Here is a 57671-nt window from a genome sequence, read left to right on the forward strand (position 1 = left end):
ATAATAACAGAAGATAAAAAGAATAACCAGTAAGATACCATATTTAGGAATCCTGATGCCATATCTCTAGCGCCAATCTGTAATGGAATTAATAAGTTACTGAATGTACCACTCAGTCCTGCTGTAAGTACAAAGAATACCATAATGGTACCGTGTATCGTAATAAGAGCAAGGTAGATATTAGGATCCATAACCCCATCTTTACCCCAATCTCCTAATAACACTTCATAAATTGTAAATTGATGATCTGGCCATGCTAATTGTAAACGAAAGATTAATGACATTGCGATACCAATAATACCCATAATCAAACCAGTAATTAAATACTGCTTTGAGATCATCTTGTGATCCGTACTAAAGATATACTTCGTTACAAAAGTTTCTTCATGATGATGATGCCCGTGATCGTCGTGTCCGTGATCTAATGCTGCTGCGTCTGCTGACATAATCTTAATTCTTTAGTTAATTTTTCTTTTTCTTTTTTTAGTTGCCTACGATTTTCTTTCCAAATGTTTCTTGCTCAGCCATCCAAGCATCATACTCTTCTTGGGTTTCTACAACAATTTTCATTTGCATATTATAGTGTGAGGCGCCACAAATCTTATTACATAGCAAGTAATAGTCAAATTCGTCATATTCGTCTATAGGACCGTCACCAGCTGCTATAGACTTATTATTTTTTTCTCTTCTAATCTCTTTTATCACCTGCATTTTATCCTTCATATACTCCGTCTCTCTAATTTCAGCGGTCGTTTTAGAAGGTGTAAAAGAAAATTGTGTGATCATTCCTGGCACTACATTCATTTGCGCACGGAAGTGAGGCATGTATGCAGAGTGTAGTACATCTTGAGATCTTAATTTAAAAATCACTTGACGTCCTACTGGCAAGTGCAATTCTGATGTAATTACATCATCCATTGCATCTTGATCACTCATATCAACACCAACCGTATTTGCTCCTTCAATAAAACGAACATTCGCATTTCCTAAGGTATTATCGGCTCCAGCATAACGAGCTTGCCAACCAAATCGTTTTGCATAAAGCTCTACTACAATAGCATCCTCTTCTTCTTCAAAGTTCATAATATCAGACCATGTAAATAGTCCGTAGATAATAAGACCTGCAAGAACGATTACTGGAATAATAGTCCATATAAACTCTAATTTATCATTGTCTGCATAAAATAGAGCTCGTTTTCCTTTCTTTCCTTGATACTTGTAAGCAAAGTAATGAAGTAATGCCTGTGTGATTACTTGCACCACCATAATGAGGGCAAGTGATATAAACATTAATGTATCATAACTAGAACCATGTTCTGATGATGCTTCTGGCAAGTAATACTTACTATAATTCCAAAAACAAAAAATTGTTATGAAATACAAGAATATAAGGAACATAATCATCAACTTACCGTTGATACGGTTGTCCTTATCATTTGCTATTTGTCCGTTTTCACTATTCCCCTTAAGTTGTGACAACTTAAAGATCTTTGACATTTGCCAAATTGTAACTACAAATAGAATTACTACGATGAGTGCTAATAAACCTGTCATTGCTTTCTAACTTCTTTTATCTATATTCTAATAGTGAAAATGTTTACTTTCTTCAATAAGCGGATTACGCTTAGGCTCTAAAGGACGTTTTGTAAGTGATGTAAATACAAACAATATAAACAACCCTAGGAAGAATAATAATGCACCTATTTCAACAAAACCAAACGACCAAGACTTTCCTACAGTTGCCGGCATTACCATGTTGAATATATCTACATAGTGACCTAATAAAATGACAATCCCTGCCATTACTACAAACCAATTAACACGTTTGTAATCACTATTCATTAATAATAATAATGGGAAAATAAAATTCATCGCTATCATCGCAAAGAATGGTAGATTGTAATCTTCTATTCTCGTGATGAAGTACGTTACTTCTTCTGGAATGTTTGAATACCATATAAGCATGAATTGTGAGAACCATAAGTATGTCCAGAAAATACTGAATGCAAACATAAACTTCGCCAAATCATGAATATGACTATCGTTTACTTTTTCTAGGTATCCTTTTGACTTAAGATAGATAGTCACTAGAGCAATGGTTGTGATAGCACATACCATCATTCCTGCAAATACGTACCATCCAAACAATGTACTGAACCAATGAGGATCTAAAGACATAATCCAATCCCAAGACATGATAGATTCTGTGTATATGAAAAACACTAAGAACCCTGCAGCAGCTTTAAATGACTTTTTATGCCACCTATTATCTGTAGCTTCATCTTGGTTTTTACTGAATTTTAAGGCAAAGTATCTATAAATATTCCATCCTAAGATAAAAAATGCTGCTCTTCCAAGGAAGAAAGGAACGTTCAAGTATCCTGATTTTCCTGCAATCAATTTATCATACTTCGCAAGACCTTCAGCTTTTGTAGGGCCATCAATTTCTGTAATCCCTTCTGCCATCCAATGAAACATATGATTTAAATGAAACCCTGAAAATGCTAATAAGATAAACATGATAATACTACCGGGTAATAAATAGGCAGTGATTCCTTCCATTACGCGGAGCACCAACGGTGACCAACCCGCTTGTGAAGCATATTGAATAGCATAAAATGCTAAACATGCTAAAGCAATCATAAAGAAGAAAAATGCTGCAATATAAATTGCCGACCAAGGCTTATTTTGATACTGCCCTAGTGTATGCTCTAAATGCTCTTCTGCTGACATTTCATGTCCGCCTGACGCATGAGAAGCGTCAGCTTCGTGAAGGGTTGCTTCTCCTCCATGACCTGCATCATGTGCTGCTTCTTCAGCATGACCACCTCCGTGACCCTCCCCATGAGCTGCTTCTAATGCCGCAACTTGTTCTGTAGTCTTAGGTAAATTATAATAATCTACTGCAAACAATATCGCACCAACAGCCATAAAAATAAATGCTGTGAGTTTTAAGTTTTTAGATAATGTATACATATCTTTTTGTTATCGCTTTATCAGTTAGTTTGTTTAGTGCTCTATGTCGTGATCTTGTGAATCAGAATGATGATCTTCGTCTGTATGAATCTCTTCAACAGCTTCTACAACGTCATACGGACGAGCTTCTTTACCGTCTAGTTTATCTTTTAAGGTCAATACATAATGATCTACCATCCACAACTCCTCTTCTGTCATCTGAGATGCATAGGATCCCATCGAGTTGATTCCGTAATACATCACATGATAAATACTTCCTTCGGTAATAGCTCTTCCTGCATCATTATATGCGGGTACACCAAGTATTTTTTCTCTTTCAACTAAATACCCATTACCATCACCTTTTTTACCGTGACAAATACCACAATAAATTTCGTAAAGCTCTTTACCTTTTGCTTCCGTTTCTTCAGTAAAAGGAACTTTATTTTTAAGGTTTGCTTTCGCGAAAGCTTTCCCTTCAGGTGTATTCTCTATCTCGTAAGGCATCCACCCACGCATTATTGACCCCTCTGCAGGAACCATCGCTGATGATCCTCCAGTTACTGGCTCAAACACTTCGTAATCACCATAAGCCTCATATCCTACTGATTCATACATATTAGGCATATATTGATAGTTAGGCTTATTGTCATTCTGACAAGACCCTAGACTTACAATGGCAATAAGTACGATCGCTATTTTGAATATATTCTTCATTGCGTATCCTTATTCTTCGTTTGCTACTAAATTAATTTCTGTTGCTCCTGTACCAACTAAAAAATCAGCTAGTTCTTGAGCGTCGTGTCCTGAGGCATCAATCTCCATTAAAAAGTGATCATCTGTTGTACGAACATCAGGATTTTCAGCTTTCTTAAAAGGCCAAAGCTTACTACGCATGTAAAAAGTAATTACCATTAAATGCGCTGCAAAAAATACAGTAAGCTCAAACATAATAGGTACAAATGCTGGCATATTTTCAATGTAACTGAAACTTGGTTTCCCTCCAATATCTTGAGGCCAATCTTCAATCATAATGAAGTTCATCATAGTAATTGCTACTGTAAGACCCACACAACCATACAGAAATGCTGTGATTGCTAATCTTGTAGGAGCAAGCCCCATTGCTTTATCAAGTCCATGCACAGGAAACGGAGTGTACACTTCTTTAATGTACAAGTGCTTTTTTTTCGCCTCCTTAACGGCGTTCATTAGAACGTCGTCATCTGTATAAAGTGCGTGTATAACGTGTGATCCCGAACTCATACTAGTTGTTATTAAGTTTTGCTGCCTGTCCTGCCCAATCATCGCGCTCTGCACGTCCTGGGAAAGAACCTGTAATACTATCTAAAAGGTCGTACTCTCTTTGAGTCATTTTTGCTACCTGAGCAAAAGTGAATATTCCAAGCTCATTAAGCTTTTCTTCCATTTTTGGACCGATACCATTTATTTTTTTAAGGTCGTCTGCTGTTTGTGTCGTTGGATCAAAAGCTCCTAAGGAACCTACAAGATCTTCTACACTGCCACTAGCAGCTTCTACAACTGGAACAGCTTTTTTAACAATCCCTTCTCCTAAGTTTATTTTAACTGGACCACCAGATGTACGCGAATCTGCTCCTGTACCTACAAGTGACTGTCCTGATTCTCTTAATTTCTTATAACGCTCACCAGAAGACTTCATAATCGTTTTCACCTCTGCTTGTGCAATCACTGGAAATGTACGTGCATATAATAAAAACAATACAAAGAAGAATCCTATAGTTCCTATAAAGATACCGATATCTACAAACGTAGGAGAGAACATCGTCCAAGAAGATGGAAGATAATCACGGTGCAATGAAGTCACAATAATTACAAAACGCTCAAACCACATTCCTATGTTTACTACAATAGAGATCACAAAAGAGAACATAATACTTCTTCTCAATTTAGGGAACCACATAAATTGTGGAGAGAATACGTTACATATCATCATGCTCCAATATGCCCAAGCATAAGGTCCTGTTGCACGGTTTAAGAAAGCGTATTGCTCATACTCTACTCCAGAATACCAAGACATGAATAACTCAGTAATATAAGCTACCCCTACGATAGAACCCGTAATCATAATAACGATGTTCATCAACTCGATATGCTGTAACGTAATATAGTTTTCTAAGTTAGATACCTTACGCATTACAATAAGTAATGTGTTTACCATCGCAAATCCTGAGAATACCGCCCCTGCCACAAAATAAGGAGGGAAAATCGTTGTATGCCATCCTGGAATTACCGAAGTAGCAAAGTCAAAGGATACAATGGTGTGTACCGAAAGTACAAGAGGTGTTGCAAGACCCGCAAGAACCAAAGACACTTCTTCAAAACGTTGCCAATCTTTTGCACGCCCAGACCATCCGAAAGACAGCAAACTATATATTTTCTTCTGGAAAGGCTTTACCGCACGATCACGAATCATAGCAAAGTCAGGGAGTAATCCTGTCCACCAGAATACTAAAGAAACTGACAGGTATGTTGATATCGCAAATACATCCCAAAGAAGTGGTGAGTTAAAATTCACCCATAGAGATCCAAATTGGTTAGGAATTGGTAATACCCAGTATGCTAACCAAGGACGCCCCATGTGAATGATCGGGAACAATCCTGCTTGTACTACAGAGAAGATAGTCATCGCCTCTGCAGAACGGTTAATTGCCATACGCCACTTCTGACGGAAAAGCAATAATACTGCAGAAATTAGTGTCCCTGCGTGACCGATACCTACCCACCATACAAAGTTGGTAATATCCCAAGCCCATCCCACGGTTTTGTTAAGACCCCAACTACCAATACCATTTGAAATGGTATAAATAATACAGCCTATTCCCCATAGAAATGCAGCCAATGCTATAGTAAACACGATCCACCAAGATTTATTAGCACGTCCTTCAACAGGAGCTGCAACGTCTAGAGTTACATCGTGATACGTTTTATCCCCGGTAACTAGTGGTCTTCGTATAGGTGCTTCGTAATGCGCCATAATCCTATATAATTAGTTCTTTAGATTAGTTGTTTTTAAGCTTCTTTTGTATTTCTTACTTTCGTTTGGTAGAACACATTTGGTTTTGTTCCAACGCTCTCAAGCAAGTGATACATTCTATCGTCTTGTGATTTTTCGTAAACATCACTAGATTTATCATTAACGTCTCCAAAGGCTAATGCACCACTAGTACACGCATTTGAACAGGCTGTAGCAAATTCTCCATCTTTAATCGCACGTCCATCACGCTTCGCATCAAGAATTGTTTTCTGCGTCATTTGAATACACATAGAACACTTTTCCATCACTCCACGAGATCGTACTGTCACATCTGGATTAATCACCATACGCCCTAAGTCATTATTCATATGGTAATCAAACTCATCATTACCATTATATAAGAACCAGTTAAAACGACGTACTTTATATGGGCAGTTATTCGCACAGTAACGCGTACCAACACAACGGTTGTATGCCATGTGATTCTGACCTTGACGACCATGTGATGTAGCAGCTACTGGACACACTGTCTCACAAGGAGCGTGATTACAATGCTGACACATAACTGGCTGGAAAGCCACTTGAGGATTGGCTGCTGGATCTTCCATTTCACCAAATCCACCTAGAGAACCATTGTCACCAGAAAGGCCACTAAAATCATTCTTTTTGGTATTATCAAGTGCAAACTCATCTTCAGACGAATAATATCTATCAATTCGTAACCAATGCATATCTCGACTACGGCGCACTTCTGATTTTCCTACAACAGGAACGTTGTTTTCTGCATGACATGCAATCACACAAGCCCCACATCCTGTACAGGCATTTAAATCGATCGCTAGATTAAAATGATGCCCGATAGAACGGTCAAAAGAATCCCAAAGATCGACTTCTGGTGAAGTTACTTCGTATTCAATGTGATTTTTAGTGACTTCTGGAACTGGATTCCAGTAGTTTTTATCTTTTGTATTAAATATTTCAAGTGTCGTTTCTCTTACAACATCACCACGCCCCATTAAAGTGTTGTGCAATTGTATCACCGCAAACTCATGAATACCATCTACTTTTTCAATAGTCACGTTTTGTGTCGTACTAAAGTTCTGCATTAATGGATACGCATTCACACCCGTTTGCATTTCTTCTTGTATCGAAGCTGTTCTTCCGTATCCAAGCGCCAAACCGATAGATCCGTTTGCTTGACCTGGCTGTACCATTACAGGAGCAATCACCTCTACACCATTTACAGTAATCTTAGCAAGTGTACCATTCAAACCTCCATTCGCATCATTACGAGCTTCGGTGAAGAAGGTACTGCGATCTAACCACAACCCTTTTGTCTTCGCATCTGCTTCAGACATGGTAATGTAGTTATCCCAAGTAGCTCTTGTAATAGGATCTGGCATTTCTTGTAACCAAGGGTTGTTTGCTTGATTACCATCTCCCATCGATGTTTTTGTATATAAAGTCAATTCAAATTCACCTTCCTGAGAAGCTGTGTTAGAAAGACCTGCATCTTCTGTGATAGAAGTATTTGTATCTGTTGAAACCGCTTTCGCGAAAGCGTTTGTCATCACAACCCCATCGTGTACCGCTTTATTAAAAGAGATACCCGCATCAGTCATCGTAGTCTTTAAATAGTCATAATACGACTGATCACTTCCCATCCAAGTTAAAAGATTGTCTTGGAATTGTCTTGTATCAAACAATGGACGTATCGTAGGCTGTGTGATACTTACTTCACCCTGCTTGATCTGCACATCGCCCCACGCCTCAAGGTAATGAGGAGTTGGTGCTATATGTGTTGCTTTTGAAGCTGTCTCATCCGCACGCATTGAACATGCTACAGAAACGGCTACTTTAGCAAGACCTGCATCAAATTCAGCAGCATTTGGAAGTGTATATGAAGGATTCACTCCTGCCATCACCAACATTCCAACGCGACCCGCATTCATATCTTTAATAAGCTGATTTACTTTGCGAACATCTCCAGAACGTGTCATTCTAGGAGCCGCAACATCCATCACCTCACTGTTAGCATTCATTTCTAAAGCTTTGACTTGAGAAGGCACGTCTTGTATTCCTGTAACAATAACTCCTTTGCTACCTACTGCTCTCAATTCGCTCTTCGCTGCATTTACAGCTTTTTGCACATTTTCAGAAAGACCTGCAGTAGAACCACCAGCAAGTGCACTTAACACCTTCTTTTGATCAGAAGGCGTTACTGGAATACGCATATCTGCATTAGCTCCAGATAAAGACATATTTGCCTCAAACTGAAAATGACGAGACATTTTACCCTCTTTAGGCACACGTCCTTTTGCATATCCTGCATCATATCCACCACCATTCCAATCACCTAAGAAATCTGCACCTACAGATACAATCACCTCCGCTTTTGAGAAGTCATAATCTGCTAAGGCACGTACACCGTACTTTTGCTCAAAAGCATCTAGCGCATATTGCTCCCCAACAGCATCATAAGATACATGAGAAACATTTGGATATTTTTCTATAAACTCAGCTACCAACTTATCTGTAGAAGGACTTGCAAAAGTTTGTGTTAATAACACTACTTGCTTCCCACTGTTCAACTGCGCCATCACGCCTGCATCGATATCACTCCAACCCACTGCTTCTCCTGAAGCTGTTGGCCCTTGTGCACGATTCTGATCATACATAGACAACACAGAGGCATGTACACGAGCATTTGCTCCGTACCCTGCTTTTGCGAGTTTATTATTTTCGATTTTAATAGGTCTCCCTTCACGTGTTTTTACAAGCACACTTGCAAAATCAAACCCATCTGCAATCGTAGACGCATAATAATCTGCAACACCCGGAACAATTTGCTCTGGCTGTACTACGTAGGGAATGGATTTTACAACAGGACCCTCACAGGCAGCTAATGATGCTGCTGCTGTAGAAAAACCTACGTACTTTAAGAAGTCACGACGTGTTGTTTGAGAAGCTTCAAGGGTCTCTTTGTCCCCTAAAAACTCATCTGTCGGAATTTCTTCCACAAACTCATTCTGTCTTAGTGTTTCAACCAACGGATTCCCGCTGAGATCATCGACACTTTTCCAGTATTTCTTGTTTGATGACATATAATTGATTTTATACTGTTTGCACTTTGCTATGCTCAGTGACCTTTATATTAAACTTAATTCGTGTACGTGTTATTAATAATGACACTTACCACACTCAAGACCTCCCATTTGAGCGGCCGTTAATTTATCTACGCCGTATTTCTTAGAAAGCTGCTCATGTATTTTTTCATAATATGCATTGCCTTCTACTTTTACGTTGGTCTCACGGTGACAGTTAATACACCATCCCATGGTAAGCGGTGAATATTGATACATCACTTCCATTTCTTCTACAGGACCGTGACATGTCTGACACTCTACTCCAGCTACCATGACGTGCTGCGAGTGATTAAAGTAAGCAAAGTCAGGAAGGTTATGAATACGGATCCACTCTACAGGTTTTGTATCACCCGTATACGCTTGTGTTCCTTCATCCCATCCTACTGCTTCGTATAGCTTTTGGATTTCTTTATTATAATCTACACCATATTCACTTAATCCTTCTGCTTGCGTCTCTGCTGCTACCTCTCCGATAGACTTATGACAGTTCATACAGATATTAAGAGAAGGAATTCCAGAATGCTTACTTACTCTCGCTGAAGAGTGACAATACTTACAATCTATCGCATTTTCTCCTGCGTGAATTCTGTGTGAATAATGAATTGGCTGCACAGGAGCATATCCCTGATCAACACCCACTTGAGACATCCATCCGTAAGCGAAGTATGCACTTCCCAAAAGAAGGAAGATCACACTCACCAATACTAAGAATTGATTCTCTACAAAAGCTTTCCAAAGTGGCTTACGAGCCTCTCCTTCTTCTATCTCAATTCCTTGTGCTTGCGCGAAACGCTTCAATGTATTATTTACGATAAATAATACTGCTACCAGCAATAATAATACGAATCCTAGAATCGCAAGGATAATTTCGTTAGAAACACCTCCACCTCCACCTCCATTAGTGTCTAGTTTTTTAGCAACGACTGGCGCTGGAGCCTCTGTATTTGTATACGCAAGAATATTGCTTATATCTGCATCAGAAAGTCCTTCAAAGGAGTTCATGACAGTTTTGTTGTACTCTTCAAATATCGCATTCGCACGAGCATCACCCGTTGCGATCAATTCAGTCGAGTTACGAATCCATTTTCCTAACCATTCATAGTCTCCATCATATTTCTCAACTACACCATAAAGCGCAGGTCCAGTTGCTTTCTTATACAACTTGTGACACGCAGCACAGTTAGCTTTAAACAATGCTTCACCCGCAGCTGCATCTCCAGCAGAGGCATCAATTTGAGCAAAAAGGGAAGAAGTAAAAGTGAGCAGAAATGCTGCACTTAGCGTGATAATTCTCGAAAATGAGTTACGGCGATTCACCTGTATCATAATTGGTATTGAATTAGCTTCAAAAATGTGGCACGATTTTTAGAATATAACTGGTGTTTATAAACTATTGATCGAACACTTAAAATTGAATGCAAAAATAATACTTAGAAGTCATTTGTGAAGAATGCAAAAAGAGGTAGTTTATAATTTATAATAATTCTAAATAACAAAATATTTTATTTTTCGTTTATTCATTTACCTTTGTTCCGTAATTTATTTATGCAATATGAGAATACACCCTAATACTAAAGCACTTACAATTGTTGTTTTTCTGACTTTTTACGCTTTCGCGAAAGCGCAAACAGCAAGCGTTCAAATTTCACAGGACAAAAGAATCCCAGAATTACTCGAACTCAAATCAGAACTTACCAACGACAACAAACTTGCAGATAGATATAAAATTCAGGTGTTTTCTGGTAATTTAAACCAAGCCGAAGTAGCCCTTCGAAAATTTAGAAATAAAGTAGGAACTTGGTCCTCTTCTATCGAATACGAAACACCCAACTACAAGGTATGGATCGGTAATTTTAGAAATAGATTAGAAGCCGACAGAGCACTCATTGCCGTAAAAAAAGAATTTCCTAACGCTCTTATTTTTAAACCAGACGCCAAGCGCTAGTTACTAGAAGAATTAAGCTATAGTTCAAATACATTAAAATAAAAGACCCTCTAAATATGCATTTAGAGGGTCTTTTTTAGATGTTATTTTCTTTATTTAAGTTTCTTCTTCACCGCTACTTCCTGGAAGGCTTCTATCACATCATCAATTCTGATATCATTGTAGTTTTTGATTTGCATACCACAATCATACCCTTTACTTACTTCCTTCACGTCATCTTTGAAACGCTTAAGTGTAGATAGCTCACCTGTATACACAACTACGGCATCACGAATGATACGGATATTAGAGTTTCTAAAGATCTTACCGCTTGTTACCATACAACCTGCAATGGTACCCACTTTAGAAATTTTAAACGTCTCACGGATCTCTGCAGTTCCTGTAATTTCTTCACGCATTTCTGGAGACAACATTCCCTCCATCGCATCTTTAAGATCGTTAATAGCATCGTATATAATCGAATACATACGGATATCAATTTCTTCTTTATCAGCTACTTGTCTAGCATTACCTGCGGGTCTTACGTTAAATCCGATAATAATCGCATCAGATGCAGAAGCGAGTAGCACATCACTTTCTGTGATCGCCCCCACGCCTTTATGTATAATGTTTACTGCAATCTCTTCGGTAGATAGTTTTTGGAAACTATCTGTAAGTGCCTCAACAGAGCCGTCCACATCTCCCTTAAGGATAATATTAAGCTCTTTAAAGTCTCCGAGTGCAATACGACGTCCAATTTCATCAAGTGTAATATGACGTTGTGTACGTACATTCTGCTCACGCTGTAATTGTGTACGTTTAGAAGCGATATCTTTTGCTTCTCTTTCGTCGTCCATCACATTAAACTTATCACCTGCTTGTGGAGCTCCATCAAGACCTAAAACAGACACGGGCGTTGATGGCCCTGCTGCTTTAATTTTCTTTCCACGCTCATCATGCATTGCTTTTACTTTACCAGAACATGTTCCAGCAAGAAGGTAATCACCAACACGTAGGGTTCCGCCTTGTACAAGCACTGTAGATACATATCCACGTCCTTTGTCAAGGAAGGCCTCTACAACTGTTCCAACAGCATTTTTCTTTGGATTAGCCTTAAGCTCTAGTAATTCTGCTTCTAATAATACTTTTTCAAGAAGTTCTTTTACCCCTTGACCTGTCTTAGCAGAGATATCTTGAGATTGGATTTTTCCACCCCAATCTTCTACTAATAAATTCATAGCCGCCAACCCTTCTTTTATCTTTTCAGGATTTGACGTTGGTAAATCAACTTTATTGATCGCAAAAACGATAGGCACACCCGCTGCTTGCGCATGCGCAATTGCCTCTTTGGTTTGTGGCATGATATCATCATCTGCAGCCACTACAATCACAGCAATATCTGTTACTTGAGCACCACGAGCACGCATCGCCGTAAAGGCTTCGTGACCTGGTGTATCTAAAAATGCTATTTTTTGCCCATTTTCTAATGTTACCCCGTAGGCACCTATATGCTGTGTAATTCCTCCACTCTCCCCTGCAATTACATTTTCACTACGCACATAATCCAGTAAAGATGTTTTACCGTGATCTACGTGACCCATTACAGTAACAATTGGAGCTCTTTCTAGTAAGTCTTCTGGAGCATCTTCGGTCTCTAAAATAGCTTCTTCTAGATCTGCAGTAACAAATTCTACTGTATATCCAAACTCTTCAGCAACGATTGTCAATGTTTCAGCATCTAATCGCTGATTCATTGTTACCATCATTCCAAGAGACATACAAGCAGATATAATACTTGTGACAGGCACATCCATCATAATTGCTACTTCACTTACTGTAACAAATTCTGTTACTTTAAGCACTTTGCTATCTAACTCTTGCGCCGCAAGCTCACCTTCTGTTTTCTGACGGTGTTGATCTCTCTTATCTCTACGGTATTTTGCTCCTTTTCCTTTATTAGACTTTCCTTGAAGCTTTTCAAGAGTCTCTCTAATTTGCTTTTGTACTTCTTCTTCTGTAGGCTCTACTTTCGCTACTGCTGGTTTACGCTTGTTACCTCCACGACTACCACCAGATCCGCTACGGTTGTTATTACCGCCTGATCTAGATCCTCCAGTCCCAGTATTTCCTCCAGGTTTCGAAATACGCTTACGACGTTTTTTCTTAGCGTCTTCTGCGCTTTCTTTCTTTTTCTTCTCTGGTTTTTTAAACTGAGAAAGGTCTATTTTTTGCCCTGTAAAATTAGGGCCATCTAATTTCTTGTAGTCTGTCTTAAGAACCTCGTCTCCTAATTTAGCAGGAGTCTCAGGAGCCGCCTCCTCTTTGGGAGTCTCTTTCTTAGAAGCTTCTTGTTTTGGAACTTCTTTTGCGACAGGAGTCACCTCTTTTTTAGCAACAGGTTTTTCTTCTGTTTTTTCTTTAGCAGGTGCCGAAGGAGCAGTTTCTACTTTTGGTGACTCAACACTTTGGACTGGAACTTCTTTTGGCTTTTCTTGAGCAACCTCTTCTTTTACAGGCGCCTCTTTTTTAGGCTCTGAAGGAACTTGTTTAGGCTTATCAAGATCTATTTTACCTACTTGCTTAGGACCACTAAGATTTACTTTGGCCTTTACAATTTCAGGTTTCTTAGTTTCTTGTTTTGCTTCGATTTCTACTTCTCGAGCAACACGAAGCGCCTCCTTCTCCTTGAGCTTTTCTACAGCAACTTCCTTAGAAGCCACTTTTTTATTAGCGTCTGTCTGAAACTCATCCGAAAGTACATTATAAATCTCTTTTGAGATTTTTGTAGTGGGACGCGCCTCTATCTCGATACCTTTGGAATTTAAATGTTCCACGGCACGATCTAGAGAAATATTGAGTTCTCTTAACACTTTGTTTAATCGCATTGTTGCTGCTGCCATAAACTGCTTTAATTTATTCTTTTCCTGCTACTTTCTTATTATTGAGAAGCAGGCTTTGTTATTCTTCAAATTCTTCTTTGAGAATGCGCATTACGTCTAGAACAGTTTCTTCCTCTAGATCGGTGCGTCTTACCAAGTCTTCTACATCTTGCTCTAAGATACTTCTTGCAGTATCAAATCCAATTTTTGCAAATGCCTCAATAATCCATCCTTCGATCTCGTCAGAGAATTCTGTAAGTTCTACATCTTCTTCTACTCCTTCACGATACACATCTATCTCATATCCTGTCAATTGACCTGCTAGACGGATATTATGCCCTCCTCGACCAATTGCTTTACTCACTTCTTCTGGCTTAAGGTATACTTGAGCCGTTTTATTTTCATCATCTAACTTTAGGCTAGTGATACGTGCTGGACTAAGCGCACGACTTATATATAGGTTTAAATTACTTGTGTAATTGATAACATCTATATTTTCGTTTCCTAATTCACGAACAATTCCATGAATACGAGACCCTTTCATTCCCACACAAGCTCCCACAGGATCAATACGATCATCATACGAATCTACGGCAACTTTTGCTTTTTCTCCTGGAATTCGGACTACTTTTTTAATTGTAATCAATCCATCAAACACCTCAGGTATCTCTGATTCGAATAATTTCTCCAAGAATAAAGGTGATGTCCGCGACATAATGATAGATGGCTTATTCCCTTTTAACTCTACGCTTTCAATAACACCTCTTACATTTTCTCCTTTTCTAAAGAAATCAGATGGAATCTGACGATCTTTAGGAAGAATAATTTCATTTCCTTCGTCATCAAGCAAAATGATAGCCCTGTGTCTTATGTGGTGCACCTCTGCCGTATACAATTCACCTTCAAGTTCTTTAAATTGCTTGTAGATGTTTGTATTGTCATGCTCATGAATCTTACTTATTAAGTTTTGACGCAAAGCTAATATAGAACGACGTCCTAAGTCAATAAGCTTTACCTCTTCAGATACATCTTCACCAACTTCAAAATCTTCTTCTATCTTACGCGCATTTGTAAGCGATATCTCAGCATTATCATCTTCAACCTCTCCATCAGCCACAACCACACGGTTACGCCAAATTTCAAGATCTCCTTTATCAGGATTTATAATAATATCAAAATTATCATCACTTCCAAAACGTCTTTTTAATGTACTCCTAAAAACATCTTCTAAGATAGCCATAAGAGTCACACGATCTATTAATTTATCGTCCTTAAATTCCGAAAAAGAATCGATTAACGCTAAATTCTCCATATCAACATATTGTTAAAATTTAATCATCACTTTTGCTTCTACTATATCTTGGTAAGGAACTATTGCTGTTTTTTGAACAGTTACTTTTCCTTTACCAACAGGTTTAGGCTCTCTAGCTTTCCAAGATAAAGTTACATTTTTATCTGTAGCTTCTTCTAAAACGCCTTCTAACTTTAAACCTGCACTTGTTTTCATTTCAAGAAAACGCCCTATATTCTTTTTATACTGCCTTACTTGCTCAAGAGGTGTTGTAGCACCAACAGACATTACTTCCAAAGAAAAGTCTTCTTCTTCTCTATCTAGATTGTGCTCTACTTTTCTACTGATAGCAATACAATCTTCAACAGTAACTCCTTGATCTCCATCAATAATGACTTTGATCTCATTGTTACCTTGTATGTCTAAACTTATCAAAAAAAGGGATGGATTTTCATCCATTGCTTCTTGAAGGAGTTGGGTTACTTTTTCTCTCAACATCTTTGCCTATAAAAAGAGGGGACCGCTGTCCCCTCTATACTCGTTTCTTTCAATAGTGCAAATGTAATACAAATTATCCATTTATAAAAGTCTATCAAACTGCTTATTATTTTGTAAATTGAAGACAATTACTATTTTGAATGGATTATTCACAAAAACCCCATCCCTATGATAAAAAAAATACTCGTTCCAACAGATTTTTCAGAACAAGCAGAAAACGCATTACGCGTAGCAGCCGATATCGCTAGGAAACATGGAAGTGAAATTAATTTACTTCATATGCTTGAACTTCCCATGCTTCTTGTAGACGGGGCTACTGGTGGTTCTAAAAGTGATCTTCCTGAAGCCATATTTTTTATGAAACTAGCACATCAGAAATTTGAAAAAATGATGAATGCTCCTTTTTTAGAAGGCATAGAGGTGCATGAAACCGCTGAGTTTGACGGTGCTTTTGAGGGTATTATGGACTACACCGAAAAATACCAAGCCGATTTAATTGTTATGGGATCTCAAGGAGCTACTGGACTTCAAGAACTCCTCATAGGATCCAATACCGAAAAAGTTGTACGAAACTCTAAAGTACCTGTACTTGTTATAAAAAGGCGTCACGAAGCCTTCACTGTTAAGAAATTTGTGTACGCCACTAATTTTAAAGAAGAAAACCACAACGCATTTAAACAGGCTTTTAAATTTGCAAAAAATAATGACGTAAAACTTCATATGCTCTATGTAAATACGCCTAACAACTTCCGTACGACCCATGAGATAGAAGCTAGAATGAAAGCATTTATGGACAAAGAGCCAGAATGCACAGATTACAAGCTTAATATATACAACGATGAATCTGTCGAAAAAGGAATCCTTCATTTTGCAGATTCAGTGGGATCTAAACTTGTTGGAATAGGAACTCATGGCAGAAGCGGACTCGCCCATTTCTTAAACGGCTCCTTAAGTGAAGGACTTGTCAATCACGCACAACGCCCTGTGATTACTTTTAAGATATAATAACAACCTGTTATTTCTGTAGACATCAATCCAACAGCGAAATTATTTCGCGAAAGCGTATGCTAGCTAACAACCAATTTAGATAAAAACAAAAAAATCCTAATCGATATGATTAGGATTTTGCAATTATAGTTGGCCCACTAGGGCTCGAACCTAGACTCTTCTGGACCAAAACCAGACGTGTTGCCAGTTACACCATGGGCCACTATTGTATTAGCGGATGCAAATTTAAACCAAACTTTTAGGTATGCAAACTTATTTCAAAAAATATTACAACTTTTCTGTACGTTTTGAAAAAATTAACGTGGAAGTTGCCTGATATTCTTAACTTCGCCCCATTGCAAAAAAATAAAAAAATGACAGAATTCAACTTTGAGAAGTGGAATAAAGTAATAGGATGGAGCGTTTTTGCTATCGCATTACTCGTTTATTCCCTCACTGTAGAGCCTACCGCTAGTTTCTGGGACGCTGGAGAATATATATCTACTTCATCAAAATTAGAAATTGGACACCCCCCAGGAGCGCCTCTTTATCAGATACTTGGAGCCTTTGTTTCTATTTTTGCGCCTGATAGCACATATATCGCTCTTGCAGTTAACTATCTTTCATGCTTAACAAGTGCCTTTACCATACTATTTATGTTTTGGTCTCTCACCTTGTTAATACGTAAACTATTGCAAGTCAACAAAGAAGTTATTACAACTACAAAACAATATGCCGTGCTTGGAAGTGCTGCTGTAGGAGCACTTGCATTTAGTTTTACAGATAGTTTTTGGTTTAATGCCGTAGAGGCCGAAGTATACGCACCAGCGGCGTTCATTCTTTCTGTTCTTTTCTATTTAGGACTTCTTTGGGAGCGTGATATGCACAAACCACGTGGTAATAGATGGTTAATTCTTATTGCTTTTATCGTAGGGCAATCTTTTGGGATTCACTTTATGGGATTATTAACTATTCCCGCCATCGGACTCTTATATTACTTCAAAAATACAGAGAAAGTCACTGCCAAAAACTTCATCGTAGCGCTTGTGGTGGTGGTCGCCGTCCTTTTATTTATTTTTAAATTCTTATTACCTTACACACTCGCCATTTTTGGACACTTAGAAGTATTCTTCGTCAATACACTGAAGCTTCCTTTTAATAGTGGTACTATAATCGCTGCTTTATTACTCGCAGGACTTTTTTATTATGGGTTTACGCTTTCGCGAAAGCATAACAAACCTGCTTTAAACACGATTTTACTTTGTGTATTATTTATATTTATAGGCTTTTCAAGCTGGTTGATGCTCCCTATACGAGCAAATGCAGGAACCACCATCAATGAAAACAACCCTAACAATGCACGTGAATTGTTAGCCTATTATAATCGCGAGCAATACCCTGAAACACATCTTTTTTACGGCCCTCAGTTCACTTCTGACTATTCAGGTTTAGATCCTGATAATCCGTATGTAGACGAAAAGAAAAAATATGAGAAAGATGAAAAGTCTGGACGATATATTGTTGTAAATGAGTGGAAAAATGCCGGACAAAACCTCGATGATGCACACAAAGCATTTTTACCTCGTATGTGGAGCCCAGAGCATAATGCTAACTACATGCAGTATACAGGTCCGCTTAAATTTGGCATTAAAGCGGAGTATGCTGGAAATCCCGAATTACAAGAAATTGTCACCCAATTTAAACTAGATTTTGCAAAGGGTGATGTCAATTATGAGGGATATAATGCTTTTTTAAAAAGTGAAATAGGACAATACTATCTTGATGTAGAAAAACCATCTTTTATAGATAACATTTCCTATATGTTTAGTTACCAATTTGGGTACATGTACTGGCGCTATTTTATGTGGAACTTTGTAGGTCGTCAAAATGATATTCAAGGACAAGGAGATGACTTTAACGGAAATTGGATCAGTGGGATCGATTGGATAGATAGCATCATACTCGCGCCTCAAGATAACTTACCATCAGATGTGTTAAAAAACAAAGCGCGTAATACCTACTATTTTCTGCCTTTATTATTGGGACTATTAGGGCTATTATTTCACGTAAGTAAAGATTGGAAAAATTTTATCGTGCTTCTTGTATTTTTCTTATTTACGGGTCTTGCACTTAAAGTATATCTTAATGAACGTCCTTTTGAACCTAGAGAACGAGACTATGCACTCGTAGGTTCTTTTTATGTATTTGCTATTTGGATAGGTTTTGGCGCGTATGCTTTATTTGATATGCTAAAAGATGTTATCAAACCTAAAGTAGCACTTCCTGTAGCGTTGGTCATATGTCTATTTGCAGCACCTGTTTTATTAGCTACAGAAAACTGGGATGATCACGATCGTTCTGGACGTAAAACAGCACTAGCAATGGCTCGAAAATACCTAGACTCGGTCGATGAAAATGCGATTTTATTTACCATAGGAGATAATGACACCTTTGCGCTTTGGTATGTTCAAGAAATTGAAGGATATCGTACAGATGTTCGTGTGGTGAATACGAGTCTTATCAATACAGACTGGTATATGGACCAAATGAAACGAAAAGCCTATCTAAGTGACCCTGTCCCGAGTACACTAACACATGACAAGTATCGCTACGGAACACGTGATGCCCTTTTTTATGCGCCAATTAAAGAAGATGGTGACGATATTATTCCTATCGAAACCTGGCTCAATTGGATTGCTAGTGATGACCCTAGAACCCAAGAAAAACTCAGAAACGGAAAGCTTGTCAATACCTTCCCGAGTAAAAAAATAAGAATTTCTGTTGATAAAGAAACCGCACTTAAAAACAACATCATTCCAGCAAAGGATGCCGACTTGGTCGTACCCTACATTGATATTGAATTATCAGGAGACATCCTATACAAAAATAGACTCCTGATGATGGATATTCTTGCGACCAATAATTGGGAGCGTCCTATTTATTTTACGGGAGGTAGTTTTGGAGATGATGATTATTTATGGATGAAAGATTATTTACAGCTAGATGGAGTTTGTTTTAAATTGATTCCTATTTACACCCCTATAGACAAACGTAATCCATATGACATGGGACGTATCGATACCGAAAAATCGTATGAGATTATTAAAAACTGGTATTGGGGCAATAGTGGTGATCCAGATATCTATCACGACCGTGAGACACGATCTAATGCGATTACTTATCGTGGTAATATTGCACGTGTGGTAGAAAAACTCATTATGGAAGATCAGCCAGAGAAAGCAAAAGAACTGATGGATCTGGCTATGGAGAAAATGCCCGTAGATATTTTTGAGTTTTATACCTTATTAGAGCCCTATGTAAGCGGGTATTATCAAGTAGGAGAAACTCAGAAAGCACGAGATCTTTGGGAGCAACTAGCTACAAAATATCAAGAGCAACTTGTGTATTTTAGCGGTCTTTCTGAGAATCAACACTATGAGTATGCAGAAGAAATCATTACCAATGTAGAAAAGTACCGAAGCCTTATTGAATTATTGGTCGCTAATCAAGATGAAGAAATGATGGACGAGAAGATTAATGAATTTAATAATTACTTACGCTTATTTACGTTTTTTGATGACGAAGAAGAACAAGAAGCGACAGATTTAGAGAGTCTAGAAACACTATTTGGAAACGAGTCTATTTCTATTCCTGCAAATGATACTATAGAAAACGATAGTCTTCAATAAAACATGGGTCTTTTTATCCCACTTCCTATACGGGTGCCTTCATTTATAAAATGGATGCACCCGTCTTGGTATGTATGGGACCAACCTTCTCAAGAAAAAGTCATCTATCTCACTTTTGATGACGGCCCTATTCCTGAAGTGACCGAGTGGGTATTACACCTTCTTAAAGAAAGAGACATCAAAGCTACTTTTTTTTGTATTGGAGATAATATACGAAAGCATCCACATATTTTTGAACTAATTAGAACTGACGGGCATGCCATCGGGAATCACACACAACATCACCTAAAAGGATGGAAACACAAACAAAAAAGATACATTCAGGATGTAGCATTAGCAGAAACTACAATGACTCGCGTTGCTATGTTGGAAGAAAAACAGCTTCCAAACTTCCCACTTTTTAGACCTCCTTATGGAAAAATAAAAAGAAACCAAGCCAAGGAGCTTCGTAAAAAAGGATATGAAATCATCATGTATCGTACCGTCGCCTATGATTGGGAAGCTTCCGTAACACCAGAGCAGTGTTATAGAAATGTCATTAAGAATACAAGAAGTGGAGACTTAGTTGTTTTTCACGACAGTGTAAAAGCTTCAAAAAATATGATGTATGCACTACCTAAAGTACTCGATTATTTTCTAGAAAAAGGATATCGATGTAAGGCTTTATAAAAAAGGATTAGTGAGCATATTCCTGCATAATACCAATTAAAGTATTGGCATCTTGCTCTCCACTCTGGCGCCATTTCATTTCACCATTTTTATAAATAATAAGGGTTGGTAACGATTTTATGCGAAGTGCCTCCGCAAGCTTATTATTCTTATCAACATCAATTTTGATTACTTTCCCTTTGTCTCCCATTGCGGCTGCCACATCTCTAAGTACAGGATGCATAGCTACAGAATCTTCGTTCCATTCTGTATAAAAATCTAGTAAAACGGGAACGTTTAAGTCTATTAATTCGCCAAATTTTGACATAATCCTTACGATTTAATACTTCGTGATCGGGGGAATATCCTTATCAAATATACTATTTTATCTTCATTATACAGTTGCTGTACCTTTTTTAAGCTCTATCACTGTTATTTCTGGCCAGATCCCAACCCTTCCTGGAAAAGCTAAATATCCAAAACCTCTGTTTACATTGATGTATTGCTCCTTTTCTTTATAGATTCCTGCCCAATGTTTGTAGCGCCATTTTACAGGACTCCATTTAAACCAACCTGGAATCTCTATCCCAAACTGCATTCCGTGGGTATGACCACTTAGGGTAAGGTGAAAATGATCTTTATGGGTAACAACTTCGTGCTCCCAATGAGACGGATCATGACTGAGCAATATTTTAAAATCGTTTGATGCTACTCCAGTGATGGCTTTATTGAGATCTCCAGCTTTTTTAAAACCTCCTGCTCCCCAATTCTCAACCCCCACTAAAGCAATGCGCTGCCCATCTTTTTCCAAAAAACGACTGTCATTAAGAATTAAATCAAAACCAATTTCTTTTTGTATTTCTTTGAGACGGTCTAGGTTTGCCTCTTGAGCTGCTTTAGATTCCCAAGACACATAATCTCCATAATCATGATTTCCTAATATCGAGAACTTCCCGTCTTTAGCACTTAGCTTACTAAATATATCCATATAAGGCTCCATCTCTTTGGCCTCATTATTCACCATGTCTCCTGTAAATAGGATCGTATCACTCGCTTGCTCATTGATGAGATCAACCGCATAAGACACCTTCTCTTTATTATCAAAACTCCCGCTATGTATGTCGCTTATTTGTGTAATACGATACCCATCAAAGGCATCTGGTAAATCTTCAAAATGCAACGTGTACTTTAATACTTTAAAATTATAACGCCCTTTAATAACACCATACAAAATGGAAGCAAATGGGATTGCTGCCAATCCAAGGGCTATCTGACTTATAAACTTACGACGTGAGGGTAGTATATACGAATCGGTTTTACCCGATAACTTATAATACAACCCTTCTAATGAACGAAAAATATCTTCTCCAAACATGATCCCGATCAGCACTACCTTTGTAGCTAAAAGAATAATAAACGATACAATAAAAAATTGGGTAGTAGCAGACCATTGACGCCTATCTCCTGTCGAGAATTGCCAAAATAATCCTCCTATAATTAACGCTGTAATCAAAAAATACAATACTATTCCCATACGCCCTTTCACAAGAAATCGAAAGGCTTGATAGGCGTAGATATCAAGTAATATAAGAATTGCGATAGATAAAATAAAACGAAGCATTGAAGAAATTTTAACAAAAATAAGACCTCAACAGAGAGCGCACCACCTTTTCACGTTTATTTAACCAAATCCTACTTCACATTTTAAGCAATTCTAAGTATGCTTTCGCGAAAGCATATAACACATCAAAAAAAGGGAGGTTACAACTTCAAAGTTTTTGCAAAGTTATAACTGGTCATCACTAGGTTCTTGTAGCTGTTTTTTATGGCTTCATCTAGCGTACAAATACCCGATAAAATAGAGGTAGCATACGTAATTCCTATTTCTTCTTGATCTTTGATAGTTACATCTATACTCCCACAAAAAGCAGCTACAGGAATATTATACTGTTTTGCTGCTGCTATAACTCCAGAAATTGTCTTACCAGACAGGGTTTGCTGGTCTAACTGTCCCTCTCCTGTAATGATCCAGTCTGTGTCTTTTAGAGCTGTATCAAAATCTGCGATTTCTTTTATCAGATCAACTCCAGAGGTTAATCTGGCTTTCAAGAATACATGACTTCCAGCTCCCATTCCTCCTGCAGCACCAGCTCCTTCTATGGCTTGTACATCAATCTGAGCATACGTATAAACAACCTGAGCATACGTTTGCAAACCCACATCTAAGAAAGCAATCTCTTCTGAAGATGCCCCTTTTTGTTTTGCATATACGTACGCCGATCCTTGTGGGCCATACAAAGGATTGGTGACATCACAAGCAACAACGATATCGACAGCTGCTAGTTCAGGAAACACTTTTGAATCATTGATTGTAGCAACCTGGCTTAAATTGGCGCCGATTGGTTGTATAGTCTGCCCATGGATGTCCAAAAATTGATACCCTAGAGCAGTGGCCATACCCATACCTCCATCATTGGTAGCGCTTCCTCCTATACCTAAAATAATTTTGGAAGCTCCTTTCTTAAGGGCATCTAAAATAAGCTCACCCGTGCCAAAGGTCGTTGTATGCATACAATTGCGATCCTCTTTTTTCAAAAGCTTTAACCCAGAGGCTTCTGCCATTTCAATAAAAGCAGTTTTCTTTATTTTATCATAGAAATAACTAGCTTTTATAGGCCTAAACAAAGGATCTAACACTGTCACTTCTTGTATACTACCTTGCAAATAATGTTTTACAATAGCAATGGTACCATCACCTCCATCGGCGAGAGGTTTTTTAAGAATCGTAGCCTCTTTAAAAACAAGTTGGAGTCCTTCTTCTACAGCATCACAAAACTCAAATCCTGAGAGTGATCCTTTATACTTATCGGGAGCTATGACAAATTTCATTTCTTCTATTTTATCCTAGTACGGTAGGTAACATCAAACTTATAAATACAATCAAAGCGAAATATCCTACTAATAGGATTACTTCCTTTTTACCTGAATAATAGACCACCTCTACATTCTCTTTTACCTCTCTTTTTACAATATAACTTACACCTAACGCTACGACTAAGGTCATGATACATCCAAGTGCATTCCACCAGAACCAGAATATTTCAGGCACATACAACCATAGATAAGCATTAAATAACACGCCTGTAATAATTCCGATATTAGCACCTAAAGCATGTGTCTTTTTGGTAAGAATGGCTAAAATAAATACCGCCAAAATAGGTCCATAAAACACAGAACTTATTTTATTGATGACCTCAATAACGGTTCCCTCTATGTTTCCAGCAAAAAAGGCAAAAAACAAGCATACTAATCCCCAAAATACTGAAAGCAAACGAGAATTTGTGATGTATTGCTTATCGCTCATGTTAGGACGAAAACGTTTTACAAAATCTTCCATGGTTACTGCCGACAGAGAGTTTACCGTAGAACTCAACGAAGACATGGCTGCAGACATAATGGCTACGATTAAAATACCAATGACACCATTAGGTAAATATTTAATAATAAAAACAGGCACCATTAGATCTGCTTTCTTGCCTTCTAAAGAACCTATATTAGATTGATAGACACTCTCCATCATGGTCTGAAAGCTATCATCTTGTAATAGTAAGGTCCCTAAGACAAGTCCCATGATACAATACACGAATGTGAGTGGAAATCGAAACAGCCCATTGGCCAATAATAATTTCTTGAGGGTAGGCATATTTTTAGACGAAAGCAGGCGTTGAGATTGCGTTTGATCTGTCCCATAATACGAAGCATATAAAAAGAAACCTCCTATGACCATAGGCCAGAATCCAAATTCATCGTTTTTATCGGCATTATTAAATCCCCATTTTGAAAAATCGACAGCTGTAAGACGATCCTGATCGACATGCGTTAAGAAATTATCAAAGCCTCCTAGCTCGCTTAATCCATAAATAAGACAAATAACAATACCCAGAAACAAAATCACCATCTGTATCACATCACCCCAAATCACGGCTTTCATACCACCTTGAAAAGAATATACCAAAGTAATGACTCCAATAATGAGCACCGAAATCCAAAAGTCTAAACCAATCGTTGCTTGTAAAATCAACGCCATCGTATACACCATCACCCCCGTTGCTACCGATCTACTCACCTGAAATACAAAACTGATCAACAACCTAGAAGAAGCATCAAATCTATTTTCTAAGTATTCATAGACACTTACAATACCTGATTTGTACAAACTAGGAAGCACTGCGATCAACAAGAAAGCCATGGCAAGAGGCACCCCAAATTCATAGGTAAGCCATTGCAATCCTCCTCCGTCTTTGAGTCCTACAAAAGCAGGAGCCGATATAAAACTAATGGCAGATAATTGGGTGGCCATCGTTGATAAACTTAAGGGTAACCAAGAAATACTCCTCCCTCCTAAAAAGTAATCACTCGATGTTTTATTTTCTTTAAAGAAATATCCAATTCCTAAAAAACCAATCAAATAGGCGACAATAATGATATAATCTAGATAATTCATACAACAATGGATTATGGGTTAGGTTTCATTTTATACTATTTTATAGGGTTGTTTTATACGCTTTCGCGAAAGCATACTTAGATTGAAAGCCCTTTACTCATGAAGCAAATCAATAAACAAAGCGGCACTCCACGAAAAGTTATCGCCTCCATATCCTCGACCTGATGCTTCTTGTATGGCTTTTCTGGCATCAAAATATTCTTTGAAGCCTGAACTGGTTATTAATTCGATGGATTCATTTTTTACTCTTTCTGCAAGTGCTTCATATTCATAACGCTTTAATCCTTGATATAACAACCAATTTAAATTCATCCAAATAGGTCCTCTCCAATACTTTTTCGGGTTGTATAATTCGCTGGTAGGATCAAAAGAAGCACATAAGTACTGGTCTTCTCCTCCAAAGCGATCTAACAGTACTTGAATTAGTTTTTCTGCGCGATCTTTGGAGGGAATTCCAGCATATAGGGGGGTGAAAGACGACGAGGTGATGTGGCGGATCGGTTTGTTATTCCTAAGATCAAAATATATATAAGCATTCAAATCTATATCAAATAACTTTTCATTAAAACGTGCCTTACTTTTTTCTTGGTGATGCGTTAGGTAGTCTATCTTTTCTTGGTTGCCTCCAATGCGTTTATAGAGGTTCATCAGTGCTTCATTAGATCTGATCAACATTGCATTAAATAACGGGTCCTGAACCAAGAAAGGAGACAGCGCTGCGATTTTTTGATCGTCGTATTGATACTTTTTGGCAATTTCAATCACATGTACATACAAATTATACTCCTTGTCTGACGGGCGCTGGGATGCATCTACGTGGGTCGTGTCTTTCCTTTGAAAAGTATACTGTGGTGCATCGACTGTTTCCCATATCTCATCCCACACCGGAGAATTATCAGTACCTGATTCCCAATTGTGGTAGATATATACCAGACCTTCATTATGTATATCTCTATTTGTATAAAAGTATCGATGATTCTCATACACTTTATCAATATGAGTTTTGATAAAGCTCATAACTGAGCTTGCATTTTTTGAGATTTCTAGCATTTTTTCAAGTACAAAACCAAGAACAGGCGGTTGTGTTAACCCTGTGGTTTTGTATTTTTTGGAAGCTAGCGGATGTAAAAATGATTGATGAAAGTCAGGTCCTGGAAAGTACGAGTCACTCTCATTATGAAAAACAATATGCGGAATAAATCCATTTTCCCATTGCGCATCAAGAAGCGAGGAAATCTCCTGTTGTGCTCGTTTCATATCATAATGCGCTAATCCTATCGCAATAAAACCAGAGTCCCATTTCCACTGAAAAGGATATAATCCTTTACTAGGAATCGTAAACCCTCCTTCTTGGGCATTTTCATCTAGTATCTTTTGTGCTTCTATTTGTAAATCTTCCTTCATAAATAATATGTCATATACTACGGTATTGTAATGTGAACACATGACTTTATGTGTATCCATTAAAATTATACGATTATTACAAGAAAACACGCTTTTGTATGGATCAAAACGTATTCAAACGTTTGCGGTAATTTTTGCAAAACTATTTTACGTTATATTTAACATTACTATATCACAGATGAAAAAAAGGAAAGTCACTACATTAAAAGAATTGGCAAAGAAGCTAAACCTCTCTATTTCTACGGTATCTAGGGCGTTAAGTGATCATCCAGACATCAGTGATACCACCAAAAAAAAAGTTCGGCAGTTAGCCGAAAAACTTCAGTATGCCCCTAACCTGTTTGCCAGAGGATTTAGGAGTCATAGAAGTCATATTCTTGGGGTTATTGTTCCTAATATTACACACTATTTTACCTCTACAGTACTGAAAGGAGTTCTTAAAGAAGCTGAAGCAAAAGGCTACCGCGTGATTATTTCTGAATCTAATCATAACGAGCGTAAACAAACAGAAATGTTACGTACCATGAGTCAATTTGGCGTAGATGGCATTTTACTTGCTCTAGCGCGCAATACCACCTCCTTAGATAGTATTTTGAATATCCTTGACACCACGCCCTTGGTCATGTTTGATAAAGTATCACATAAAATCCCATGTACACAAGTAGTAATTGATGATGAAATAGCAGCCTTTACTGCCGTGGAGCATTTGATCCATACAGGTAAAAAACGCATTGCTATTATCAAAGAAACGGAGCACTCTTTTAATTCAGAAAAAAGGTTTGCGGGATATGTACGCGCCCTTAAAGAACACAATATTGCTATTGACAAAAAGATCATTCTTAGCACAGAAGATATTTCGTTAACAAAAGGACGCATGATGACCAATATCTTACTAAGCCTCAAAGAACGACCTGACGCTATCTTTGCTATTACAGATGCGGCTGCGATTGGAGTTATAAAAGCCTTACATAAATACAATATTAAGATTCCTGAAGAAATCGCTGTAGTAGGATTTAGTAATTCGACACACGCCACCATTGTGCAGCCCTCATTAACCACTGTTGATCAACCTGGTGAAAAAATTGGAAAAACAGCGGTTACGTATTTAATTGAAGAAATTGAGCATGAAAAAAATGATATTTCTACAAAAACTATTACCATAAAAACAAACCTTATTGTTAGAGATTCTTCTTTCAAAGCCTAGAAAAATAATCAGACAACCGCTACCTTTGCAACTACATGCTTACACTCTCTAACGTATCCTACGCTATTTCTGATCGCTTTGCACTGCAAGACCTCAATCTTGAGATTGACCAAGGGGCACATGTCGCCATTATAGGAGAAAGTGGTTGTGGTAAAACAACCTTACTCAAACTTATCTATGGATTGTATGATACGGATACAGGCACCATTTTTTGGGGGAATTCTCAAATTACGGGACCTAAAGACCATCTTATTCCTGGTATGCCATTTATAAAGTATCTTTCGCAAGATTTTGATTTAATGCCCTTCATTTCGGTGGAGGAGAATATCAAAAAATTTCTCTCGCGTTTGTATCCCAAAGAAAGTGAGCAGCGCACTCAGGAATTATTGGAGGTGGTGGAGATGACCGCTTTCGCGAAAGCGCACGTAAAAACACTCTCTGGGGGACAAAAACAGCGGGTCGCACTGGCGCAATCTCTTGCCAACGAACCCGAAATTTTATTACTTGACGAACCCTTCTCTCATATCGATAATTTCAGAAAAAACAGACTTCGTAGAAAACTGTTTTCGTATCTCAAAAAACAAGCAATTACCTGTATTGTTGCTACACATGATACTACCGATATTCTATCGTATATGGATCAAACCATTGTGATCAAAGAAGGAAAAGTCATTGCAAATGATACGACGAAAAACCTCTACAAAAACCCCAAAACACATTACATCGCGTCTCTTTTTGGCGAAGTAAATGAATTGCCTGCACACTGGTTTGACATAAATATAATAGACATAGAGATCACTCAGTTAGTCTATCCGCATCAATTAGCTGTTGCCGATTCAGGTATTACTGTGACGGTGATTCAAAGTTACTTTAAGGGTAGTCACTATCTTATCGAAAGTGTCTATAAAGACGTTACTATCTTCTTTAACGCAGCAACATCTTATGCACCTAGTGAATCTTTACAACTTAGCCTTTCACACTATCTTGATGAACCAATAATATCTGATAGGCATCTATGAGTACTTCCCATCCTTTTTGCTCCATATAAGAAACAACTGTTTTTCCTTTTCCACCACCAGGCAACCCACAATCATCTACAAGAACAATAGTGTTTTTATGAAGCTTAGATTCAATTGCTTGAAATTCTTTAAGGTGATGTTCTTGGCTTGCCACTTGAATGGCAGTGTCTGTTCTAGAATAGTCATAACTATCTAAATATAAAAAATCAACTGGGTCCTCATAATTTGCTAAGAAATTGAGAGAATCATCTAGGATCACAGTAACCGTCCCTTCAAGATTTTGATTTTCTACCTCTATTTTACATTCTTGTACCGCGTCTTTATCGATATCTACAGAAAATAATTTTGCATTATTTTGCATTGCCCATTTCCCAAAAACAAATGTTCCTGCGCCGTCACCTCTCGTCGCTCTTAGACCTTCTCTAGAAGTACCTGTCTCAATGATTGTCTTTGCTTTTCGGTCTGATAATAACTCGAGCGTTTTTGCAAATGTCACTCTACGACGTCTAAAATTATACTTAAACGGCATAAAAGGATATAAGGATTTATGCTTTATGAATTTGATGAGGTAGTGTATAAAGATTCCTAAGAACACTGCGGCTCCAAGGCCTAATAAAAAATAGTTGACAGTCATGTAGCAAGTTAGTTAGTTAGCGCGAAAATACTTTAAAATACAGAATACTCACAATTTAGCTCCCATTCATTTTACAAACAGTACTCTAAAACACTTCCCTCACTGAAAAGGCTACTTCCCTCATTGTTTGTTTTAATCTATTGAAGACTCATCTACTTTTGGTCAGGTTATGTATTCATTTTAAAATGATAAAGCCTTTGGAAGTTGACATAGAAAAATAACGTATCAAAATAGTTTAAATAGTTTGGTTGGTTTGTTGGAAGATCCGCATTCATGTTTTTAGGAGGACATGATGCGGATCTATTTTTTAGCTATAAACACAAAGGCTTTATCATTTTCAAATTCGTTTATATCCCTAAAAACACCCAGAAAACTATGATCGGGGCTTACGAAGCTCAAAACACACTGCGCGTAAATGTTTATAAAATAACACCTTACAAATCCCTTTATGGTTGACATTAGAGTATCAATTTTAAACTATGGGATTATGAAAACACAATTATTTTTAATAACAGTACTGATCTCACTGACAACAGTGGGGCAAACATTTACAAACTATAGAGAAGCAGATGGACTCTTTCCTGGACTGGTCAATGAGATTATAGAAGATACCAATGGAGATATCTGGTGCGTGGGTTGGGTAGATAGCAATGCACCTGGGGTTGCAAAATTTGACGGAACCACTTGGGAGCTTTTTGGAACGGAAGAAGGCGTGCATAGCAATAGTATTATCTGCGCACTTCAAGACAGCTTTGGCTCGTATTGGTTTGGAAGCGTTAATTCGGCACAACTAACAGGTGCCAGTAGATTTGATGGATTCTCGTGGGCATATTTTCCAGCAGAAAATGGTCTTGGAGGCCCAAATATTGGAGACATTATAGAAGACACTGATAACAATTTATGGTTTGCTACAGATGGAGGTCTTTCAGTATTTGACAGAAATACCTTTACATTGTATACGATAGACGACGGACTTCCTAGCAATAATATTAGTTCTGTAATTCAAGATAAAAACGGAAATATCTGGGTCACGACATTTGATGGAGGCGCCTCAAAATTTGACGGCACATCCTTTACAAATTACACCGTGGCAGATGGACTAGCGTCTAATGAACTCTCTAGGGTTTTTGAAGACAGCGATGGAATGCTATGGTTTAGCTCAGGATTTAGTGACATGGGGTTAACACGTTTTGACGGTACCTCTTTTACCATATTTACTACTAATGACGGACTTGCGTCTAACAATGTAAGAGAAATTGCACAAGACAATGATGATAATTTATGGTTTGCAGGAAGTTTGGGTGTAACGCGATTTGATGGCACCAACTGGTTAGTGTTAAATGAAGATGACGGACTTTTAAGTAATCTTGTGAGAGGTATCGAGCCAGATACAGCTGGTAATATCTGGTTTGGAACCCTAGAAGGTGTCAGCGTTCTGAATGCAGGTTCGCTCTCTACAGACCAAGAAGAAAAAACAACATTTTCTGTATTTCCAAATCCAGCTCAAGACCAGTTTACCATACAAACTGAACTGGGATCTGAGATTATAAACGTGAATATATACTCTATGGTAGGCGAGCTCATAGCTTCCCATAAAAATAGGACTACTATCGACATATCTGCGCTTTCTTCTGGAATTTATTTGGCTGAAATTCTAGGAGATAATCAACAAGTACAGACCGTAAAAGTGATGAAACAATAGTCTACAAACTGAATTGTATTGTAGAAAACAATAAAGGTGTTCCCAACGGTTACGTTCTGGGGACATCTTTTTTTAATAAACACGGCCGATTTTGAGTACGCTTTCGCGAAAGCGCACCACATCCCCTTCCTGCTTGCCCAATAATAATTGTCCTATCGGAGATCCTACGCCAATGGCATAAAAAATGCCTGTTTCTGTTTTGATCTCACCCACAGGAATGCTTATAAAATAATTTGCCTGACTGGTCATCACCACACTCCCCAAATGAACAGGATCTGAGGAAACAGCCGAAGACACACGCTGAAGAATTGCCTCTAGTTTTTCTATTTCGGCGAGTTGTTTTCCAGCATTTTCTCGTTCCAGCTGAAGCATCGCTCTTCCTGTCTCATGCTTGTCACCGGCAGAGCTTTTGGTTTCTTCTTTAAGAGATAAAGCCACATTGGCAAGTATTTTATCTACTGCAGCACGGCGTGTCGCTAGTTGTGACACGCAAGTGGAAAGTAAATGTGTTTTTAGTTCTTGTTGATTCATAAAATTTTAGACAAGCGTATTGATTATTAATCCTCTATTAAAACTTTGGCTACATTTTTTCTTAAGTAACGATGATGTACTATTGTAATCGTATCCAGAGCATATTCATGACGATAGTATCCTACTGTACTTGTTACATATATATTTTCCGAATCTAAACTGTCAATTTTTGTGGTTATTAATCGAGTAGAGAATGTTTCTTGTAATGGCAGAGCTATTAAATATTGTTGTCTAAACCAGTTATTAAACCCATTATCCTCTCTATGCTCAACAAATCTGACCTTTTGCCCTTTAACTTCTATTTCGATAGTATCAATAGTTTGTCCTCCAAATGATCTTGACCCAAAATCAACATGACACGTCTTCCCAATATATGAGTTATTTAATTTTTTTGGGCTAACATACCTAATATTTGATCCATCTTGTGTGAAGATCGAAGCTCTTATTGATAATAAAAGAATCATTACAAATAGCCTCATATTATTTATTATTTTTCTTTTAAAATCTAGACAACAGAATTTACTTTTTTAAAAGATGGACTTCACGGAAAGTCCTTTTCTTTTTGTACTCAAAAAATTACAAAAACAAAAGAACAACCACCCCTAGTGGGCAATTTGAAAACAGGAATCAACCTTTTACCAAATCTGCTAAATCTCTTCCTACCTGACTTTGAGAACCAAGATAACGGAAAGTAATTTATAAAAAAGTGCAAAAAGGTACTTTTTTAAAATTACAACCACCCCTATAATGGGCTTTACAAACACAAATATCATTGACTCACCAAATCTGCTAAATCTCTTCCTACCTGACTTCCAATAGCAACACCCATTCCACCTAAGCGGACGCCAGCGTGTATTCGGTTAGAGGTCGATTGTAAAATGGGTTTTTTTTGAGACCCTACTCCCATAATGCCGCTCCATCGCCTGTCAATTTCAAAAGGGGTGTCTGGTAAAATGACTTCTTTTAATAACCGTTCTAATTCGTTTTGTACAATTTCAGTTTGTCCTAGTTCTGTGGTTTCTTCTGCTTTAAAATCAAGATTACGACCCCCTCCAAAAAGAATACGGTTATTGATATTTCTAAAATAATAATACCCTTTATCCAAATGAAAAGTACCCTGAATTTTTAAATCAGGAATCGGTTTGGTAATGAGTACTTGTGCTCTAGCAGGTTGTACTTGTTGTAATCCAAGTTGAGAGGCAAAGCCATTGGTAGCAATGAGTAATTGATCCGTTTGTAAAGTAAATGCATCCGTCACAACATTTACAAGACCGTTTTCTTCTTCAAAACGAGTCACACGCACGCCATTTAAGATTTTAATACCTTTACTCAATGCGAGCTGTACTAACCCCTCCATCATTTTACCCGTATCTATTTGCCCTTCAAAAGCATTATAAATATACTGACCTTGAATCTGCTGAAAGCCAAATGTATTCTCTTTGGTGCTATATACTGGGCCTCCAAAAAGAGGATATAGCAACGTATTTATTTTTTCTAGCTGTTGCAAACAGTGTTGATACAAAACTTCGTCCTGATGAGTAAATAGTTCATACCCGCCTAGTTCTTGGTAGTCTAAGGTAGCATCTCCTAAGGTTTCTCTCAATAATGTTAACCCATCTATACGTTGCTTGACGAGTGCAACGACTTCTTCTTCAGAATGAGAAGTAAGATCATCTAAAATTTCTGAGAGACTTCCGAAGCAGGCAAAACCTGCATTTTTTGTGCTAGCGCCTTGGGGTAATATACCTTTTTCAAGAATGAGAATTCGCGCCTTGGGAAATTTTTCGCGCAAGCGTAACGCCGCATTTAGTCCTACAATACCACTTCCTACAATGGTATAATCAATTGCAGATAGCCATGTTTGATGTTCCCAATAACTTACGCTCATATCACTGTGGATTTTCGTAAAAATAAGCATCATCGTTGATATATCTGCCTTTTATTTTATCCGCTCTCTAATAAAAAACCACTTCGCTGTTAGCAATAGATCACATCTTCGTCTAAGCGACTTTAACGTATACCCATGTTTTCACACTTACTTATTTTATTTTTATATGTACTCTCGCCCTCTGATCATGGCGCTGTAAAAATGTACAATAAAGAATACCATTCTAATGGCACGCTTAAAGCCGAAGGATGGATGATCTCTGGAAAAAAAGCCAATTATTGGTATCAATATCATAAGAACGGACAGCTTGCTTCCAAAGGACATTATCAAGGAAATAACAAATCAGCATACTGGTATTATTATGATAAAAATGGATCTTTAGTAAGAGAAGGGCATTATAACAACGGAATCGCTGAGAATTGGTGGATTTTTTACGATCTTGCAACCCAAGAAATACGAAAGACACAATATCAAAACAATCAGAAAAACGGATTTAGTCTTATCTATAAAAAAAACAAACTTGTCAAAGTCGAAAAATACATACAAAACGAATACAAAGGCACTTGGACCAGTATTCGTAGTTTTAGACGTGACAATCCTGATGTAAAGCTATACTAGATTTGCTACCTATTATGAATCCTATCATCAAAGTTATTATTCCTGCTTACAATGAGCAGGATTCTATAGGTCTCGTTATTAAAGACATTCCTGAGCATGTACATGAGGTCATTGTCGTAAGTAACGCCTCTACAGACAACACAGATGAGGTTGCAAAAAATGCAGGCGCTACTGTATTAAGAGAAAATACTCCTGGCTACGGAAATGCTTGCTTAAAAGGATTAGAATACTTAGCAAATGCCTCTGAAACCATCGACATTGTGGTGTTTTTGGATGGAGATTATAGTGATTATCCAGAGCAACTCACAGCCATTGTGACGCCTATCCTTGAAGAAGACTATGATATGGTGATTGGGTCACGAGATAAACGCTTTCGCGAAAGCGGTTCCATGACCGGCCCACAAATATTTGGAAATTGGCTAGCCACCTCACTCATGCGGCTGTTTTTTAATGCTCGATTTACAGACTTAGGGCCTTTTAGAGCGATGAAGTATACAAGTTTGCTCGCATTACAGATGCAAGACAAAACCTATGGATGGACCGTCGAGATGCAATTGAAAGTGCTAAAAAAGAAAATGAAATACAAAGAAATCCCCGTAAAATACCGAAATCGTATTGGGGTTTCTAAAGTTTCTGGAACCGTAAAAGGTGCTATCTTTGCAGGCGTTAAAATTTTAAGTTGGATATTCAAATATAGCTTTAAGTAATGGTCATAGAATACACAGTCATCACGATATACACCATCGCACTGCTTATCATTTTTGCATACAGCTTATCGCAACTTAATTTGTTATTTAACTATTTGCGTGCACAACGTAAAAAAGATACGTCTCCAAAATTTGACTTATCAGATCCTGAGCAAGTACCCTACATCACCATACAACTTCCTGTCTACAACGAAATGTATGTCATGGAGCGATTGCTTGACAATATTGCACTTCTTGACTACCCATCAGATAAGTTAGAAATTCAAGTACTAGATGACAGTACGGATGAGTCGTTACAAACCACCAAAGAACATATAGAACGCTTACAAAAAACAGGTCTTGATATCAAGCATGTCACCCGTACTGATCGCTCTGGATTTAAAGCAGGTGCCCTTAAAGAAGGCCTTATAGAAGCCAAAGGAGAGTTTATTGCTATTTTTGATGCCGACTTCCTTCCAGAACCCAACTGGCTGCAACGTACCGTTCCTTATTTTATAGATCGTAATATCGGAGTAGTGCAAACCCGATGGGGACATATTAACAGGGATTACTCTTTATTGACCAAAGTACAAGCATTTGCCCTCGATGCCCACTTCACCTTAGAGCAAGTAGGGAGAAATAGCAAAGGCCATTTCATTAATTTTAATGGTACGGCTGGGCTGTGGCGTAAGCAATGTATCCTAGATGCAGGGAATTGGGAAGGCGACACCCTTACCGAAGACCTCGATCTAAGCTATAGAGCCCAGCTTAAAAACTGGAAATTCAAATACCTAGAAGATGTAGAAACACCTGCCGAATTACCTGTGGTGATCAGTGCAGCGCGCTCACAACAATTTAGATGGAATAAAGGAGGTGCCGAGAATTTCCAAAAGATGGCGTCACGAGTTTTAAAAAGCAAGAATATGTCTGCAAAAACGAAGTTTCACGGCATCTTGCACCTATTAAATAGCACTATGTTTTTAAATGTGCTTATTGTAGGGTTACTCAGCATCCCTATGTTGTATATTAAAAACGAATATGCACATCTCAAAACGTATTTTATTGTGATGAGTTTCTTTGTCGCAAGCACCTTGATTTTCTTTGTTTGTTACTGGTTTATGTTTAAAAATATATACGGAGGAGGCTTTAAACAGTTTATACGCTATATCGGAATGTTTTTCACGTTCTTTAGTATTGCTATGGGCTTCTCATTACATAATTCCATTGCCGTCATTGAAGGACATATTGGAAAACGAAGTGAATTTGTACGGACGCCAAAATTTAACATCAGCACTCTTAAAGATAGCTGGAAAGGCAACAAATACCTCAAAAAGAAAGTCTCGCTTCACGTGATTCTAGAAGGAATCTTAATGCTGTATTTTGCGTTTGGAATGTACAGTGCTTTTGTGGTGGGAGACCAAGGTGGTGATTTTGGATTATTTCCATTTCACCTAATGCTTTTTATAGGCTTTGGATTTGTATTTTTTAAATCATTAACCTCCAAAGTGTGATTGCCCGCATTTGGAAATATCATAAACTACCTCTCCTTTTTTCCGTATTCTCGCTCGCTTTTTATGGGGCATTTGCCTATGATCTCGTTCGGTCAGATTTTACAAAGTTACTCACGCTTTATACCACACTTTTTTTCTTGTTCTATAAAATTGTTCAGTTAGGTAAAACAGACTTCTGGCTACTCGCGTTTATCGCGTTTGTATCCCGACTTATATTTCTTCCTGCCATTCCCAATCTGTCTCAGGATTTTTATCGTTTTATATGGGATGGGCGATTGCTGTTAGAAGGTTTTAATCCTTACTTAACTACTCCGTTGAGTTATGTAGAAAGCGGCACCATGGATATAATTGCGCAAGCCAACCAACTCTATGCGGGCATGGGCACGCTAAATGGAAGTCATTACACCAACTATCCGCCTATCAACCAATTGTGTTTTGCCATTGCAGGATTCTTTTCTAGTGATAGCATTTCAGACGCGACAATAATACTTAGGCTTATCATTATTATAGCAGATATGGGTATTATTATCCTAGGCAAAAAATTGCTCGAACGAATGGGAATGCCTATCCACGCTATTTTTTGGTATGCACTCAATCCGTTTATTATTATAGAAATGACTGGCAACTTGCATTTTGAATCAGTAATGCTTTTTTTTGTGATCGCCTCACTCTACCTTCTTCACAAAGGAAAATGGATTTGGAGCGCAGTGCTATTGGCACTTTCAATATCTGTAAAACTATTGCCTTTATTGTTCTTGCCCTTGCTTTTTCAATTCTTGCTTTCGCGAAATAACACTCCGAATCAACACCTATTTCTATCGTGGAAAGGTTGGAAGAACGCTGCCTTTTACTACCTCATCGTCTTGGGAACGGTGGCGCTCACATTTGCTCCTTTTTTAACTGGTGCGTTTGCCGAAAATTTTGGAGCGTCTATTGCGCTTTGGTTTCAGAAATTTGAGTTCAATGCAAGTATCTATTATATCATCCGTTGGTATGGATATCAAACCGTAGGATGGAATATCATAGGCGATGTTGGTCCTTTATTACCCCGTTATGTCGTAGGATTCTTATTGCTCTTGGCCTTCTTTCGGAAGAATAAGACCCTCAAAGCAACGATTACGGCGATATTGCTAGGGATTTCGTTTTACTTTTTGCTGTCTACTACGGTACATCCTTGGTATGTCGCCACACCCCTTATCTTATGTGTATTTACAAAATACCGCTTCCCGTTAGTATGGAGTTTTACGATTATACTGAGCTACTCAGCATACGGACCCGATGGGTTTAAGGAAAACTTAGGATTGGTAGCTTTGGAGTATCTGATTGTATTGGGCGTGTTTCTTTGGGAAGTTTTTAGAAAAGAGGAGAAGCCTATTCTCGTTTAATCAATTTATAAATGTACCCTACCTTCCGATCTTTATAATCCAATCCTTCATAATTCAAATCAATAAAATAAGGGGCGTCATATTTAAATTTAGAAATGTACTCACTATCCTCAATACCTTCTTCACATCCCTGGCAATCAAAAATATAAAATGTATCACCTTCTTTTAGCTCGCTTAATTCCTCAATAACGGGAATCTTATCACCTCTAGCCCAGACCATTTCTGGTGATGTATTTTTATAGGCATAAATTGGCGTTGTATGTTCAATACCTACCCCTTTAAAAAATCCATCAAAATCAAAATGATCTTTACTAGCTTCTTTATTTTTAATGTGTAATGGCCCTAAAGTATACACAACTATCATAAGTCCCGACATGAGCAATAAGATTACACCCTCTATTGATTTTTGATATAGCTTTTTAAGCAGTAAGATACCTATAACACTAAGCAATCCTATAAAAACATAAGTGACCACAGGAGGTTCGATAGGTGTTTCTGTAAATAAAAGATAGATAGCAAACACAGAAACGCCTACAAAAGCAAGACCTATCAATCCAAAAGCGACATACACAGGAAGGGTTTCCCGTTTGTTGGTAAGTGCTTTAAAGCGCCGTATTAGGTATTCTATATAAAACCCTGTGTTCATCGCCAGCGGAATTAACACCGGCATCAAATACCTCGATTTTTTCTCAGGAATTACGGAGAGTAAGACCACAACTAGCAATGTCCACAACAGGGTAAACTGATATACTTTCAGATTAGAAACCCGTGTTTTTAAATACGGATATAACAATCCTATAAACGCAGGAATCGTCCATAGTCCGCTTTGGGTGAAAAAACTCCAGTAATAGTAAAAAGGGCGTACATTATAACTAGTCCAATTTCCTGTTTCTTTTGCTGTAATGGCTGCAAATGTTTCGGGGTCGGCATAGCGAACATAGAGATACCAACTAAATCCTAACGCAAGTCCCAACACCAGAATCCCTGACAGCTGTATCCATTTTTTGGAGGTAGTTGATTTTCGAAAGATGATCCCGTACGCGATTAAAAATGGTAATAACAGACCATACACAGACACGGGCCCTTTACTCAGCACCGAACATCCAATCCCAACAATTACTAAGAGTATATACCTCCAAGATGTTTCCGTAGCGCTAAAAACACGCACGATTCCGTATATGGCAACAAGCGTAAAGGTATGTGCATAAATATCCCAAGGTGCTTCCAATACAATCAGAATCACATAGAGAGAAGTCACTCCGATCAAACCATTATACAAACTGTGGGATTTGTCTAGGGTAAGCTTTCGCGAAAGCGTATACAACAAACTCCCTAACAGCATCACCATGAGCACTGCAGGTAATCGTAATCCCCAAACACTTTTAATGCCAAACACCATGGCTGAAAGTGCCGTTAGCCACGTAGGGAGGGGTGGTTTTTGATACCGTGCTTCTCCATTCATAGTGGTCAAGATCCAATGACCATCGGTAAGCATTTCACGAGCGGTAATGAAGTTGCGGGCTTCCATGATGGTCACTTCTATCACGTCCAAAAATGGCAATAGTAAGACAGCCACCAAAAGGATGATGGTCAATACAGGTCGTTTTTTAACTAGCGCTATCACGTTTTTTTCTGTATAACATAATGTTGCGTGCGTAAATAATCGCACCCATCACATTGGATATAATTAAAACAATATCTTGTCTAAAGATAAAATAAGTAAGTGTCATCAGTCCGCCTATAAGGCTAATTACCCAAAACCCTAAAGGAAGAATGGCTTCTTTATTTTTTTCGGCATACAGCCATTGGTAGACAAAACGCAAGGTAAAAACCACTTGTGCTATGATTCCTAAGATCAATAACCACTGTGCGATATCTGGGTTGTTCAATAGGTTTTGAATGTCATAATCACCATTATTATACCCATAAACAATAATCAAAACAGGGATTAAAAAGAATAATAACCGACTCCACTGCGGGATTTTAGCCCATTGTTTTTGTATTTGCAAATTACGGATATAGATAAAATACGTCAGCACCTGTCCTAGCATGAGTGCAAAGTCAACCCGTAAATATCCATAAATAAATAACAAGAAAGATCCTGAAAGACTGAGCCACCAAAAGAAAAGCGGGGTGACTGATTTTTTTTGTTTTTCAGAGAGAATCCATTGCGAATACATACGTCCACCAAAAAGGAGCTGGGCAATAATCGCAAGGAAGGAAAACTTATCCACGGCTTGTTTTCTCTACGGTATAGTTGATATATTTTTTCTTCATCCATAGGTAAGCAAAACAGTCCATTAAAGGCCCTAGCAACCGATTCCACAATCCAAACTTTGCTTCTCCCGCAATACGTGGAAAATGGCGTACAGGCACTTGCTTGATCTTCCCATTTTGAAGTAAAATCATCGCGGGTAAAAAGCGATGTAATCCTTTAAACATAGGAATCCGTTTTGCATAATCTGTCTGTATAATTTTAAGCGGACAACCCGTATCGTCCATCCCGTCATGGGTAAATGCTCGACGGATACCATTGGCTATTTTGGAAGACATATTTTTGACAAAACTATCTTTACGATCGGCGCGAACACCTGTGACTAAGACACAATCATCCATCTCATCGAGGAGTTTATTAAAATCTTCGGGGGTCGTCTGGAGGTCGGCATCTATGTATCCAACCAGTGGGGTATCCGTATGGTCAAACCCAGCTTTGATTGCCGCGCTTAACCCTGCATTTTGCGCAAAAGAAATGTAGGTAAATCGCTCATCGCGATTACAAATTTCTTCGATATAGTACTGACTCTTGTCTTTAGAACCATCATTTACAAAGAGTATTTTACAAGGTACTGTCGCCATTTTAAAATACTGAAGGAATTCTTTTTCTACACGCTGAAGATTATCTTCTTCGTTATACACAGGAACTACAATGGTAAGTCGATACGACATAAAATACAGTTAGATACTCGCAAGATACTTTTTTCTAAAAAAATATGAACTCATCTTAACTTTTAGTTTTTAATCGAAAAGAAAATAGAAAAAGTTAAGATGGGTTCTACATCATTTTTAGGTTAATGACTTCTTGCTTTGTGAGGTGACGCCAATTCCCACGAGGTAAATCTTTTTTGGTAAGCCCTGCAATCGTCACACAGTCTATTTTTACCACCTCATAATTCAGGTGTTCAAAAATAGTGCGGATCACACTGTTTCCTGTGTGTTTTATTTTGATACCGACTTCTTTTTTTGGAGCGCCATCTACAAAGCTAATCTCCTCGATAGTGATCTTTTTTCCTTCAACGGTCAGTCCTTCTCTAATACGCTCCATATCGGCTGCCTTTACATTTTTAGACAACTCAACATGATATAATTTTGCCACCCCAGATTTTGAGTTTGTAAAACGTTGCTGTAATTCGTCATCATTTGTAAACAAAAGCAATCCTGTAGCGTTACGCCCTAATCTCCCAATAGGTTGAATTCGTGAACTCGTTGCTTTAGCCACAAGATCCATCACCGTATTTCCTTTTTCATTACTAGTAGTCGTTGCAAAGCCTTTGGGTTTGTTTAATAACACATAGGCTTTGGCTTCTGGATTAATACGACGCCCATCAAAACGAACATCATCTCCTAGTTGCACTTTATAGCCCATCTCATTAATCACTTTCCCGTTGACAGTGACATTTCCAATAGAAATGAACATATCGGCTTCACGGCGTGAACACACCCCTGAATTTGCAATGTATTTATTTAAACGTATGGTACCGTCATCCTTTCTTGGAGGATTTGGTTTTGCTTTTACTTTTGGCTCTTTTCCTTGCGTGTCTTTTGCGTTAGATCGAACATCTTTCTTCACTGCTTCAAATCTCCCCTTCGGTTTTGGTTTCGGCTTTGACTTTCCTTTCCCTCTTCTAGGTGCATCTTTACTCATGGTCTTCATATTTGGGTACAAAGGTAGCTTTAAACTCTGAAATACATACAAAGAAACTTCGTTCATACTATTTTATGGCATATCTCTTGATGCATAGTGGAAATTAGACGGGAAATTTTATCCAGACATACTAGCCTTACCAAATTATATTTAATAAAAGAGCTACCAGCCAAAAGTAGATTTTTAGTTAATTAATAATTTCGTCTCAGATGATATATTAGAACTTTGTGATGAAGGTGTGAAGTACAATAAAAGATAGCATTTTATCAGTTTTAGCATAGCATCGCTATGGTTACACTTAAAAATGAAACGTAGTGTTATATTTTGCAGTAGTTCACATCTGTAATAAATTTTCTAATGCATCATCTGGGTTTAAACCATCAAGTTATGTCAAAACGCACAGCACCCGAAGTCAATGCAGGATCTATGGCAGATATTGCCTTTTTACTCCTCATCTTTTTCTTAGTCACCACCACCATTGATAAGGACAAAGGAATTGCCAGATTACTCCCATTAGAAACAAATCCAGAAAAGGTAGAAGTTAAAGAAAAAAACATCTTACCTATTTTTATTAATGAGCAAGGTGAGTTTCTTGTCAAAGAAAAAATCACATCCATAGAAGAAGTCGCTGCTATAGCCAGGGACTTTATAGATAATGGAGGCGCAACCTCTAGCGAACTTTTTTGTAGCTATTGTCAAGGAGTACGGAATCCTTCCTCATCCGACAATCCAAAAAAAGCGGTCATTGCCATTAATGCCCACAGAAAATCTGCGTACAAGAATTACGTAGCCTTGCAGAATGAGTTAGCTACAGCCTATAACAATTTACGTAACCGTGAGTCACAACGGTTATTTGGATATCAATTCACAACCATTAACCAAGAAGTCCAAGAAGGCCGTTACCAAGGTGACCTTAAAAAAGTAAAAGCGGAATTAAAACAAATCAGAGAATTATATCCTCTTTTAATTACCGATGCTGAGACAAAAAAGCAGGAGCTATAATTAGTAGTCTTTAGCTCTTGGCTTTTAGTAGGTGGTTTCGATACATTTCGGCAAGCTCAATGCAACGCAATTTTTGCGAAAAGCAAAAATCACTCAACCACCTGTCTTTTCAATTTCGGTTTCGGTTTTAAAATAGAGTGTTACTCTATTTTAGAGTACTACTCTATTTTGAGACCCAAGGTTTGTATTCACAACAGTTCCTTCTCCATTTTGGAAGATTAGTGCCTGTGCTGAACTTGTTTCAGTAATGAGGAGTATTATATATTTTGATTAATTATTTTGTTCTGCTGATTTTAATGGAATATTAAATTCGTGGCTTTTCTTTTCCTTATTAAACCAGACTTTAATATTCAATGTGTCATTTTCTAAGTAGTTATTTGGAACATTAATCTCTGTTCGCATAGTTGTCTTATTTTTCGTCCCTAAAACTCGAATTCCAGCGCCATTTATTAAAAGAGTATGAGGATCAATATTTGTTAAGATAAAATTAGTTTTTGTTGGTGTATTGTATTCTAAAAAGTTTTGTCCGTTTTCTATTTCAACAACAATTTTTTGATTACCAACTTCATAAATCAATTCGACTTCCTTTGAACTTTCCGTTTTACAGCTAAAAACTACAAAAGTTAATAGTACTAGTATAGTATTGATATAATTAGGTTGTTCCATTTTACTTCAAACTTGTAAATCAATTAAATTTCACCGTACGCTGCCGCTCCCTATTCACACTTAATTGCGTAACATCTGGGCGTGAGTAATGTCCTACAGGATCAAAGTTTTGTCGTTCTTCATACACCCGATTAAAATCAATCGTGTGATAGATATTGCCTTCGGTTTCAATATCGGGATGTAGGATAAATTCCCCATCAGGTCCCGCGATGCACGAACCTCCATTGGACAATAATGTAGGCGCATTTTTTACCAATTCATCATAATGCGGCGTGTCTTTTGGAAAGTCTGACACCTTCATCCGACTCGACACCGAAATCACAAAAGAGCGCGATTCTCTGGCGATGAATCGGGTGATATCTTTGGTATTATGATCACTTCCAGGCCAAACGGCGACATGCAAATTTTCACCTTGCCCATACAAAGCTGCGCGGGGTAATGGCATCCAATTTTCCCAACAATTGAGGCCGCCGATAGTGAATTGTTTCAACGGATGCACTTGCAATCCGTGACCATCACCAGGCGACCATGTTAAACGCTCATCATAGGTAGGCTGTAACTTTCGATGTACCGATTGGATCGATCCTTGCGGATTGATATACACCAGTGAGGCATACAAACTATGACCGCCTCGATCTTGTGGGCGCTCAATAATCCCTAGGTAGATGGCGATGTTATGCTTTCGCGAAAGCGCACACACCTCCTCTAAATCTCCTGCCTCTATATCGACACAATTACGAGCGTAATGTGCATGTAATTCTTTGACTACGGTTTTATTCCACTCCGCACCGCCTGTGAGTGCCAACCAATAGGGATAGCCTGGCAGCAAGCCTTCGCCAAACACAATCAATTCGGCACCTTCCTGAGCTGCTTCGGTAATGGCTTGTCTAATTTTTGTGAGTGTTGCTTCTTTATTGAGCCAAACGGGCGCAATTTGCGCCATGGCAATCTTAAGATGATTTTCGGGTGTTGTCATTAAAATTAATTTGGTTTAAAAATACAAAAATGATAGTCGGTGTATGAAGTGTTTGCTTTCCTGTCTGCCGACAGGCAGGCGCGAAAAACGTTAAACTTTTGATCATCTCTTTGATATTTAGAAATATTCCATATTTTTGGATTAAATCCATTTTATGAACTTCGATCGAATCAAAGAAAAACTCAATATCCTAGCCGATGCTGCCAAATATGATGTTTCCTGCTCCTCCAGCGGAAGCAAACGTGCCAATAAAAACAAAGGATTGGGCGATAGTAGCGGGATGGGTATTTGTCATAGTTATACCGAAGATGGACGGTGTGTTTCCTTATTAAAAATATTACTGACCAATCATTGCATTTTTGACTGCGCCTATTGTGTGACACGTAAAAGCAATGATATTAAAAGAGCGGCTTTTAAGGTACAAGAAGTAGTGGATTTGACCATTAATTTTTACCGTAGAAATTATATTGAAGGGCTTTTCTTGAGCAGTGGTATTTTCAAAAGTGCCGATTATACGATGGAACGCCTTATTGCCGTCGCCAAAAAACTGCGTGAAGAAGAAAACTTTAATGGTTACATCCATCTGAAATCTATTCCTGGAGCGAGTGACGAATTAATGCGAGAAGCAGGCCTCTATGCCGATAGATTGTCTGTAAATATTGAGATTCCTTCGGCATCTGGACTTAAACTATTGGCGCCTGATAAAAAACGAGAGGATTTCTTACAACCGATGCGTAAGGTAAAAAATGAGATCATACAATACAAAAGCGAAAAGAAAATGATCAAAAGTACGCCTGTCTATGCACCTGCGGGTCAAAGTACCCAAATGATTATCGGTGCTACAGGAGAAACCGATGCACAAATCATGTATACGAGTGCACATTTTTACAAAGAGTATCAAATGAAGCGGGTATATTATTCCGGTTATATCCCGATTAGTTATGACGAGCGTTTGCCATCTATAGGCACAGAAGTCCCTATGCTGAGAGAAAATAGATTATATCAAGCGGATTGGTTACTGCGATTTTATGGCTTTGACGTACGCGAATTACTCACCAAAGAACACCCGAACCTTGACGCCGATGTAGATCCTAAATTGGGATGGGCGCTGCGAAATCTCGATAAATTTCCTGTCAATATCAATACAGCAGATCGTCGTACACTGGCTCGTATTCCAGGAGTAGGCATGCGGTCTGTACATAAAATCATACAGGCAAGACAGTACCGCAAACTCAACTGGGAGCATCTTAAAAACATAGGCATTGCTATGAATAGAGCGAAGTACTTTATCACTTGTGATTCCAAAGATTTTGAAATCAAAGACAGGACACCTGGTCAACTCAAAAGTGTGATTCTGCAAGAGAGTACCAGTAAATTTAGAAAGGCGTACAGTTCGCAACTCAACCTGTTTGACTCTCAATCTTTACCTACACTATAAGCGATGGCCATCTTTAGATATGACAGCACCTTTGAAGGATTTCTCACCTGCATCTTTGACTTTTACGAGCAGAAACCTACAACACTTTTTATAGTACCCCAACATCACAATGCCCTTTCTTTTTTTGACACTCCAGAAGATATTAGTACAGATCCTAAAAAAGCACAACGGGTTTGGGAAGGAATACAACAAAAAGGAGGAAGAGAGGCAACAACGGCTATTTATCGGGCATTTCTTAGTGAAATTGAAGGCATAGAAAACACATTATTATCCTATAGTATTAAGTGCTTTAAGGAGGGGCTATCCATCACAAATTATGCAGATCCCGATGTGTTACGCATCAGTAAAGTTGTTAAAATGGTAGGTCGAGAAAAACATCGGATGGATGCTTTTGTACGCTTTCGCGAAACGAAAGACGGTATTTATTTTGCCACCATAGCTCCTGATTTTAATGTATTGCCGCTTAATTCGAATCATTTTAAAAAACGGTATGCAGATCAAAAATGGCTGATTTATGATCTCAAACGGAAATATGGGATTTACTATAATCTACAAACCGTAGAGACCATTGAACTACAACTATCGTCAGATATCAATATAGTTTCTAAAACAGCGATCTACTTTACAGAGGAGGAATTACAGTATGAAGCATTATGGCAAAACTATTTTAATAGCACGAACATTGCTTCGAGAAAAAACATGCGATTACACGTACAACACGTACCAAAACGTTATTGGAAGTATTTAAGCGAAAAAAGACCTTCTTGAGTTTATGACACATAAAAAGGCACAAATCGAAGCCACTCGCTCGGTTCAATTAAGACAATACAAAATACCCCTGCCACGATAATAAATTTTAAGATATTATGAAGCAATAAGTAATGGAGCTTTTCTTGTGACTTCCATAGAGCAGCTAAGAAAAAGAGCAACGCAATGACACTGGCATAAAAATACACATACATATACCCTATTTCAAAATGATTGATTAAAAAATAAATAGGAATAATGGTCAAACCTGCAAGTGCTGTCAGCATCCATTTTGAGGTACGTTCGCCAAAAACAACAGGAATCGTATGGTAGCCTTGCACCAAATCGCCTTTTAGATTCTCTAAATCTTTGGTAAGTTCTCGCATCGCAATGACTAAAAACAAAAAGCTGGCATGTACAAAGATGACCGTATCTAGGTTTTTATAATAAAGAAATATGGCAAAGAAAGGAGTGATGGCTAAAAGTGCCGCCGTTAGATTTCCTATAAAAGGGTATTTTTTAAGCTTGTGCGAATAGATCCAAATCCCAAAAATATACCCAGCAAAAAACACCACCGCTCTAAAGGACACGTAACTTGCAAAAATGACAGCCAGAAAATTGAGAATAAAGTAAAAAGATAGTTTTGTATTTTGACTTACAAGCCTGTCCAGCTGTGTTTTTCGAGGCCTATTGATTAGATCTTTTTCAGAATCATAAAAATTATTAATAATGTAGCCGCCTGCAATGGTTGCCGCAGAAGCGAGAACGAGCATTAATAAACTAACATCAAATAAAATAGACTTGAGGGGAGTATCGGGAGCAATAATAAAAATAGCGGTTAGGTACTGTGCCAGTACAATCATAAGAATATTATATCCTCTCACGACAGAGAACAAGCTAAACATCTTAAGAAGTAGATGTTTATTTTTTCGCGAAAGCGTACCCATATATGTATGTAAATCTAGAAGTTATAGACCACCTCTAGCTTGTAACCGTCTAATGCTTTTTTGGCTTTATCGATATCTTGTGTAAATCCTAAGATGTATCCACCACCACCAGAACCACAAAGTTTAAGGTAATAGTCGTTGCTTTCTATCCCATGTTTCCAAAGGGAATGAAAGGCTTTAGGAATCATTGGCTTAAAATTGCTCAGCACCACTTTAGAAAGTTGCTTCACGTTACCAAATAATGACTTTACATCACCTTTTAAGAAATCGTCTACGCAGGCATCTGTGTGCTTTACAAACTGATCTTTAAGCATATTACGGAACCCTTCCTGCTTCATGTTTTCCATAAAGATATTGACCATAGGAGCAGTTTCTCCTACAATTCCACTATCTAAAAGGAATACAGCGCCTTTGCCCTGTTGCTCTTGAGAAGGAATCCCCGCAGGCTCGATATTGTCCTTGCTATTGATTAGAATAGGCAGGCTTAAATAACTATTCAGAGGATCCAATCCAGAAGACTTCCCGTGGAAAAAAGATTCCATGGCACCAAAAATAGTTTTGAGCTTTAGTAATTTTTCTCTTGTTAGGTTTTCTAGTACTGTGATTTTTTCAGTCGCATACTTATCATAAATTGCAGCAACTAAGGCACCACTACTTCCTACACCGTATCCTTGAGGAATACTAGAATCAAAGTACATCCCTTTTTCTAAATCTTGCGTAAGGCGGTCTATATCAAAATGCACAGATACATCATCCGACTGAGAAAGAACGGATAAGTGATCTGCAAATTTCTTTAACTTGGCATTGGAGTCTACTGCGGCTGGTGATGTATGATCATCTGTTTTTAGGGCTCCGTTGTAAAAGTTATAAGGGATAGAGAGTCCTTTTGAATCTTTGATGATTCCATATTCTCCAAACAGGAGAATTTTAGAATAAAATAAGGGACCTTTCATAGGCTTCATTAACTAGATAAATACAAATTTACAATTTTTTTGCTCCACGACCCACGCAATCATGAATATAGTGCTTGTTTTGGCAAAACTTTGACAATTCGTTTTCTATAAATTCCTGTACGTTTTGTTGTTCTGCCTTAGGATATAAGACGTGTACATTGGCACCGGCATCTAGGGTAAAACATACTTTTGACTCTGTCGTTTCTCTGTAGTCCCAAATACGCTGTATAATCTCTAAGGTATTGGGCTTCATCAAAATAAAATACGGATGACTGGTCATCATCATGGCATGCAAGGTGAGTGCTTCACTTTCAACAAGGGCTATAAACGCATCTAGATCTCCAGATTGTAACACGGTTTTTAACTGGACCAAGTTGTCGTGGGCTTGGGTAAATCTCGCTTTCGCGAAAGCGTGCCCATGCATCAACCCGTGTCCTACGGTGCTACTTACTTGTTTTTCACCTTTATCAACGAGTAAAATGGTGTCTTGATAGTCTTCAAAATGAGGATGCACCTCATAGGGATACGAAGTTCCGTACAAATCACTACTATGTTCTATACCATCATGTTTACCCCAAACAATAAGCGGACCTTCAAGGCTACGGCAGGCACTTCCTGAACCTAATCGAGACAAGAAAGATGCTTTTTGCATAAAATACACATCGGTCATCTCAGGTTGAAGTACTCGCTCCATATCCATAATACATAAAGACAACGCACTCATACCTGAGGCAGAAGAGGCAATTCCTGAACTGTGAGGAAAGGAATTGGATGTTTCTATCTTAAAATGATACTTGCTTATGAAAGGCACGTAAGTTTCAATACGTTTAAAAAAACTAGCAATTTTAGGTTCAAAACCTTCTTCTTTTTGACCGTCAAGATATACTTCAAAATCAAACCCTTGAGTTTCTTTAGGCGTATAATGCAAGGTGGTGGTGGTGTGACAATTACTTAGCGTAAAGCTGATACTCGCATTTTGTGGTAATTGCGCTCCGTGTTTTCCCCAATATTTCACTAAGGCAATATTACTAGGAGATTGCCAGCTCACAGACCCAGCTGATACCAATGCGGCATCTGAGTTGAAAAGAAAAGAATCTTCAGACATAAACAAATTCAAGTTTTGGCAAAGATACCTTTTGTCTTTCTATTATTATAATGGAAGCGTTTGGGAGTTTTTTTTTAAATTGGTTGTGTGAAATGTACATAAACATTATTCATTTTTACCAAATAACCAAACCAAAAACGTACCCCATGAAAAAACGCCTCTTTGTCAAAATTCTCGTTGCTGTTGTATTTTGTCTGTCCATAGGTGGAATTGGAGCTATTGCAACACAGTCTAGTATGGCAGATTGGTATGTTACCATTAACAAGCCTTCATTTAATCCGCCTAATTGGATTTTTGGTCCTGTGTGGACAGTCCTATACATTATGATGGGTATTGCAGTTGCCTTGGTTTGGCATAAAGGATTTTATCACAAATGGGTGCAAACGGCGCTCTATCACTTCGGATTTCAGCTCATTTTAAATGCGATGTGGAGTATTATATTCTTTGGAATGCGCCAACCAGGTTGGGCTTTAATTGAGATTAGCATTTTGTTTGTCATTATATTACTTACGATCAAATGGTTTAAAGTGGTGGACAAGCTTGCCGCTTATTTATTGATCCCATATGCCTGTTGGGTGGCGTTTGCGACGATCCTCAACTTTGAGATTTGGCGATTGAATTAATTTCTATTTGAATGTTTTTTTAAGCTTTCGCGAAAGCAAAAAAAATAAAACTTCAATTTAAAATCCTTTTGTATAATCACTTACTTGCAATGGCCTGTGCAATCATATACCCACCAGTCCAAGCGTTTTGAAAATTAAATCCACCAGTAATGGCATCTATATTAAGGACTTCACCTGCGAGATATAGATGTTGGTGTATTTTACTTTCAAACGTTTTAAAGTTAAGCTCCTTAAGATCTACACCGCCCGCAGTCACAAACTCTTCTTTAAACGTACTTTTTCCTTTGATTTCGAATAGTCCCTCTGTGAGTTCGTTACTTAAGGACAGCAATTGATTTTTTGTAAGATCTGCCCATTTCGTAACTTCTGCAATCCTAGAAGCTGTCAATAAACTTTGCCAAAGTCTTTTAGGGATATCGAATTGTGCGTAGGTATATGGTGATTGTTTGGCGTACTTCTGTTTGAATACTAGCAGTTTTTCTAATACATCTTGTGAAGTATCATACAATAACCAATTCACTTTAATCGTAAAATGATAGTTCATGGCTGCCAATTCTCTTGCACCCCATGCAGAAAGTTTTAAGATTCCGGGACCACTCAGCCCCCAATGCGTTATAAGTAAAGACCCTTCTGATTGTAATTTTGTACCCACAATTTCAACAGACGCCTCTTTAGACAATCCCATGAGGTCTTTAATCCGGGTATCCTTACTATTAAATGTAAACAAGGATGGAACTGCGGGTGTAATGGTATGATCGAGATGCTCTAGAAGCTTCCACACTTTTGGATTACTCCCTGTCGCGATAACAAGCGAGTCACATGTGAAATTATTTTTAGAAGTTTCTAAAAACCAACCAACCCCTTGTTTTTTAATTTTTTGAACTGAATGATTTGTACAGATCTCAATACCATGATGATTGGCTTCTTTTAAGAAACAATCGATAATGGTTGCTGAAGAGTTAGAAACAGGGAACATACGACCGTCTTCTTCTATTTTGAGATCTACGCCTCGCTCTTCAAACCAAGCGATGGTATCTCCTGTCATAAAAGTGTGGAAAGGGCCTAAGAGTTCTTTTTCTCCACGAGGATACTTCTTTGACAATTCTTTTGGAACAAACTCTGCATGTGTGACATTGCATCTACCCCCACCAGAGATACGAACTTTCGTCAATACGTCTTTTCCTCTTTCTAAAATTAAAATAGAAGCATTAGGACAAGAAATAGCACAATTGATAGCTGTAAAAAATCCAGCAGCTCCGCCTCCTACAATAATGATATTTTTATGTGTGGGTGTAGTTTCCAAAAATTTATTTTGATGCAAATATACTTTTGAATTAATGAAGAATATAGTAGTATCCCTTTTTAAAAATGAATATATTTTTGATCGGGCTTCACATCTAATTACATTTTAATGTTTTTTTCAAAAATCGATAATTGATTACACTTTTGAGAATTAGCCGTAATTATTTTTACCAACTTATCAAAAAAAACACACATAATTTACCATAAAACTAGTCAGAAAGCCTTTTAAACACGAAAACGTTTTCGTAACTTTAACGCTATATTCTTATTGTGTTAACGTAAATTTTACATAAATTAGGCGCTTATAAAGTGAATAAAACACTAAATTTTAAAAACTAAGCAAACTAATTTTAAACAAGAATCTTATGAAGAAAGTATTACTTAAAAGTATGCTGCTGTTTGTCGCGGTTCTCTTTGCGGGAATTTCAACTGCCCAGACAGTCTCTGGAACAGTGACTGAGGAGAGTGGTCCTCTACCGGGTGCAAACGTAATTGTAAAAGGTACACAAAATGGTGCTACCACCGACTTTGATGGTAACTACACTCTCAATAATGTAGCAAGTGATGCTATCCTCGTATTTAGTTATGTTGGATATACTACACAAGAAGTTGCTGTTGGAGGAAGAACTACAATAAATGTAGCGTTAGCTACAGACAACGCTTTAGACGAAGTAGTTGTAATTGGTTATGGTACGACTACGATTAAAGACGCAACAGGATCTGTTTCTGTTGTAAAGGCAGAAGACTTTAACCAAGGGGTTATTGCTTCTCCAGAACAATTAATTCAAGGTAAGACAGCTGGGGTTCAGATTTCAGAATCATCTGGAGAGCCTGGAGCAGGAATTGCTGTAAATATTAGAGGTACAAACTCTATCCGTTCTGGAAACAATCCATTATTTGTAATTGATGGTGTACCATTAACTACAGACACAGCACCAGCAGCCGGAGATATTGCTTTTGGAGGAGGTGCTGCTCGTAACCCACTCAGTTTCTTAAACCCTAACGATATTGAAAGTATCAACGTATTAAAAGATGCATCAGCAACCGCTATATATGGTTCTCGTGGTGCAAACGGGGTTATCATCATCCAAACAAAAGGAGGTAGAGGAAACTCAAAAGGTACATGGGAACTAAATTCCTCTGTAAGTGTTTCAACAACAGCAGACAGATACGATCTATTGAACAGAGATGAATTTTTAACTGCGTTACCAGACTTTGGAGGTAATGTATCTGAAATTAATCAGGGAAGTTCTACAGATTTTCAAGATGTGATCTTCAGAACGGCTTATTCTAGAAGAACAGATTTAAGTTACTCTAAAAGCTACACAGGAGGTAATGTAAGAACTTCTCTTGCATATAGCAACCAATTAGGTGTAGTAGAGAGTGCTGGTCAAGAACGTCTTACGGGTCGTTTGAATGCACAGCATAAATTTTTTGATGATAAATTAACTTTAGCATTCCAAGGGTCTTTCTCTAGAGTAAATGACGATTTTGCCCCAATAAGTGGTACAGCAGGTTCAACAGGAGATTTAATAGGAGCTGCGATTACAACAAATCCTACTTTTCCAAATGACGTAGATCTTGATTTTACTGGAAACTTATTAAACCCTGCTAACTTATTAGAATACTATCAAGGTAGATCTAACTCAGAAAGATTCTTAGCAAACTTATCTGCAGATTATAAAATCACAGAAGATTTTAGTGCTAAAGTAACAGTAGGTTATGATAACTTTCAATCAGAAACAACAACGGTTTTCGCTCCTTTAGTTAGAGGAATTAACAGAGTGTCTGATAATGGTCAGGGATCATTTAGCACTTTTGATCAAGAGAACTCACTTTTAGAAGCTACCTTAAATTATAAGAAAGAATTTGGAAAGTCTAAATTAGACATATTAGGAGGTTTTTCTTACCAAGAATTTGCAAGAGACGGAATCAATGCAGGAGGTTGGGGATTCAATACCAATAGCCTTGATCAGATGGCTAGCCTATTAAAGAACCAATATTTTGCTGTTGCCAATACCATACAAGGGGATTTCCAACAATTTGCATATGATGCAAATGGTGGAGCTTTCATCAATAGACTTTTATTTGCTGAGAATGATACAGCGACTGAAGCATTACCAAATGGATTTACAAGAAATATACGTTCTTTCTTCGGTGATACGTTTGATAACACAGATGAACTTCAATCGTTTTTTGTAAGAGGTAATTACACATATGATAATAAATACTTATTTACAGCTACTGTAAGAGCGGATGGTTCTTCAACGTTTGGACCTTCTAACCAATATGGATATTTCCCTTCAGGAGCATTTGCTTGGCAATTAAGTGAAGAAGATTTTGTTGGAGACAATGTATCTACATTAAAACTTCGTGTAGGTGCAGGACTTGTCGGTAACCAACAAGGGTTAGGATACGCACAGTTTTTAAGAAGAACTCGTTTTGGAGGATTAGGTATTAGTGATAATGGATCTATCAACAACCCAGGTACCGTTTTTGTTGGAAATAACAATGAAGAATTAAAATGGGAGCAAACATTTGATCTTAACTTTGGAGTTGATTTCGGATTTAATAATGATCGTTTCAACGGTAGTTTTAACTTGTACCGTAGAGAAACCAATGACTTATTATTAAACAGAACAATTGCTGCTCCTGGAGTACAAGGAATTACAGCAATCTTCCAAAATCTTGAAGATGGTACCGTATTAAACCAAGGTGCTGAACTTTTAGTAAATTATGATTGGGTGAACACAGATGATTTTAGCTTCTCTACTTCATTCAACATCTCGTATAACTTTAATGAAGTACAGGACACGAATCAAGTAATTGATACGGGTGCTATTAATGGTAACGGACTAACAGGAGCGTTTGCACAACGTCTACAAGCGGGTCAACCATTATTTTCTTTCTTTATGGCAGAATTTACAGGATTTGATGCTAATGGATTCCCTACCTATAGAGATGTAGATGGAAACGGTATTGGTGATCCAGATGCTGATAAATTCTTCGTAGGAGAAGATGCACTTCCAGATTTTAACGCTGGTTTATCATTAAATGCTTCTTACAAGAGATTTGATCTTTCTGCGTATTTTGCTGGACAGTTTGGATTCTCTGTATACAACGCCACTGCAAATGCATTCTTTACTGCAGGAGGGATCGGAATTGCTAAAAACGTTACACAAGCTGCTATTACAAGCGGTGAAGATGCGGCAGCAACAACAGCAGTATCTACAAGATTCTTAGAATCTGGAGACTTTGTTCGTTTACAATCTGCATCTCTAGGATATAACTGGCCAATGAGTGGTGAAGGATTATTTGATTCTCTACGCCTATCTATTACTGGACAAAACTTATTCTTAATCACTGACTACAGTGGTTTAGATCCAGAAGTAGGTATTAACACTGGAAATATTAATGCTGAAGCGATTCCAACCGCTGGAATTGATTACTCAGCTTTCCCAAGAGCTCGTACAGTAACTTTAGGTGTTAATGCAAGATTTTAATTAAAAAATGAAAACTATGAAACACACAAAAATTAACATGAAGTCATCCAAACTCCTTTTAGGGGCACTGGCTTTGACCTTTGCCGTATCCTGTACGGATCTAGAGGTAGAACAAACAGAGTCTATTAACACAGAAGCTTTTAACGGTGTTGTTGATCCTGCTACATTCATAGACGGGGTTTATAACAGTCTTAATGGTCAAGTAGGAGATCAAGCAAATTTATTCGCCTTGAGTGAAGTAACGACTGATGCAGCGTTGATCCCGACACGTGGATCTGACTGGGGAGATAATGGAATCTGGAGACAATTACACCAGCATGATTGGAGAAATGATCATACGTTCATCACAAATGTATGGAACCAATGGAATGGTACTCACTTTGCGGGAGCACAGTTATTATCGCCATTAACAACCTTAACTAATGAACAATTGGGAGATGCTTCTTTCTTAAGAGCCTATGGAATGTTTGTGATATTAGATAACTTTGGTCAAATTCCTGTACGTGATCCTGAAGCGTCTTTATTAGTAGACCCTGAAGTATTAAGTGGACAAGCAGCGGTTGATCAAATCGTAGCTGACCTTAATGTAGCTATTGCTAATCTACCTGCGTTAGCGCCTGGATCTGGCATCGGAGATAACACTTCTGCACATGCAAGAGGTTCTAAAGCAGCGGCTCGTTTATTGCTTGCAAAAGTATTATTAAACAAGCACATTTACCTTGGTACATCACCTGATAGTGCAGATATGAACCAAGTAATTTCTTTAGTTAATGATATCGAAGCAGAAGGATATGGTTTAGTAGATGGGTACTTTGATATTTTCAGAAACGACTTAGACAATGAGACCATCTGGTTCTTACCTACTGCTGTAGGAAACAGAATTTGGAATGGATTACACTACAACATGGCCCCAGAAATTGCTGGAGGTGGTTGGAATGGATTCTCAACATTAGCTGAATATTATGACTTATTTGAAGGTGATGCGAATATCAACGAACCTGGAAGTGGTCAAGAAGAGCGTCGTGGATTTGTACCAACTGAAGGAGTTCCATTTACAGGAGCGCCAGGAACGACAGAATCAGGGAACTTCCCAGGTTTTGAAGCTGGATCTAATATTGGATTTGGTTTCTTAATTGGACAACAATATGAAATCGATGGAACTCCACTACAAGATCGTCCAGGAAACCCATTATTTTTCACAAGAGATTTTGTAGATGGTGATGGTAACTCTAACCTTATCAACAACAATGAAGTTACTGGAATCCGTCTTCAGAAATACAACCCTCGTTATGGAGGATTTACTGAACACGAAATCGTATTCAGATTCTCAGATGCATATCTAATGAGAGCAGAAGCTAGACTTCGTAGTGGTGGAGATGCTACTGCAGACGTAAATGCTTTACGTGTTCTTAGAGGTGCTGCTCCATTAGGAACAGTAACTGAACAAGATATCTTAGATGAAAGAGGACGTGAATTATATGCAGAATTATGGAGAAGAAATGATATGATTCGTTTCGGACAATACACAAGAAACTGGGAGCTTAAGAGCCCTGGAGCTGTAGGAGATGCTAACCTAAACTTGTTCCCAATACCAGCAAGTCAGGTGATCTTAAATCCTAATTTAACACAGAATCCAGGTTATTAAACCTAAACTTTGAATTAAGCTTAAAAAGAGGGTTGTTTTTCAACCCTCTTTTTTATTAGTGAAACGCTATTTTGAAAAGTCCGAAGGACGGATTTAAAACAGCTAGTTGAACCTACCTATGCCGGCAGGCAGGCTAATCCTGCTTTTCCAGCGGGATATATACAAATTACTAAAACATTTCATTGAAATCTATTATCTCAAAATGACTTAGGAAATAGAAAATATAATCACTGAGTATCCAGTAGAAAGGTTTTATATCATCTATTAACTAAAATTAATTTTTTACCTCCAAAATTTATCCTAAGTTTTAGCAACTTTTATTATTCTTTTTCTTTTAGTAAACTTGCATTTTAAACACACATTGAAACTCTTATTTGTCATAGTCGTTAGCTCCCTATTCTTTATATCTTGTAAAGAAGAAATAAAGCATCAACTAACATTTGTTGAAGCTACACATACGGGTATTTCCTTTTCCAACAATATCCAAAACCAAACTGAACTCAATATTTTAAACTACCTCTATTTCTATAATGGAGCAGGAACTGCCATCGCCGATTTTAATAATGACGGACTAAATGATATTTATTTCACCTCAAATCAACAAGCAGATCAATTATACATCAATAAAGGAAAGTTGCAATTTGAGAACAGCACCGCTAGTTCAGGAATTACTAATGATCAAGGATGGACTACAGGTGTTACCACAGTAGACATTAATAATGATGG

The 57671-nt window shown here is 37.9% G+C and carries 48 protein-coding genes and 1 tRNA gene (2 of these 49 only partly in view); 18 read left to right on the forward strand and 31 right to left on the reverse strand.

The window, feature by feature from the left end; all coding sequences use genetic code 11:
• The 8 genes from ACFO3O_RS08785 to ACFO3O_RS08820 form a co-directional block, all read right to left on the reverse strand.
• Positions 1-446: the 5' portion of a cytochrome c oxidase subunit I gene (locus ACFO3O_RS08785; protein WP_379978226.1), read on the reverse strand. The gene continues 1381 nt to the left of window position 1, outside the view; 446 of the gene's 1827 nt are visible here — the first part of the coding sequence; its start codon is at positions 444-446; its stop codon lies beyond the left edge, outside the window.
• Between the two features lie 37 nt (positions 447-483).
• Complete coding sequence (locus ACFO3O_RS08790) at positions 484-1554, reverse strand: cytochrome c oxidase subunit II (RefSeq protein ID WP_379978227.1); 1071 nt, start codon at positions 1552-1554, stop codon at positions 484-486.
• Positions 1555-1581: 27 nt separating this feature from the next.
• Positions 1582-2976, reverse strand: coding sequence for a quinol:cytochrome C oxidoreductase (locus tag ACFO3O_RS08795; protein WP_379978228.1), 1395 nt, complete (start codon positions 2974-2976; stop codon positions 1582-1584).
• Between the two features lie 33 nt (positions 2977-3009).
• Positions 3010-3672, reverse strand: a complete 663-nt coding sequence (locus ACFO3O_RS08800) for a c-type cytochrome (RefSeq protein WP_379978229.1) — start codon at positions 3670-3672, stop codon at positions 3010-3012.
• A 9-nt stretch (positions 3673-3681) separates the two neighbouring features.
• Positions 3682-4218: a DUF3341 domain-containing protein gene (locus ACFO3O_RS08805; RefSeq protein WP_379978230.1), complete on the reverse strand. Its 537-nt coding sequence runs from the start codon at positions 4216-4218 to the stop codon at positions 3682-3684.
• A gap of 1 nt (position 4219) precedes the next feature.
• Positions 4220-5971: an NrfD/PsrC family molybdoenzyme membrane anchor subunit gene (nrfD, locus tag ACFO3O_RS08810; RefSeq protein ID WP_379978335.1), complete on the reverse strand. Its 1752-nt coding sequence runs from the start codon at positions 5969-5971 to the stop codon at positions 4220-4222.
• A gap of 32 nt (positions 5972-6003) precedes the next feature.
• Positions 6004-9072 carry a TAT-variant-translocated molybdopterin oxidoreductase gene (locus ACFO3O_RS08815; RefSeq protein ID WP_379978231.1) on the reverse strand — a complete coding sequence of 1023 codons (3069 nt, stop codon included), beginning with the start codon at positions 9070-9072 and terminating at the stop codon, positions 6004-6006.
• A gap of 75 nt (positions 9073-9147) precedes the next feature.
• Positions 9148-10440, reverse strand: a complete 1293-nt coding sequence (locus tag ACFO3O_RS08820; protein ID WP_379978232.1) for a cytochrome c3 family protein — start codon at positions 10438-10440, stop codon at positions 9148-9150.
• A 226-nt stretch (positions 10441-10666) separates the two neighbouring features.
• On the opposite strand from ACFO3O_RS08820, the gene ACFO3O_RS08825 reads away from it, so the two are divergent.
• Complete coding sequence (locus ACFO3O_RS08825; RefSeq protein ID WP_379978233.1) at positions 10667-11059, forward strand: SPOR domain-containing protein; 393 nt, start codon at positions 10667-10669, stop codon at positions 11057-11059.
• A 92-nt stretch (positions 11060-11151) separates the two neighbouring features.
• On the opposite strand, the gene infB is transcribed toward ACFO3O_RS08825, so the two are convergent.
• Genes infB through rimP form a run of 3 tightly spaced genes read right to left on the reverse strand, consistent with a single transcriptional unit; the run spans position 11152 to position 15706 of the window.
• Positions 11152-13938 carry a translation initiation factor IF-2 gene (gene infB, locus ACFO3O_RS08830; protein WP_379978234.1) on the reverse strand — a complete coding sequence of 929 codons (2787 nt, stop codon included), beginning with the start codon at positions 13936-13938 and terminating at the stop codon, positions 11152-11154.
• A 58-nt stretch (positions 13939-13996) separates the two neighbouring features.
• Positions 13997-15229, reverse strand: coding sequence for a transcription termination factor NusA (gene nusA, locus ACFO3O_RS08835; protein ID WP_379978235.1), 1233 nt, complete (start codon positions 15227-15229; stop codon positions 13997-13999).
• Positions 15230-15241: 12 nt separating this feature from the next.
• Positions 15242-15706 carry a ribosome assembly cofactor RimP gene (rimP, locus tag ACFO3O_RS08840; protein WP_379978236.1) on the reverse strand — a complete coding sequence of 155 codons (465 nt, stop codon included), beginning with the start codon at positions 15704-15706 and terminating at the stop codon, positions 15242-15244.
• Positions 15707-15874: 168 nt separating this feature from the next.
• On the opposite strand from rimP, the gene ACFO3O_RS08845 reads away from it, so the two are divergent.
• On the forward strand, positions 15875-16711 hold the full coding sequence (locus ACFO3O_RS08845) for a universal stress protein (RefSeq protein ID WP_379978237.1): 837 nt from the start codon (positions 15875-15877) through the stop codon (positions 16709-16711).
• A gap of 132 nt (positions 16712-16843) precedes the next feature.
• Here ACFO3O_RS08845 and ACFO3O_RS08850 read toward each other — a convergent pair.
• Positions 16844-16916 (reverse strand) — tRNA-Gln (locus ACFO3O_RS08850).
• A 151-nt stretch (positions 16917-17067) separates the two neighbouring features.
• On the opposite strand from ACFO3O_RS08850, the gene ACFO3O_RS08855 reads away from it, so the two are divergent.
• A complete protein-coding gene (locus ACFO3O_RS08855) occupies positions 17068-20382 on the forward strand; it encodes a glycosyltransferase family 117 protein (RefSeq protein ID WP_379978238.1) in 3315 nt (1104 codons plus the stop codon).
• Between the two features lie 3 nt (positions 20383-20385).
• Positions 20386-21051 (forward strand): polysaccharide deacetylase family protein, encoded by a 666-nt coding sequence (locus tag ACFO3O_RS08860; RefSeq protein WP_379978239.1) that lies wholly within the window; start codon positions 20386-20388, stop codon positions 21049-21051.
• A gap of 7 nt (positions 21052-21058) precedes the next feature.
• Here ACFO3O_RS08860 and ACFO3O_RS08865 read toward each other — a convergent pair whose 3' ends face one another.
• The 5 genes from ACFO3O_RS08865 to ACFO3O_RS08885 form a co-directional block, all read right to left on the reverse strand.
• Positions 21059-21358, reverse strand: coding sequence for a thioredoxin family protein (locus ACFO3O_RS08865; protein WP_379978240.1), 300 nt, complete (start codon positions 21356-21358; stop codon positions 21059-21061).
• Positions 21359-21424: 66 nt separating this feature from the next.
• Complete coding sequence (locus ACFO3O_RS08870) at positions 21425-22651, reverse strand: metallophosphoesterase (RefSeq protein WP_379978241.1); 1227 nt, start codon at positions 22649-22651, stop codon at positions 21425-21427.
• Positions 22652-22791: 140 nt separating this feature from the next.
• Positions 22792-23919: a glycerate kinase gene (locus tag ACFO3O_RS08875; protein WP_379978242.1), complete on the reverse strand. Its 1128-nt coding sequence runs from the start codon at positions 23917-23919 to the stop codon at positions 22792-22794.
• Between the two features lie 10 nt (positions 23920-23929).
• The gene (locus ACFO3O_RS08880) at positions 23930-25534 is read right to left on the reverse strand and encodes a sodium:solute symporter family protein (protein WP_379978243.1); all 1605 of its coding nucleotides are present in this window, start codon (positions 25532-25534) and stop codon (positions 23930-23932) included.
• 93 nt (positions 25535-25627) lie between these two features.
• On the reverse strand, positions 25628-26998 hold the full coding sequence (locus ACFO3O_RS08885) for an MGH1-like glycoside hydrolase domain-containing protein (protein WP_379978244.1): 1371 nt from the start codon (positions 26996-26998) through the stop codon (positions 25628-25630).
• 118 nt (positions 26999-27116) lie between these two features.
• Here ACFO3O_RS08885 and ACFO3O_RS08890 point away from each other — a divergent pair, with 118 nt between their 5' ends.
• The gene (locus ACFO3O_RS08890) at positions 27117-28142 is read left to right on the forward strand and encodes a LacI family DNA-binding transcriptional regulator (RefSeq protein ID WP_379978245.1); all 1026 of its coding nucleotides are present in this window, start codon (positions 27117-27119) and stop codon (positions 28140-28142) included.
• Between the two features lie 35 nt (positions 28143-28177).
• Positions 28178-29161, forward strand: coding sequence for an ABC transporter ATP-binding protein (locus tag ACFO3O_RS08895; RefSeq protein ID WP_379978246.1), 984 nt, complete (start codon positions 28178-28180; stop codon positions 29159-29161).
• Here the strand turns inward: ACFO3O_RS08895 and ACFO3O_RS08900 are convergent.
• Positions 29109-29795: a class I SAM-dependent methyltransferase gene (locus tag ACFO3O_RS08900; RefSeq protein WP_379978247.1), complete on the reverse strand. Its 687-nt coding sequence runs from the start codon at positions 29793-29795 to the stop codon at positions 29109-29111. The two genes, ACFO3O_RS08895 and ACFO3O_RS08900, sit on opposite strands and share 53 nt — an antisense overlap.
• A 487-nt stretch (positions 29796-30282) precedes the next feature.
• Between ACFO3O_RS08900 and ACFO3O_RS08905 the strand changes: the two genes are divergently transcribed.
• Positions 30283-31497, forward strand: a complete 1215-nt coding sequence (locus tag ACFO3O_RS08905; RefSeq protein WP_379978248.1) for a two-component regulator propeller domain-containing protein — start codon at positions 30283-30285, stop codon at positions 31495-31497.
• A 72-nt stretch (positions 31498-31569) separates the two neighbouring features.
• Here ACFO3O_RS08905 and ACFO3O_RS08910 read toward each other — a convergent pair whose 3' ends face one another.
• The 3 genes from ACFO3O_RS08910 to ACFO3O_RS08920 all read right to left on the reverse strand — a co-directional run bounded on the left by ACFO3O_RS08910 (position 31570) and on the right by ACFO3O_RS08920 (position 33916).
• Complete coding sequence (locus ACFO3O_RS08910; RefSeq protein WP_379978249.1) at positions 31570-32028, reverse strand: 3-oxoacyl-ACP synthase; 459 nt, start codon at positions 32026-32028, stop codon at positions 31570-31572.
• Positions 32029-32054: 26 nt separating this feature from the next.
• Positions 32055-32507 carry a hypothetical protein gene (locus ACFO3O_RS08915; protein ID WP_379978250.1) on the reverse strand — a complete coding sequence of 151 codons (453 nt, stop codon included), beginning with the start codon at positions 32505-32507 and terminating at the stop codon, positions 32055-32057.
• Between the two features lie 290 nt (positions 32508-32797).
• Positions 32798-33916 (reverse strand): NAD(P)/FAD-dependent oxidoreductase, encoded by a 1119-nt coding sequence (locus ACFO3O_RS08920; RefSeq protein ID WP_379978251.1) that lies wholly within the window; start codon positions 33914-33916, stop codon positions 32798-32800.
• 135 nt (positions 33917-34051) lie between these two features.
• Between ACFO3O_RS08920 and ACFO3O_RS08925 the strand changes: the two genes are divergently transcribed.
• The 4 genes from ACFO3O_RS08925 to ACFO3O_RS08940 are packed head-to-tail and all read left to right on the forward strand — an operon-like array spanning position 34052 to position 38116.
• Complete coding sequence (locus tag ACFO3O_RS08925) at positions 34052-34534, forward strand: toxin-antitoxin system YwqK family antitoxin (protein ID WP_379978252.1); 483 nt, start codon at positions 34052-34054, stop codon at positions 34532-34534.
• 14 nt (positions 34535-34548) lie between these two features.
• Entirely contained in the window at positions 34549-35241 is a 693-nt protein-coding gene (locus ACFO3O_RS08930) for a glycosyltransferase family 2 protein (protein ID WP_379978253.1), read from the forward strand.
• Complete coding sequence (locus tag ACFO3O_RS08935; protein ID WP_379978254.1) at positions 35241-36731, forward strand: cellulose synthase family protein; 1491 nt, start codon at positions 35241-35243, stop codon at positions 36729-36731. Before ACFO3O_RS08930 ends, ACFO3O_RS08935 begins: the two co-directional genes overlap by 1 nt.
• The gene (locus tag ACFO3O_RS08940) at positions 36728-38116 is read left to right on the forward strand and encodes an MptA/MptB family glycosyltransferase (protein WP_379978255.1); all 1389 of its coding nucleotides are present in this window, start codon (positions 36728-36730) and stop codon (positions 38114-38116) included. Before ACFO3O_RS08935 ends, ACFO3O_RS08940 begins: the two co-directional genes overlap by 4 nt.
• Here the strand turns inward: ACFO3O_RS08940 and ACFO3O_RS08945 are convergent.
• From ACFO3O_RS08945 to ACFO3O_RS08960, 4 genes are all read right to left on the reverse strand, one after another.
• A complete protein-coding gene (locus tag ACFO3O_RS08945) occupies positions 38103-39710 on the reverse strand; it encodes an ArnT family glycosyltransferase (protein WP_379978256.1) in 1608 nt (535 codons plus the stop codon). The genes ACFO3O_RS08940 and ACFO3O_RS08945 overlap by 14 nt on opposite strands.
• 13 nt (positions 39711-39723) lie before the next feature.
• The gene (locus ACFO3O_RS08950) at positions 39724-40350 is read right to left on the reverse strand and encodes a lipid-A-disaccharide synthase N-terminal domain-containing protein (RefSeq protein WP_379978257.1); all 627 of its coding nucleotides are present in this window, start codon (positions 40348-40350) and stop codon (positions 39724-39726) included.
• Positions 40343-41062 carry a glycosyltransferase gene (locus ACFO3O_RS08955; RefSeq protein WP_379978258.1) on the reverse strand — a complete coding sequence of 240 codons (720 nt, stop codon included), beginning with the start codon at positions 41060-41062 and terminating at the stop codon, positions 40343-40345. The genes ACFO3O_RS08950 and ACFO3O_RS08955 overlap by 8 nt, the downstream gene beginning before the upstream one ends.
• A 106-nt stretch (positions 41063-41168) precedes the next feature.
• Positions 41169-42038 carry a pseudouridine synthase gene (locus ACFO3O_RS08960; RefSeq protein ID WP_379978259.1) on the reverse strand — a complete coding sequence of 290 codons (870 nt, stop codon included), beginning with the start codon at positions 42036-42038 and terminating at the stop codon, positions 41169-41171.
• 387 nt (positions 42039-42425) lie between these two features.
• On the opposite strand from ACFO3O_RS08960, the gene ACFO3O_RS08965 reads away from it, so the two are divergent.
• Entirely contained in the window at positions 42426-43040 is a 615-nt protein-coding gene (locus ACFO3O_RS08965; RefSeq protein ID WP_379978260.1) for an ExbD/TolR family protein, read from the forward strand.
• A 270-nt stretch (positions 43041-43310) separates the two neighbouring features.
• Here the strand turns inward: ACFO3O_RS08965 and ACFO3O_RS08970 are convergent, their stop codons facing one another.
• Together ACFO3O_RS08970 and ACFO3O_RS08975 are read right to left on the reverse strand one after the other, a co-directional pair.
• Positions 43311-43706, reverse strand: coding sequence for a hypothetical protein (locus ACFO3O_RS08970; RefSeq protein WP_379978261.1), 396 nt, complete (start codon positions 43704-43706; stop codon positions 43311-43313).
• A 19-nt stretch (positions 43707-43725) separates the two neighbouring features.
• Positions 43726-44682, reverse strand: a complete 957-nt coding sequence (locus ACFO3O_RS08975; RefSeq protein ID WP_379978262.1) for a carbon-nitrogen hydrolase family protein — start codon at positions 44680-44682, stop codon at positions 43726-43728.
• Between the two features lie 154 nt (positions 44683-44836).
• Here ACFO3O_RS08975 and ACFO3O_RS08980 point away from each other — a divergent pair, with 154 nt between their 5' ends.
• Together ACFO3O_RS08980 and ACFO3O_RS08985 are read left to right on the forward strand one after the other, a co-directional pair.
• Positions 44837-46120, forward strand: a complete 1284-nt coding sequence (locus ACFO3O_RS08980; RefSeq protein WP_379978263.1) for a putative DNA modification/repair radical SAM protein — start codon at positions 44837-44839, stop codon at positions 46118-46120.
• 3 nt (positions 46121-46123) lie between these two features.
• Positions 46124-46888: a TIGR03915 family putative DNA repair protein gene (locus tag ACFO3O_RS08985; protein ID WP_379978264.1), complete on the forward strand. Its 765-nt coding sequence runs from the start codon at positions 46124-46126 to the stop codon at positions 46886-46888.
• A 2-nt stretch (positions 46889-46890) separates the two neighbouring features.
• Here ACFO3O_RS08985 and ACFO3O_RS08990 read toward each other — a convergent pair whose 3' ends face one another.
• Genes ACFO3O_RS08990 through ACFO3O_RS09000 form a run of 3 tightly spaced genes read right to left on the reverse strand, consistent with a single transcriptional unit; the run spans position 46891 to position 49872 of the window.
• Positions 46891-47772 carry a geranylgeranylglycerol-phosphate geranylgeranyltransferase gene (locus ACFO3O_RS08990; RefSeq protein ID WP_379978265.1) on the reverse strand — a complete coding sequence of 294 codons (882 nt, stop codon included), beginning with the start codon at positions 47770-47772 and terminating at the stop codon, positions 46891-46893.
• 56 nt (positions 47773-47828) lie between these two features.
• Positions 47829-48767: a mevalonate kinase family protein gene (locus tag ACFO3O_RS08995; RefSeq protein WP_379978266.1), complete on the reverse strand. Its 939-nt coding sequence runs from the start codon at positions 48765-48767 to the stop codon at positions 47829-47831.
• 28 nt (positions 48768-48795) lie between these two features.
• Positions 48796-49872 carry a diphosphomevalonate decarboxylase gene (locus tag ACFO3O_RS09000; RefSeq protein ID WP_379978267.1) on the reverse strand — a complete coding sequence of 359 codons (1077 nt, stop codon included), beginning with the start codon at positions 49870-49872 and terminating at the stop codon, positions 48796-48798.
• Positions 49873-50018: 146 nt separating this feature from the next.
• Here ACFO3O_RS09000 and ACFO3O_RS09005 point away from each other — a divergent pair, with 146 nt between their 5' ends.
• Positions 50019-50495 (forward strand): TspO/MBR family protein, encoded by a 477-nt coding sequence (locus ACFO3O_RS09005; RefSeq protein ID WP_379978268.1) that lies wholly within the window; start codon positions 50019-50021, stop codon positions 50493-50495.
• 76 nt (positions 50496-50571) lie between these two features.
• On the opposite strand, the gene ACFO3O_RS09010 is transcribed toward ACFO3O_RS09005, so the two are convergent.
• On the reverse strand, positions 50572-51798 hold the full coding sequence (locus ACFO3O_RS09010) for a BaiN/RdsA family NAD(P)/FAD-dependent oxidoreductase (protein WP_379978269.1): 1227 nt from the start codon (positions 51796-51798) through the stop codon (positions 50572-50574).
• 364 nt (positions 51799-52162) lie between these two features.
• Here ACFO3O_RS09010 and ACFO3O_RS09015 point away from each other — a divergent pair, with 364 nt between their 5' ends.
• From ACFO3O_RS09015 to ACFO3O_RS09025, 3 genes are all read left to right on the forward strand, one after another.
• A complete protein-coding gene (locus tag ACFO3O_RS09015; protein ID WP_379978270.1) occupies positions 52163-55300 on the forward strand; it encodes a SusC/RagA family TonB-linked outer membrane protein in 3138 nt (1045 codons plus the stop codon).
• A gap of 16 nt (positions 55301-55316) precedes the next feature.
• On the forward strand, positions 55317-56945 hold the full coding sequence (locus ACFO3O_RS09020) for a RagB/SusD family nutrient uptake outer membrane protein (RefSeq protein WP_379978271.1): 1629 nt from the start codon (positions 55317-55319) through the stop codon (positions 56943-56945).
• Between the two features lie 361 nt (positions 56946-57306).
• Positions 57307-57671, forward strand: partial view of a VCBS repeat-containing protein gene (locus ACFO3O_RS09025; protein ID WP_379978272.1) — the start only. Its footprint extends 2935 nt past the window's final position; 365 of the gene's 3300 nt are visible here — the first part of the coding sequence; its start codon is at positions 57307-57309; its stop codon lies beyond the right edge, outside the window.

Source organism: Dokdonia ponticola (assembly GCF_042653865.1).
Lineage (GTDB): Bacteria > Bacteroidota > Bacteroidia > Flavobacteriales > Flavobacteriaceae > Dokdonia > Dokdonia ponticola.

Bases quoted from the DNA above. Each gene is read 5' to 3' on its own strand.
- ACFO3O_RS08895 (WP_379978246.1), top strand. From the start codon at position 28,178: ATGCTTACACTCTCTAACGTATCCTACGCTATTTCTGATCGCTTTGCA.
- ACFO3O_RS08800 (WP_379978229.1), bottom strand. From the start codon at position 3,672: ATGAAGAATATATTCAAAATAGCGATCGTACTTATTGCCATTGTAAGT.
- ACFO3O_RS08870 (WP_379978241.1), bottom strand. From the start codon at position 22,651: ATGCTTCGTTTTATTTTATCTATCGCAATTCTTATATTACTTGATATC.
- ACFO3O_RS08900 (WP_379978247.1), bottom strand. From the start codon at position 29,795: ATGACTGTCAACTATTTTTTATTAGGCCTTGGAGCCGCAGTGTTCTTA.
- ACFO3O_RS08990 (WP_379978265.1), bottom strand. From the start codon at position 47,772: ATGTTTAGCTTGTTCTCTGTCGTGAGAGGATATAATATTCTTATGATT.
- ACFO3O_RS08865 (WP_379978240.1), bottom strand. From the start codon at position 21,358: ATGTCAAAATTTGGCGAATTAATAGACTTAAACGTTCCCGTTTTACTA.
- ACFO3O_RS08790 (WP_379978227.1), bottom strand. From the start codon at position 1,554: ATGACAGGTTTATTAGCACTCATCGTAGTAATTCTATTTGTAGTTACA.
- ACFO3O_RS08890 (WP_379978245.1), top strand. From the start codon at position 27,117: ATGAAAAAAAGGAAAGTCACTACATTAAAAGAATTGGCAAAGAAGCTA.
- ACFO3O_RS08905 (WP_379978248.1), top strand. From the start codon at position 30,283: ATGAAAACACAATTATTTTTAATAACAGTACTGATCTCACTGACAACA.
- ACFO3O_RS08970 (WP_379978261.1), bottom strand. From the start codon at position 43,706: ATGGAACAACCTAATTATATCAATACTATACTAGTACTATTAACTTTT.
- nusA (WP_379978235.1), bottom strand. From the start codon at position 15,229: ATGGAGAATTTAGCGTTAATCGATTCTTTTTCGGAATTTAAGGACGAT.
- rimP (WP_379978236.1), bottom strand. From the start codon at position 15,706: ATGTTGAGAGAAAAAGTAACCCAACTCCTTCAAGAAGCAATGGATGAA.
- ACFO3O_RS09020 (WP_379978271.1), top strand. From the start codon at position 55,317: ATGAAACACACAAAAATTAACATGAAGTCATCCAAACTCCTTTTAGGG.
- ACFO3O_RS09005 (WP_379978268.1), top strand. From the start codon at position 50,019: ATGAAAAAACGCCTCTTTGTCAAAATTCTCGTTGCTGTTGTATTTTGT.
- ACFO3O_RS08925 (WP_379978252.1), top strand. From the start codon at position 34,052: ATGTTTTCACACTTACTTATTTTATTTTTATATGTACTCTCGCCCTCT.
- ACFO3O_RS08980 (WP_379978263.1), top strand. From the start codon at position 44,837: ATGAACTTCGATCGAATCAAAGAAAAACTCAATATCCTAGCCGATGCT.
- ACFO3O_RS08910 (WP_379978249.1), bottom strand. From the start codon at position 32,028: ATGAATCAACAAGAACTAAAAACACATTTACTTTCCACTTGCGTGTCA.
- ACFO3O_RS09015 (WP_379978270.1), top strand. From the start codon at position 52,163: ATGAAGAAAGTATTACTTAAAAGTATGCTGCTGTTTGTCGCGGTTCTC.
- ACFO3O_RS08955 (WP_379978258.1), bottom strand. From the start codon at position 41,062: ATGTCGTATCGACTTACCATTGTAGTTCCTGTGTATAACGAAGAAGAT.
- ACFO3O_RS08820 (WP_379978232.1), bottom strand. From the start codon at position 10,440: ATGATACAGGTGAATCGCCGTAACTCATTTTCGAGAATTATCACGCTA.
- ACFO3O_RS08965 (WP_379978260.1), top strand. From the start codon at position 42,426: ATGTCAAAACGCACAGCACCCGAAGTCAATGCAGGATCTATGGCAGAT.
- ACFO3O_RS08875 (WP_379978242.1), bottom strand. From the start codon at position 23,919: ATGAAATTTGTCATAGCTCCCGATAAGTATAAAGGATCACTCTCAGGA.
- ACFO3O_RS08795 (WP_379978228.1), bottom strand. From the start codon at position 2,976: ATGTATACATTATCTAAAAACTTAAAACTCACAGCATTTATTTTTATG.
- ACFO3O_RS08860 (WP_379978239.1), top strand. From the start codon at position 20,386: ATGGGTCTTTTTATCCCACTTCCTATACGGGTGCCTTCATTTATAAAA.
- ACFO3O_RS08880 (WP_379978243.1), bottom strand. From the start codon at position 25,534: ATGAATTATCTAGATTATATCATTATTGTCGCCTATTTGATTGGTTTT.
- ACFO3O_RS08995 (WP_379978266.1), bottom strand. From the start codon at position 48,767: ATGAAAGGTCCCTTATTTTATTCTAAAATTCTCCTGTTTGGAGAATAT.
- ACFO3O_RS08960 (WP_379978259.1), bottom strand. From the start codon at position 42,038: ATGAGTAAAGATGCACCTAGAAGAGGGAAAGGAAAGTCAAAGCCGAAA.
- ACFO3O_RS08845 (WP_379978237.1), top strand. From the start codon at position 15,875: ATGATAAAAAAAATACTCGTTCCAACAGATTTTTCAGAACAAGCAGAA.
- ACFO3O_RS09000 (WP_379978267.1), bottom strand. From the start codon at position 49,872: ATGTCTGAAGATTCTTTTCTTTTCAACTCAGATGCCGCATTGGTATCA.
- ACFO3O_RS08915 (WP_379978250.1), bottom strand. From the start codon at position 32,507: ATGAGGCTATTTGTAATGATTCTTTTATTATCAATAAGAGCTTCGATC.
- ACFO3O_RS08855 (WP_379978238.1), top strand. From the start codon at position 17,068: ATGACAGAATTCAACTTTGAGAAGTGGAATAAAGTAATAGGATGGAGC.
- ACFO3O_RS08935 (WP_379978254.1), top strand. From the start codon at position 35,241: ATGGTCATAGAATACACAGTCATCACGATATACACCATCGCACTGCTT.
- ACFO3O_RS08885 (WP_379978244.1), bottom strand. From the start codon at position 26,998: ATGGATACACATAAAGTCATGTGTTCACATTACAATACCGTAGTATAT.
- ACFO3O_RS08985 (WP_379978264.1), top strand. From the start codon at position 46,124: ATGGCCATCTTTAGATATGACAGCACCTTTGAAGGATTTCTCACCTGC.
- infB (WP_379978234.1), bottom strand. From the start codon at position 13,938: ATGGCAGCAGCAACAATGCGATTAAACAAAGTGTTAAGAGAACTCAAT.
- ACFO3O_RS08930 (WP_379978253.1), top strand. From the start codon at position 34,549: ATGAATCCTATCATCAAAGTTATTATTCCTGCTTACAATGAGCAGGAT.
- ACFO3O_RS08920 (WP_379978251.1), bottom strand. From the start codon at position 33,916: ATGAGCGTAAGTTATTGGGAACATCAAACATGGCTATCTGCAATTGAT.
- ACFO3O_RS08815 (WP_379978231.1), bottom strand. From the start codon at position 9,072: ATGTCATCAAACAAGAAATACTGGAAAAGTGTCGATGATCTCAGCGGG.
- ACFO3O_RS08825 (WP_379978233.1), top strand. From the start codon at position 10,667: ATGAGAATACACCCTAATACTAAAGCACTTACAATTGTTGTTTTTCTG.
- ACFO3O_RS08805 (WP_379978230.1), bottom strand. From the start codon at position 4,218: ATGAGTTCGGGATCACACGTTATACACGCACTTTATACAGATGACGAC.
- ACFO3O_RS08975 (WP_379978262.1), bottom strand. From the start codon at position 44,682: ATGACAACACCCGAAAATCATCTTAAGATTGCCATGGCGCAAATTGCG.